The sequence below is a fragment of the Kitasatospora sp. NPDC049285 genome (assembly GCF_040678815.1).
In the GTDB taxonomy this organism is placed as follows: Bacteria; Actinomycetota; Actinomycetes; order Streptomycetales; family Streptomycetaceae; genus Kitasatospora.
Map to the genome: position 1 here is coordinate 1 of NZ_JBFAQR010000056.1, position 48,129 is coordinate 48,129.

The window sequence follows — 48,129 nt, forward strand, 5'->3', positions numbered from 1 at the left end:
GGCGCGGGCGCGGGCGCGGGCGCGGCCACCGTGCCGGCGGGGCCGGGCACCGCGGCGGTGTCCGCCTCGGTGGGGTGGACGGCCTCGGGCTCCGGCTCGGTGCGGTCGACCACCGGCACCGACTGGGTGGGCTCGCTCGGCGGGTCCGCCGGAGCGGGCAGCCGGATGCTGACGGTGGATCCGGCGGCGACCTCGCGCAGCATCCGCATCGCCTCGTCGGCGGCGGGCCGGTCGGCGGGGTCCTTGGCCATCAGCGCGCCCAGCACCGGTGCGAGCCCCCCGGCTCGCTGCGGTTCCGGGAGCGGGTCGGTGACCACCGCGGCCAGCGTGGTCAGCGGCGTGTCGCGGCGGAACGGCGAGGTGCCCTCGACCGCCGCGTACAGGGTCGCGCCGAGCGCCCACAGGTCCGAGGCGGGCCCGGGGCGCTGGCCCTGGGCGCGCTCGGGCGCCAGGTAGTCGGGCGAGCCGACCAGGTCGCCGGGGCGGGTGATCTCCATCGCGCCCTCGAACTTGGCGATGCCGAAGTCGAGCAGCACCACCCGCCCGGTGTTGTGCTCCAACAGCACGTTGGCCGGCTTCACGTCCCGGTGCAGCACCCCGAGCTGGTGGCCGCGGTGCAGCGCGGCGAGCACCTGCAGGCCGACCTCGGCGGCCTCACGGGGCGTCAGGGTGCCGTCCTGGGAGATGACGTCGGACAGCGCGCGGCCGTCGATCAGCTCCATGACGATCCACGGGCGGCCGTCCTGCTCCAGCACGTCGTGGATGGTGATCACGCCCGGGTGCTTGATCCGGGCCGCGGCCCGGGCCTCGCGCTTCATCCGGGACTGGAGGATCTCCAGGTCCTCCTCCGACAGGTGGCTGACCGTCAACTCCTTGACGGCGACCTCCCGGTCCAGCATCTCGTCCCTGGCCCGCCAGACGGTCCCCATCCCGCCGCGGCCCAGGCGCTCGCCGAGCGCGTACCGCCCGGCCAGCAGACGGTCCGTCGACTGGTCATGTGCACCCATCCGACCGTCCCCCCTTCCTACGTCCCCCCACCGTCGGCCGGACGGGGCTTGGCACACCGGTGTGCCATGTCGCACCGACGGTTCGAGGGCAAGCCTAGGCTGCCCGGAGCGGCGCGGGCATCGCACCCCGCCAGGAGACCGCACGGTGACCGGCCGCTCTCAGCCCGCGACGAGGACGATTCCGACCAGCGCCGCGAACAGCACCAAAAACACCGAACCGACCACCAGCGGACCCAGCAGCCGCGCCGGTATCCGCCCCGGCCGCCCGGCCGCCGACGGTGCCTGACGCTCCGTGTGCTGACGCCCGGTCCGGCGGGCGCCGCGCGGCCTCGCCACCAGCGGGCCCGCGACGGGCCTCGGCACCGGCAGCAGCGGGTCCGGCGGACCGCCCGGCAGCGGCTCCGGCGCGAACGCCAGCAGCTCCCGCAGCTCCCGCTGGACGGCGGCGGCCTCCGGCCGGAGCTCCGGGTCCGGCTGCAACAGCCGTTCCACCAGCGGCCGCAGCGGACCGCAGCCGTCCGCCGGGTGATGCCGGCCGTCCCGGACGGCGGCCAGCAGGGTCGGCAGGTCGTGCTCCGGGTACGGGCCGTGGCCGGTCAGCAGCCGGTACAGCAGCACACCCAGCGCCCAGGCGTCGGCGGGCGCCCCCGCGTCGATCGCCCACCGCTCGGCGCGCGGACCCAGCATCAGCGCCCGGGTCTCGTACACCCGGCGCGGCACCGAGCCGCCGAGCGCCGCGCACAGCTCCTCCTCGGCCGCGCCGAGCAGCAGCCCGCCGAGCATCGCCGCGCCGTCCTCGCACACCAGCACCGTCTCGGCGGTGACGTTCCCGTGCGTCAGCCCGGCCTCGTGCAGCGCCCGCAGCGCCCCGGCCAGGTCCGCCCCGATCTCCGCGACCCGGTACGGCGACACCGGCCCGTTCCCGGCCAGCCGGGACAGCGGCCCGCCCGACAGCCGCTCCTCCGCGATCCACAGCACCTCGCCGTCCGGCCCGGCGGCCAGGCCGCGCAGCAGCCGCGGGTGGGTCGGCGCGACCGCCGCGACCTGCGCGACCCGCGCCGTCAGCCGGGGCCCGTACGACGGCGCCGGGGCGCCCACCGGGTGGCCCGGCACCAGCAGTTCGGGCAGCTCCAGCCCGAACAGCCGCACCCGCGCCCCCGACGCGTCCACCGCGGGCAGCCCGATCTCACCCTCCGCACGGTCCGTCATCCGGTACCGCCCGGCCACCACCTGCCCCGGAACCGCTCGCATGCCTGTTCCTCACGCCGTCGTCCCGACAGACTACGGCCCGCCACCCGCCCGACGACCTGCCGGTACGCCAAAACGCAACCGCCGGGCCGAACCCGGCGAGTTCGGCCCGGCGGTCACCGCCCGGCGGCTACGGCGCGGGCTGGAAGCTGTCGAAGGAGATCCGGCGGGCCAACGACCCGTCAGGCGCCGACCACACCGACTCCGGCATGGTCCAGTAGATCGCGTACCCGTACTTGCCGTTACCGGTCACGAAGCCGCGGTTCAGCGAGTGCAGCAGGGTGCCGGTCTTGCCGTTGTAGGTCCACTCCCAGTCCGCGGCGTTGCTCCACCCGCGGTACGTCACCGACTCGACCCGGATCCGCTGGTAGCCGCTCATCGTCGCGGAGCGGTCCGCGTCCTGCCAGTCCTTCAGCGCGCTCGACCCGGCCGGCGACTGCCAGTCCACCACCAGCCGCAGCCCCCGCCCCTCGAAGCGCCGGCTGGTCGACCGGTAGTCGTGCCCCTGGTCGGTCATCCAGTCCGGCAGCGCGATGGTGAACCCCGACGGGTCGGTGAACGTGGTGAACCCGGCCGGCAGCTGACCCGGCGTCAGCGCCGCCGCGGGCTGCTCCGCGCCACCCGCCGACGCGGAGGCCTGCGGCGCCACGGAGGTCTGCGGCGGGGCCGGGGCCGGCGCGGACCCCGAAGCGGATGCCGGCGCCGCGGGCGGGCTGGACGCCGCGTCCGCCCGCGCCCCGCCCGCGTGGTCGCGCGGCCACAGCGCCAGCAGCGCCGCCACCAGCGCCAGCACCGTCAGCACCGCCGCGCCCGCCAGCACGGTGCGCCGCCGCCCGGCGAGGGCGCCGCGCAGCCGCGCCAGCACGGTCGTCTCCGCACCCACCGGCAGCATCTCGGTCGCCGCCTCGACCGGCGCCTGCGGCACCACGGCCGGCGCGGCCTCGGCGGCCGCCTCGCCCGCCACGATCCGCGTCAGCAGCGCCCGCGCCGCGTCCGCGTCCATCCGCTTCGCCGGGTCCTTCTCCAGCAGGCCCTCGATCACCGGCGCCAGCGGCCCGGCGTTCTTCGCCGGAGGCAGCTCCTCGGTCATCACCGCGGTGAGCGTGGCCAGCGCCGAGCCCCGGTCGTACGGCGGCACGCCCTCGACCATCGCGTACAGCGTCCCGCCGAGCGACCACAGGTCGGACGGCGGTCCGGGCCGCTGGCCGCGGGCCCGCTCGGGGGCTATGTACGACGGCGCGCCGACCAGCATCCCGGTCGAGGTGATCGAGGTGTCGCCCTCCACCGAGGCGATGCCGAAGTCGGTGAGCACGGTCCGCCCGTCCTCGCCGATCAGCACGTTCGACGGCTTCACGTCGCGGTGCAGCACGCCCTGGGCGTGCGCGGCGCCGAGCACCCCGAGCAGGTCGAGGCCGATCGCGGCGGCCCGCGCCGGGCCGAGCACCCCGTCCTCACGGACCACGTCGGCCAGCGAGCGCCCGTCGACCAGCTCCATCACGATCCACGGCCGCCCGTCCTCCTCGACCACGTCGAAGACGGTGACCGCGGCGGTGTGCCGGATCCGCGCGGTGGCCTTGGCCTCGCGCATCGTGCGGACGATCAGCCGGTGCTTCTCCGCCTCGTCGACGGCCCCGGTCATCCGCAGTTCCTTCACCGCGACGATCCGGCCCAGCATCTCGTCCTCGGCCCGCCAGACGGTGCCCATGCCACCGCGTCCGAGCACCCCGTCGAGCCGGTAGCGGTCCGCCAGCAGACGTCCCGTCGACTCCTGCGGCTGCGTCATCGGTGCGCTCTCCCCATCATGTTGCGGCCCCCGGCGCCCATCCCGACCGGGCCCTGACGACACGTCGGCCCACCCGGCGGTCCCCCCGAACGCCAAGCCCCCATCATCCCCTGTCCCCCCACCCCGAAGCCACCCGCCCCCACTCCCACCCACCCCACCACCCCCACCCACCCCACCGGCACCCGCCGTCCACCTGACCCGGCATCACCTCCGCCCCGCCGCACCGGCACTCGTCCGCCGGCCCGAGAACCCACGCCCGGCCCGGTCGTGCGACCGCAAACCTCCGCCTGCCCCGCGGAGCCTCCCGCCGCGCACCGGCCACCCGGCCCCGTTCTTCGGCCAACTGTGGCCCGCCCCAGGCGCCCGCGCCTGACGCCCCGACACGCGAAGGGCCCCGGCGCGGGATCGCGGCGGGGCCCTTCGTCGGGTGCGGGGGTCAGCGGGCGGGGTTGACCGTCACCTCGACGCGCTGGAACTCCTTGAGCTCGGTGTAGCCGGTGGTGGCCATCGCGCGGCGCAGGGCGCCGAAGAGGTTCATGGTGCCGTCGGGGGTGTGCGACGGGCCGGTGAGGATCTCCTCGGTGGTGCCGACGGTGCCCAGGTCGACCCGCTTGCCGCGCGGCAGCTCGTCGTGGACGGCCTCCATGCCCCAGTGGTAGCCGCGGCCGGGCGCGTCGGTGGCCCGGGCCAGCGCGGCGCCGATCATCACCGCGTCCGCACCGCAGGCGACCGCCTTCGGGATGTCGCCGCTGTAGCCGACGCCGCCGTCCGCGATCACGTGCACGTACCGGCCGCCGGACTCGTCCATGTAGTCCCGGCGGGCCGCCGCCACGTCCGCCACCGCGGTCGCCATCGGCACCTGGATGCCCAGCACGCCGCGGGTGGTGTGCGCCGCGCCGCCGCCGAAGCCGACCAGCACGCCCGCCGCGCCGGTGCGCATCAGGTGCAGCGCCGCGGTGTAGGTGGCGCAGCCGCCGACGATCACCGGCACGTCCAGCTCGTAGATGAACTGCTTCAGGTTGAGCGGCTCCGCGGCGCCGGAGACGTGCTCGGCGGAGACCGTGGTCCCGCGGATCACGAACACGTCGACCCCGGCGTCCACCACGACCTTGGAGAACTCGGCGGTCCGCTGCGGCGACAGCGCCGCCGCGGTCACCACGCCCGAGTCACGGACCTCCTTGATCCGCTCCTTGATCAGCTCCGCCTTGATCGGCTCCGCGTAGATCTCCTGCAGCCGCCGGGTCGCCGCCGCCTCGTCCTTGAGCGCGGCGATCTCCTCCAGCAGCGGCCGCGGGTCCTCGTAGCGGGTCCAGAGCCCCTCGAGGTTCAGCACGCCGAGGCCGCCGAGCCGCCCGATCTCGATGGCCTGCTGCGGCGACACCACGCTGTCCATCGGCGCGGCGAGGAACGGCAGTTCGAACCGGTAGGCGTCGATCTGCCAGGCGATCGAGACCTCCTTCGGGTCGCGCGTACGGCGGCTGGGGACGACGGCGATGTCGTCGAAGGAGTACGCCCGGCGCCCGCGCTTGCCTCGCCCGATCTCGATCTCAGTCACTTCGAGCCCTTCTGCTGCTTCATCTCCAACCGGGTCACCCCGGCCGCACAAGTATCCCGCACCGCCCCCGGCGCCCCGTCAGGGGCGCACGCACCGCGCGCGTCGCCCGTCCCCGGACAGCGGAATCCGCCCGGCCCGCAGTCCCCTGCGGCCCGGGCGGATTCCCGAAAGCCTTACCGGCCGTTGTAGTTCGGCGCCTCGACCGTCATCTGGATGTCGTGCGGGTGGCTCTCCTTGAGACCCGCCGAGGTGATCCGGACGAACCGGCCCTTGGTCTGCATCTCGTCGATGCTCGCCGCGCCCACGTAGCCCATGGTCTGCCGCAGACCGCCGACCAGCTGGAACAGCACCGCGGACAGCGGGCCGCGGTAGGGCACCTGGCCCTCGATGCCCTCGGCGATCAGCTTCTCGTCGGAGGAGACGTCGGCCTGGAAGTAGCGGTCCTTGGAGAAGGACTTCGCCTGGCCGCGGGACTGCATGGCGCCCAGCGAACCCATGCCGCGGTACGACTTGAACTGCTTGCCGTTGATGAACAGCAGCTCGCCCGGCGACTCCTCGCAGCCGGCCAGCAGCGAGCCCAGCATCACGGTGTCCGCGCCGGCGGCCAGCGCCTTGCCGATGTCGCCCGAGTACTGCAGGCCGCCGTCGCCGATGATCGGCACGCCCGCGTCCTGACAGGCCTGCGAGGCCTCCCAGATCGCCGTCACCTGCGGCACGCCGACGCCGGCGACCACGCGGGTGGTGCAGATCGAGCCGGGGCCGACACCGACCTTCACGCCGTCCACGCCCGCGTCGATCAGCGCCTGCGCGCCGTCCCGGGTGGCGACGTTGCCGCCGATGACGTCCACCGGCACCGCGGCCCTGATCTTGGAGATCCACGCCAGCGCGTTGTGCGAGTGCCCGTGCGAGGTGTCGACGACCAGGAAGTCCACGCCCGCGCCGACCAGCGCCTGGGCGCGGTCGAAGGCCTCGGCGGAGGCACCGACCGCGGCGCCCACCAGCAGCCGGCCCTCGGCGTCCTTCGCGGCGTTCGGGTACTTCTCCGCCTTGACGAAGTCCTTGACGGTGATCAGGCCCTTGATCCGGCCCTCGTCGTCGACCAGCGGCAGCTTCTCGATCTTGTGGCGGCGCAGCAGCGCCATCGCGTCCTCGCCGGAGATCCCGACCTTGCCGGTGATCAGCGGCATCGGGGTCATGATCTCGGCGACCTTGCGGCTGCGGTCGGTCTCGAACGCCATGTCGCGGTTGGTGACGATGCCCAGCAGCTTGCCCTCCGCGGAGGCCACCGGGACGCCGGAGATCCGGAACCGCGCGCACAGCGCGTCGGCGTCGGCCAGCGTGGCGTCCGGGCCGACCGTGATCGGGTCGGTCACCATGCCGGACTCGGAACGCTTCACCAGGTCGACCTGGTTGACCTGGTCCTCGATCGACAGGTTGCGGTGCAGGACGCCGACGCCGCCCTGCCGGGCCATCGCGATCGCCATCCGGGACTCGGTGACCTTGTCCATCGCCGCCGACAGCAGCGGGATGTTCACCCGTACGTTCCGGGAGATCCGGGAGGAGGTGTCGACCTGGTTGGGGAGCACCTCGGAGGCCCCGGGCAGCAGCAGGACGTCGTCGTACGTGAGTCCGAGCATCGCGAACTTCTCGGGGACGCCGGCGGCGTTGTAAGACATGGGGAACCTTCCGTGGCGGGCCGTCGTTCTGCGCACGGGCATCCGGCTCTCGGCCGCCAAGACGCCCGGCGTTCGGAGGAACCTCCAGGGGAACCCCGCGCACGCCAACGAAACTTTGGCGACCCGACCAGGCGCCGATACCCCATGGTACTGGTGACGCGGGGCAACTCGTCGCGCCCTCTTGACAACGCGCACGCCCCCGCGCTTCTTCCGCCCGCCGACCAGGAAACGCCCCGGCGACGACGACGGCCCCCGGACTAGCCGGACTCCTCCGCCAGCGCCCGCAACCGCGACAGCGCCCGGTGCTGGGCGACCCGCACCGCGCCCGGGGACATCCCCAGCACCTCGCCGGTCTCCTCCGCGGACAGCCCGTCCGCCACCCGCAGCAGCACCAGCTCGCGCTGCCGGGCCGGCAGGTTGGACAGCAGCTCCTTGATCCACGCCGCGTCGCTGGACAGCAGCGCCCGCTCCTCCGGACCGAGCGAGTCGTCCGGCGTCTCCGGCAGGTCGTCCGGCGGGATCACCGTCGAGCCGGGCCCGCGCATCGCGGCGCGCTGCAGATCGGCGATCTTGTGCGCGGCGATCCCGTACACGAAGGCCTCGAACGGGCGGCCGGTGTCCCGGTACCGCGGCAGCGCGCACAGCACCGCGACGCACACCTCCTGCGCCACGTCGTCCACGTGGTGCCGGGCCCCGCCCGGCAGCCGGACCAGCCGGCCGCGGCAGTACCGCAGCGCCAGCGGCAGCACGTAGGCGAGCAGCGCCTCGATCGCCCGGCCGTCCCCGCGTGCCGCGGCGGCGACCAGGTCCGCCACCTCCGGCGAGGCGCCGCTGCCGAGCACCGGCGGGCGCACTGCGCCGACCGGCGGATCGTCAGAGTCCCGGCGTCCGGCGTCCGGTGGGGGCGAGTCCCCGGCATCCGGGGTGTACGACGGATCGGCAGCCCCGCCCCCGGGGGCGGGCTGTGCCGGCTCGGTCCCGGCGGCTGCCTCGTCGTCACGCATCGGTCCATGGTGCCTGGTCGGACCGGAAAACGCGGCACCGCGTCCGGACTTGTGCATCGGAACGTTATGCGTCGCCGCGTGCACCGTGCCGCCTCCCCTGCCTGTCCGTTGGTCCCCGAGGTGCTCCACTACTCCATGGTGCAGCCTCGGGACCACAACGTCACACGTCCGAGCGAGCGCAGTTCGAAATCCCGGCCGCTCAGCGGACCAGGCCCCAGCGGAAGCCCAGGGCCACCGCGTGCGCGCGGTCCGAGGCGCCGAGCTTCTTGAACAGCCGCCTGGCGTGCGTCTTCACGGTGTCCTCGGAGAGGAACAGCTCCCGGCCGATCTCCGCGTTGGAGCGGCCGTGGCTCATGCCCTCCAGCACCTGGATCTCACGGGCCGTCAGCGTCGGCGCGGCGCCCATGTCCGGACTGCGCAGCCGGCGCGGGGCGAGCCGCCAGGTCGGGTCGGCCAGCGCCTGGGTGACGGTGGCCCGCAGTTCGGCGCGCGAGGCGTCCTTGTGCAGGTAGCCGCGGGCCCCGGCGGCGACCGCGAGGGCCACGCCGTCCAGGTCCTCGGCGACGGTGAGCATGATGATCCGCGCACCCGGGTCGGCCGAGAGCAGCCGGCGAACCGTCTCCACCCCGCCGAGGCCGGGCATCCGGACATCCATCAGAACGAGATCGGAACGGTCGGCCACCCAGCGGCGGAGGACCTCCTCACCGTTCGTCGCAGTGGTCACCCGGTCGACGCCGGGCACGGTCGCCACCGCACGGCGAAGCGCTTCCCGGGCGAGCGGGGAATCGTCGCAGACGAGTACGGATGTCATGACCGTCCTCCGCAGCAGATCCGCGTCACGTTGAGCCTCCTGGCTGGTACGAACCTCTCCGACACGGCCCCGGGTCGGACCCCGTTCCGATCGCCTGGCTCCGCGATCGTTCCCGATGTCCAGCGCCCTTTAACCGCCTCCGTACATCCAACGACCGTCACTCGAATGAGTTACGGCTTCAGGTCCATCTCCACCACTGTACGTGGCCGACCCATCACACAAGAGCCACCTCGCGGTGCACACGCCGCACTTTCGTGCAGCTCGCGCGCGGTGCCCGCGCCGTGCGCGCCCTTCCGTGACGGTCCACGCCCCGCCGGACACCCGATCGACGCAGCGTACGGCTTCAAACCTCTTGCCCCGTTTGTCCGTTTTTATAGCATCTGTCAGGTCATTGACTGTTGTGTCGGTGTGTGGGTGACTTGTCCTGGTAGTTGGCGTAAGTCATATTTCCAGGTGTCCGTACCGGCCCCGTGCAGCCTCGCCGCCGCAACCCGCAGCAGAGCCGCCAGGTCCCGAGCCTTTGAAGGGAATGAGCCATGGCAGATTTCTCCCGCCTCCCCGGCCCCAACGCAGACCTCTGGGACTGGCAGCTCTCCGCCGCCTGCCGCGGCGTGGACAGCTCGCTGTTCTTCCACCCGGAAGGCGAGCGGGGAGCCGCCCGGACCTCCCGGGAGGCGAGCGCGAAGGAGGTCTGCATGCGCTGCCCGGTGCGCGCCCAGTGCGCCGCCCACGCCCTGGCCGTCCGCGAGCCGTACGGCGTGTGGGGCGGGCTGACCGAGGACGAACGCGAGGAGCTGCTCGGGCGCTCCCGCAACCGGCTGGTCGAGGTCCCGCTCGCCATGCCGCAGACCATCCGCCGCTGATCCGCCCGACCCGACCGAGCCGCTCGACCCGACCGGCCCACCCGGTCCGACCGATTCACCGATGCCCGGCCGCCGGGCGTGTCCCCCGCCGCGGCCCCGGGTGTGCAGAAACGATCCTCCGCACGCGCAGCGCCGCCGTCCCGCAGGCGCCGCGTGCACGGGCGGGCGGCGGCCCTCAGCGGGCGGCGGCCGCCCCCGCGAGCTGGTCCAGCATCAGCGCCACCGCCGGAACCTGCGCCAGGTCCGGCAGGGTCAGCGCCACCACCTCGCGCCGCGCCGGCTCCCCCGACGCCACCCGCACCGGGACGGCCGCCACCCCCGGGTGCCGCACCGACTCCAGCGCCAGCCCGGGGAGCACCGCCACCCCGAGGCCCGCACCGACCAGGCCGACCACCGCCGGGTAGTCGTCGGTGGCGAAGTCGATGGCCGGTGCGAAGCCGGCGTCGCCGCAGAGTTCGACCAGGTGGCCGCGGCACTGCGGACAGCCCGCGATCCACTGCTCCCCGGCCAGCTCGGCCAGGTCCACCGGCCGCTCCTCGCCCCGCCCGGCCAGCGGGTGCCCGGCCGGCACCAGCCCGACCAGCGGGTCGTCCAGCAGCGGGCGCACCACCAGGTCCGACCAGTCGTTGGCCGCCGCGGCGGCGGCCGCCTCCAGGGTCGCCTCGGCCCGCGCCTCGCGCAGCGTCGCGTGCGGGGACGGCAGGCTCAGCCCGCCCTGCGAGTCCGGGTACCGGAATGCCAGCGCCACCTCGCACTCGCCGCCGCGCAGCATCGCCAGCGACTGCGGCGGCTCCGCCTCGACCAGCGAGACCCGCACCCCCGGGTGGGCCGTCCGCAGCCGGGCGACCGAGCGCGGCACCAGCGTCGAGCTGGCCGTCGGGAAGGACACCAGCCGGACCCGTCCGGCCCGCAGCCCGGCGATCGCCGCGACCTCCTCCTCGGCGGCGGACAGTCCCGCGAGGATCCCGGTGGCGTGCTTCAGCAGCACCCGCCCGGCCTCGCTCAGCTGCATCTCCCGCCCGGAGCGCACCACCAGCGGGGTGTCCACCGCCTTCTCCAGCGCCTTCATCTGCTGGCTCACCGCCGGCTGGGTGCACCCCAGTTCGCGCGCGGCGGCGGAGAAGGAACCGGTGTCGGCGACGGCGCGCAGGACGCGGAGATGACGGGCCTCGATCACGGGGTCCAGGGTAGCGAGCGCGGACGGGCGCGACCGCGGCGCGAGGAACCGCGGGACAGCACGAAGGGCGCGAGGTGGCTGCGCTCCCGGCCGCGCACTACGAGAGTGCCCGGCCGGTCGCGCGGTTCCTCGCGCCCCTGGTGGTTGCCTACCTGCCTATCGGCTGGTGTCAGTGGCTGTGGCCGTGCCCGCCGTGCGAGTGGCCGTGGCCGTTGTCGGCCTCCTCTTCCTTCTTCTCCACCACGAGGGTCTCGGTGGTGAGCAGCAGGGAGGCGATGGAGGCCGCGTTCTCCAGGGCGGAGCGGGTGACCTTGACCGGGTCGATGACGCCGGCCTTCAGCAGGTCGCCGTACTCGCCGGTGGCCGCGTTGTAGCCGAAGCCGGCGTCCAGCTCGGCGACCTTGTGGGTGATGACGTAACCCTCGAGGCCGGCGTTCTGGGCGATCCAGCGCAGCGGCTCGGCGAGCGCCTTGCGGACGACGGAGACACCGGTGGCCTCGTCGCCGGTCAGGCCGAGGCCGTCCTCCAGGACCTTGGCGGCGTGCACCAGGGAGGCGCCACCGCCGGCGACGATGCCCTCCTCGACCGCGGCGCGGGTCGCGGAGATGGCGTCCTCGAGACGGTGCTTGCGCTCCTTGAGCTCGACCTCGGTGGCCGCGCCGACCTTGATGACGCAGACGCCGCCGGCCAGCTTCGCGAGGCGCTCCTGGAGCTTCTCGCGGTCCCAGTCGGAGTCGGTGTTGGCGATCTCGGCCTTGATCTGGGCGACCCGGCCGGCCACGGCGGCGGAGTCGCCGGCGCCGTCGACGACGATGGTCTCGTCCTTGGTGACGGTGACGCGGCGGGCGGTGCCGAGCACCTCCAGGCCGACCTGGTCGAGCTTGAGGCCGACCTCCTCGGAGACGACCTCGCCGCCGGTGAGGGTGGCGATGTCGCCGAGGATGGCCTTGCGGCGGTCACCGAAGCCGGGGGCCTTGACCGCGACCGCGTTGAAGGTGCCGCGGATCTTGTTGACCACCAGGGTGGAGAGGGCCTCGCCGTCGACGTCCTCGGCGATGATCAGCAGCGGGCGCGAGCCGCCGACCTGCAGGACCTTCTCCAGCAGCGGCAGGAGCTCCTGGATGCTGGAGATCTTGCCCTGGGTGATGAGGATGTACGGGTCCTCCAGGACGGCTTCCTGGCGCTCCGCGTCGGTGACGAAGTACGGCGACAGGTAGCCCTTGTCGAACTGCATGCCCTCGGTGAACTCGAGCTCGACGCCGAAGGTGTTGGACTCCTCGACGGTGATCACACCGTCCTTGCCGACCTTGTCGATCGCCTCGGCGATCAGCTCGCCGACCTGGGCGTCCTGGGCGGAGAGGGAGGCGACGGCGGCGACGTCGTCCTTGCCCTCGATCTCGCGGGCGATCGAGAGCAGGTGCTCGGTGACGGCGGCGACGGCCTTGTCGATGCCCTTCTTCAGGGCGGCCGGGCCGGCGCCGGCGGCGACGTTGCGCAGGCCCTCGTTGACCAGGGCCTGGGCGAGCACGGTGGCGGTGGTGGTGCCGTCGCCCGCGACGTCGTTGGTCTTGGTGGCGACCTCCTTGACCAGCTGCGCGCCGAGGTTCTCGTACGGGTCGTCGAGCTCGACCTCGCGGGCGATGGTCACACCGTCGTTGGTGATGGTGGGGGCGCCGAACTTCTTGTCGATGACGACGTTGCGGCCCTTGGGGCCGATCGTCACCTTGACGGTGTCGGCCAGCTTGTTGACGCCGCGCTCCAGCGAGCGGCGGGCGTCCTCGTCGAACTGCAGGGTCTTCGCCATGATCCCGTTTCCTCAGGGGTAGGTCTGCGTACGTGGAGCAAAAGCCGCGCCCCGGGCCCCTGTCAGTGCTGACACGGATCCGGGGCGGGGCTGGGACGTCTTACTTCTCGATGATGGCGAGAACGTCGCGAGCCGAGAGGACCAGGTACTCCTCGCCCTGGTACTTGACCTCGGTGCCGCCGTACTTCGAGTACAGGACGATGTCACCGACGGCGACGTCGAGCGGCAGACGCTGGCCGTCCTCGAAGCGACCCGGGCCGACGGCCAGGACGACGCCCTCCTGGGGCTTCTCCTTGGCGGTGTCCGGGATCACCAGGCCGGAGGCGGTGGTGGTCTCGGCGTCGAGCGGCTGGACCACGATGCGGTCCTCGAGCGGCTTGATGGCAACCTTGCTGCTGGTGGTCACGTCCGAGCTCCCCTTCGGAGATTACGGGGTTGTCTATCAGGTAGGTGGCGATGGCGCGCGAACTGCCGTCGCGGGGGTCAGCCACGCTTCATCGCGTTAGCACTCACCCTGGGGGGAGTGCCAGGAACGACCATAGGACGCCGTTAGCACTCAGTCAACCAGAGTGCCAACGCGTCGCGCGCGAGTTTCGGAAGGGCGCGGGTTTCCGGGCCGTCTGAGCCCGGGTACTCAGGCGCCCGGGGCCGAGCGTCGCCAGACTCCCGACATGACTCGCCGCGCACCGATCGCCGTCGACCTGCTCACCCTGCTCGGCCTGCTCTGCCTGGAGGCCGCCGCGGGCGCGGCGCTGCTGCTGCGCGCCGCCTTCGCCGACGGGAGCCTCGACGGCTCCGCCGCACAGCCGTACGACCTGGTGCCGGTGCTGCTCGGCTGCGCGGTCGTGCCGGTGGTGGCGGCGGTGCTGACCTGGCGCGGCGGGCTGCGCGTGACGGCGGTGGCGCAGGCGCTGCTGCTGGCCGCGGTGCTGGCGCTGGCCGCCGCCGGGTCCGCGTACGACCACCGGCACGAGGAGCCGCGGCCGCTGCCGAGCGGGTACCAGCCCTGCTACAGCGGCTCGGACTGCTCGGCGACCGGCGGGTGACCGGGCGGCGAGAATGAGGGGGTGGAGATCGAATCGTTCCGGGCGCTGCTGACCGAGCAGGGGCAGGCGCTGCTGGCCGAACTGCGGGAGTTCTCGGCGGCCGAGGAGCTGGCCCTGGCGACCCGGCTGCGCCGGGACTACCCGGCCGAACTGGTGCGGGCGGCGTTCGAGCAGGCGCGGCTGCGGCAGCGGGCGGCGGCGAAGTTCGGCGCGGACGCCGCGTCGATGTACTTCACCCAGCACGGGGTGGAGCAGGCGACCCGGCGCAGCGTCGCCGAGTGGCGGGCGGGGCGGTTCGCCGCGCTGGGGGTGAAGCGGCTGGCGGACCTGTGCTGCGGGATCGGCGGCGACGCGATCGCGCTGGCCCGGGCGGGGATCGCGGTGCTGGCGGTGGACCGGGACGAGCTGACCTGCGCGGTGGCGAGCGCGAACGCGGCGGCGCTCGGCGTGGCGGAGCTGGTGGAGGTGCGCTGCGCGGACGTCGCGGACGTCGACGTCGCGGGCTACGACGCGGTGTTCACCGATCCGGCGCGGCGCACCGCGCGCGGCCGGGTGTTCGACCCCGAGGCGTACAGCCCGCCGCTGTCGTGGGCGGTCGAGGCGGCCCGCTGCGCGCCGTTCGGGGCGTTGAAGGTGGCGCCGGGGATCCCGCACGAGCTGGTGCCGGACGGCGCGGAGGCGGAGTGGGTCTCCGACCACGGCGAGGTGAAGGAGGCGGTGCTGTGGTTCGGCGCCGCGCCCGCCGCGCCGTACCGGGCGACGCTGCTGCCCGGCGGCCACTCGCACACCGGCGGGGTGCTGCCGGACCCGGAGGTCGGGCCGGTGGGCCGCTACCTGTACGAGCCGGACGGGGCGGTGATCCGGGCCCGGATGGTCGCGGAGGTGGCCGTCTGGACCGGCGGGCGGCTGATCGACCCGATGATCGCCTACGTCACCTCGGACGAGTTGCGGCCGACCCCGTACGCGCACGCCTACGAGCTGACCGACGTCCTGCCGTACCACGTGAAGAAGCTCAAGGCGCTGCTGCGGGAGCGCCGGGTCGGCACCGTGGTGATCAAGAAGCGCGGGATGGCGATCACGCCGGAGGAGCTGCGCCGGCAGCTGAAGCCGTCCGGGCCGAACGAGGTGACGGTGATCCTGTCCCGCACGCCGAACGGCCCGGTGATGATGCTGGGTCAGCCGGTGGGCTTGGCGATGTAGTCGTCGAGCCGGGCCACCGCGAAGCCCTGCTCCTGGATGCGGGCGAGCATCTCGCCGAACATCTGGGTCATGGTCTCGCCCTTCAGCTCGGAGGGGCCGCGGAAGTGGGCGAGGATGATGTCGCCGTTCTTGAGCTTCTTCTCGCCCTGGTACTGCATGTCGTGGATCTGCATCGACTCCTGCCAGAGCACGATGGCGCGCGGACCGCACTGCTGGACGGCGGTGTTCAGCGAGGGGGTGTGCGCGCCGTCGCCGAACGGCGGGCGGAACAGGAACGGGGCGGTGCCGTACTGCTGGGTGAGCGCGGCCTGGTCGTCGCAGACCTCGGTCTTCTGCTTGTCCGGGCTGAGCTTGCTCATCACGGGGTGGGTGACGGTGTGGTTCTGGATGCTGTTGCCGAGCGCCTGCAGCGGCTTGAAGTAGCCGTAGTCGCCCTTGACGATGTCCTTGGTCAGGAACATCGTGATCGGCACCTTCAGGTCGGTCAGCATCTGGACGAACTTGGGGTCCTTCTCGGCCCCGTCGTCGATGGTGATGAAGACGACCTTGTCGCCGGTGGGGACGGTGCTGAAGACCGGCACCGTGCCCGTCTTGGCCAGCTTGATCGGCTTGTCGGCGGGCGGGGCGGGCGCCTTGGCCATCGGCTTGAGGCCCCACTTCGCCCACGCGGCGTCACCGACCGCGTCCTGGGCGGCGCCTGACGGCGCGCCGGCGCTGGGTGCGTCCGAGGACGCGGCGGCGGACGGCGCGGGAGCGGACTGGTGCCCGGCCGGAGCGGAGCCGCCGCACCCGCTCGCCGCCAGCAGGACGGCGAGCGCCCCCGCCCCGTACCCGATCCGGGCCCTCTTCGTCACCGGTGTCCCCTCGCTCTTCCTCTACACGCGTGTCGATGTTCAGGACGACGGTACCGGTTCCGCGGTTGCCTACCCGGCATCGGTGCGGGTGAAGGTCCAGTGGTGCACCGGACGGGCGAGCAGCCCGGCGGGCGGCTCCGGGACCGGCTGCGGCTCGCCCTCCCACAGCGCGATCAGCAGCACCCGCTCGCCGGGGGCGGTGAACAGCTCGACCCGCTCCAGGCCGGCCGCACCGCGCACCGCCGGCAGCGCCACCGCCCGTGCCCAGGCGTGCAGTTCGGCCCCGCGGCCGTCGGCGGCGCGGGCCTCCCACATCGCCGCCAGGGTCACTTCAGCGCCTCGTGGGCGTGCGCGTGGAAGTCGCCGTGCCCGGTGTCCGCGCCCGGCACGTGCGTCTCGGTGACCGGCAGCGAGGAGTCCGCCGACAGGTCGAAGGCGGACGGGGTGCGGTTGCGCCACACCATCTCCGCGCCGAGCGCCGCCACCATCGCGCCGTTGTCGGTGCACAGGCCCGGCCGCGGCACCCGCAGCACGATGCCCGCCTTGTCGCAGCGCTGCTGCGCCATCTCGCGCAGCCGCGAGTTGGCGGCCACGCCGCCGCCGATCATCAGGTGGTCGACGTCGTTGTCCTTGCAGGCCCGGACGGCCTTGCGGGTCAGCACGTCGGTGACCGCCTCCTGGAACGACGCCGCCACGTCCGCCACCGGCACCGGCTCGCCGGCCCGCCGCTTGGCCTCCACCCAGCGCGCCACGGCGGTCTTCAGGCCGGAGAACGAGAAGTCGTACGCGGGGTCGCCCGCGTTGTTCAGCCCGCGCGGGAACGCGATCGCCTTCCCGTCGCCCTCGCGGGCCATCCGGTCCACCACCGGCCCGCCGGGGAAGCCCAGCCCGAGCACCCGGGCCACCTTGTCGAAGGCCTCGCCCGCCGCGTCGTCGATGGTCGAGCCCAGCGGGCGGACGTCGGAGGTGATGTCCCCGCTGAGCAGCAGCGAGGAGTGCCCGCCGGAGACCAGCAGCGCCATCGTCGGCTCGGGCAGCCGGCCGTGCTCCAGCTGGTCCACGCAGATGTGCGAGGCCAGGTGGTTCACCCCGTACAGCGGCTTGTCCAGCGCCCAGGCGTACGCCTTGGCGGCGCTCACGCCGACCAGCAGCGCCCCGGCCAGGCCCGGGCCCGCGGTCACCGCGATGCCGTCCAGGTCGCTCGCCTTCACCCCGGCGGTGTCCAGCGCCCGCCGGATGGTCGGGATCATCGCCTCCAGGTGCGCCCGGCTGGCGATCTCCGGGACGACGCCGCCGAACCGCGCGTGGTCGTTGACGCTCGAGGCGACCGCGTCGGCGAGCAGCGTGGTGCCGCGGACGATGCCGACGCCGGTCTCGTCGCAGGAGGTCTCGATGCCGAGGACGAGAGGTTCGTCAGCCATTCTGATGGTCCTTCAGATCGCTTGCCAGGTGGTCCAGACGCATCACCAGTGCGTCCACGTTGGCGGGCTGGTAGTAGCCCCGCCGGATCCCGACCGGCTCGAACCCGAACCGCTCGTACAGCCGCTGGGCGCGCAGGTTGTCCACCCGCACCTCCAGCAGCAGCTCCGCACAGCCGCGCCGGACCGACTCCGCGACCAGCTCGGCCAGCAGCACTCCCCCGAGTCCCGCGCCCTGGTGGCCGGTGTCCACCGCGATGGTCTGCACGTCGGCGTCCGCCCCGACCGCCATCAGCCCCGCGTACCCGACCACGGCGTCGCCGTCGTCGACCGCCACCACGTAGTGCCGGCTCCCGCCGGGGTACGCCTCGGCCAGCTCCGACCAGTACATCCCGCGCGACCAGGCGTCCTCGGGGAACAGCAGGTGCTCCAGCGCCATGACGGGCTCGATGTCCCACCACCGCATGGGACGCAGCGTGTACTTAGCCACGGACGCAGCCGTTCACGCCGGAAGCACCGCCTTGTACCCCGCGGGCACCTGCGCGTCCGGCCGCCGCAGGTACAGCGGGGTGTTCGGCAGCAGCTCGCGCCCAGCCGCCAGCTCGCGCACCGCGAAGTCCGCCAGCGCGCCCGCCGAGACGTGCTCGGGGCCGCTCGCCTGCGGGAGTGCGTACAGCAGGGCGCCGGCGCCGACCGTCCGCTCGCCGGGTTCGATCTCGGCGGGGCGGTCCACCGACGGGCCGGAGACCCGGGCGCCGGCCGCGTCGTAGGAGGCCCAGTAGACCTCCTTGCGGCGGGCGTCGGTGGCCACCGTGAACGGGCCGTCGACGCCCTCGCGGCGCGCCTGGTGGGCGATCGCGTCGAGCGTGCAGACGCCGTGCACCGGCAGGCCCAGCGCGTCGCCGAGCGCGGCGGCGGTCACCAGGCCGACCCGCAGGCCGGTGTACGGGCCGGGGCCGACGCCGACCGCCAGGGCGGTGAGCTGCCGCTTGTCCACGCCCGCGGTGCGCAGCACGGCGGCGATGGTGGGCAGCAGCAGTTCCCCGTGCCGCCGCGCGTCGACCTCGTAGGACTCGGCGAGCACCCGCTCGCCGTCGTGGACGGCGGCGGTGACGGCGGGGGTGGCGGTGTCGAAGGCGAGGAGGAGCACGGGTTCAAGGTTAGAGGGTCCGGCGCGGGTGCCCGCACCGGCCGTGAACACACGATCGGAAGAACCCGGAACGGCGTGGCGGACCTGGCACGATGGGGTGCCGGTACGGGTGGTGGCGACCGTGAGGAGCTGACGTGGCGAAGCTGGGTCCTGGTGTGGTGGTCGGCGGGCTGACCCTGGGGGCCATGGCGGTGATCGGGCTGCTGGCGTTCCAGGCGAACGGCGCCCCCTCCCGGGCGGTCGCCGCCACACCCGCCGCGAGCTCCCCGGCCGCGTCCGCCGCCCCGTCGCCCGGCCCCTCGGCGAGCGTTCCGCCGGTGCCCGCGGACTCCGGCGCCGGGCTGCGGGTGGTGTATTCCGTGAAGGACCGTCAGGTCTGGCTGGTCGACCCGAAGAAGCCCGCGCCGGTGGTGGCCGCGTTCAAGGCGACGCCCGGCACCGCGCAGCCCGCGCCCGGCTCGTACACCGTCTACAGCCGCACCGCCTCGGGCACCGGCACCGACAAGCGGGCGGTCGAGCACGTGGTGCGGTTCGCCCAGCAGGCCGGCACCACCTTCGGCTTCAGCGCGCTGGTGGACGAGGGCGCGCCCGCGCCGTCCGCCGACCCGACCGTCAAGACCGGCGGCCTGCGGGTCGCCAAGGCGGACGGCCAGACCCTGTGGGACTTCGCGCCGAACGGCACGCGGGTGGTCGTCGTCCCCTGACCGGGAGGCACCCGCGGGCCGGGGCCGGCTCAGGCGGCGTCGCGCTCCGGTGGGGTGGAGACCGCCTCGGCGGCCCGGCAGGACGCCAGTAGCGCCCGCATCGGGACGGCGTCGGGGCGCGGCTCGGGGCGCGGGGCCCGTTCCTCGGGCCGGGCCGGCGGCTGTTCGGGGCGCGGGGTGTTCCGGGGGGTGGTGCTCGCCATGGGGCGCCTCCCTAGTTAGGCATACCTAACCTGCTGCCGCCATCCCATCACGCCCGCGCCGCCCGCCGCAACAGGATGCCGACACCCTGTCGGGAACCGGGGTCAGCTGTCACCCAATCCGGTGAGATCCGCGTCGTCCCAGCGGACGCCCAGCCCGGTGAGGGTGACCCGGCGGCCGTCCGACTCCCCGACCAGGTCCACGTCGGCCCCGCCGAGGGTGCGTTCGATCCGGATCTCCAGCCGGTCCTCGGACAGCTCCTCGACCTTGCCCTCGCCCCACTCGACCACGATCACCGACTCGGACAGCGACACGTCCAGGTCGAGGTCCTCCATCTCCTCCAGACCGCCGCCGAGCCGATACGCGTCGACGTGCACCAGCGCGGGGCCGCCGGTCAGCGAGGGGTGCACCCGGGCGATCACGAAGGTCGGCGAGGTCACCGCGCCGCGCACCCCGAGGCCCTCGCCGAGGCCGCGGGTCAGCGTGGTCTTGCCCGCGCCCAGCTCGCCGGAGAGCAGCACCAGGTCACCGGGGCGCAGCAGCCCGGCGAGGTCCCGGCCGAGCGTGGTCATCCGCTCCGCGGTGGCGACGGTCAGAGTGGTCTGCGAACCCATGGCGTCCTTCTTCGATCGTTGCGGCCACCCCTACGGTGACACACCCCGGCCGGACGCCCGCTCAGCCCTGCTCCGGCTCCGGCTCCGCGGCCGGCTCCTGCGCCAACTCCCGCACCCGCTCGGGCAGCGGGCCGGTCCCGGCGTACTCGGCGGCCCGCTCCAGCAGCGCCGCCAGTTCGTGGTCGACCAGCTCGGGGCGCTCCAGCATCACCAGGTGCCCGGTCTCCGGGGCCAGCACCAGCCGGGAGTCCGGCAGCGCCGCGGCGATCGCCTCGCTGTACTCGGGCGGGGTCAGCAGGTCCCGGGTGCCGGCCAGCACCAGGGCGGGCAGCCCGTCGAGTGCGGCCAGCGCGCCCTGCTTGTCGTGCAGCGAGAACGCCGGGTAGAACTCGGCGACCACGTCGATCGGGGTGGCGTCCAGCAACTGCTCGGCGAACCGGGCCACCGCCGGGTCGACGTCCTTGCCGCCGAACGAGAACCGCCGGTAGAACACCGCGGCGACGTCCGAACCCCACCGCCGGGTCGCCTCCACCAGCTCGACCTGACGGCCCAGCAGGCGCACCACGCCGGGTGCGACCCGCTTCACCACCCGCGCCCCGGCGGCCGGCAGGCCCAGCGTCACCGAGTCCCAGCCGCCCGCGAGGGTGCCCACCAGCGCGACCCCGGCGACCCGGCCGTCCGACGCGAACAGCTCGGGGTGCTGCGCGGCCAGCGCCATCACGGTCATCCCGCCCATCGAGTGGCCGACCAGCACCACCGGACCCTCGGGGACCACCGCGTCCAGCACCGCCTTGAGGTCGCCGCCGAGCTGGTCGATCGAGGCGGGCTCGCCGTCCAGGTACGAGCGGGAGCGCTCGGAGCGGCCGTGGCTGCGCTGGTCCCAGAAGACCATCCGCAGCCGGCCGCGCAGGGCGGCGCGCTGGAAGTGCCAGCTGTCCTGGTTCAGGCAGTAGCCGTGGCAGAACACCACGGTCAGCGGGCTGGGCCCGTCGGCCTCGTCGACCTCGGTGTACAGCTGGGTGCCGTCCGCCGCCGTCACCCGCCGCGGGGTGCCGCGCAGCGAGCCGAACGGCGCGGCCGCGTCGAGCTCCTCGCGGGCCCGGCGGCGCATCGCCCGACCCACCGTCAGCCGCTCTATGGCCACACCGGCCGCCGCGCCCGCGGCGAGCACGCCCAGCGAGATGCCGATCAGCCCGGCCCGGGACACCCCGGAGGACGCGGACGACTCACCGGCCATCAGGCACCGACTCCGCCGACGTAGCGGCGCGGCACCCGGCCGCCGATCCGCGTGATGATCTCGTACGCGATGGTGCCGCAGGCCCGGGCCCAGTCCTCGGCGGTGGGCTCGCCCCGCTCGCCGGAACCGAACAGCAGGACCTCCTCGCCGACGTCGGGGGTGTCCCCGCCGAGGTCGACCACGAACTGGTCCATCGCGACCCGGCCGGCCACCCGGTACCAGGTCGAGCCGATCTGCACCGGCCCGGTGTTGCTGGCGTGCCGCGGCACGCCGTCCGCGTAGCCGAGCGGGACCAGGCCCAGGGTGGTCGGCCCGGCGGTGGTGTAGTGGTGGCCGTACGAGACGCCGTGGCCGCCGGGCACCCGCTTCACCAGGGCGAGCCGGGCGGACAGCGACATCACCGGCCGCAGCCCGAAGTCGGCGGGCCCGCCGAGGTCCGGCACCGGGGACAGGCCGTACATGGCCAGGCCCGGGCGGACCAGGTCGTAGTGCGACTGCGGCAGCAGCAGGGTCGCCGGGGAGTTGGCCAGGTGCCGCACCTCGGGGTCCACGCCGGAGCGCTCGGCGAAGGCCAGCGCCTGGGCGAAGGAGTCCAGTTGGGCCTGGATCGACGGGTGGCCGGGCTCGTCGGCGGCGGCGAAGTGCGACCACACGCCGACCACCCGCAGCAACCCGTCGGCCTGCGCCTTGACCGCGGCGTCGACCAGGTCGGGCCAGTCGTGCGGCTGGCAGCCGTTGCGGCCCAGGCCGGTGTCGGCCTTGAGGTGGACCCGGGCCGGGACACCGGTCTCCCGGACGGCGGCGAGCAGCTCGTCCAGCGCCCACCGGCCGCTGATCGAGATGTCGACGGACTCGCGCAGCGCCTGCGCCCACGGGCCGCCCGGCGTCCACAGCCAGCACAGCACGCGGGCCTGCTCCGGCCCGATCCCCGCGGCCCGCAGCGCCAGCGCCTCCTCGGGCGTGGCGGTGCCGAGCCAGCCGGCGCCGGCCGCGACCGCCTCGCGGGCACACCGAACCGCGCCGTGGCCGTAGGCATCCGCCTTGACCACGGCCATCAGTTCGGGGCCGCCGGTCCGGGCCCGCAGCGCGGCGAGGTTGTCACGCAGGGCTTCCAGGTCGACGGTCGCCTCGGCGCGGACCCCCTGGGTCAGCGCGGGCGTCCCGGTGGTGTTCGCAGTCGTCATCGCGTATCAGTCTCCCAGACACCCGCCGCTCCCCCCATCAGGGGCACGGCCGACCGGGGACCATCGACACCCGTCCGCCCGAACCGCCCACCCGGACCTCACCTCCCGCACCCGCCCGCATCACCACAGCGAAACCCACCCACCACGCTGCGCGACCACCGGCGCCACGGCTGACAGCACTCACCACGCGGCACCCGCCCTTCCGGTTCCACGACGCCCGCGCGGCGCTCAGCGGCTCACCCGCCACCCCCGGGCACGTCCGTCCCTCTACGCCCCCGCCCTCCGACTCTCCTCGCTCCCACCCCTCTGTCCCTCTACGCCCCCGCTCCCCGGCCACTTCGCCCCCACCCCTCTGTCCCTCTTCGCCCCCCCGTCCCCGGCCTCCTCGCCCCCAGCCCCATCCCTCTTCGCCCCCATCCCTCTTCGCCCCCCACCCCTCTGTCCCTCTTCGTCCCCCTCCCCCTCCTACGCGGTGAGCGACTGCCAGACGGGGTGCAGCGCGTCCGCGATGTCCAGCGCGGTGATCGGCGCGCCGGGGCCCGCGGCGTGACGGCCCGCCAGGCCGTGCAGGTAGGCGGCGGCGCCGGCGGCGTCGAGCGGGGCGAGGCCGGCGGCGAGGAGGGAGCCCGCCAGGCCGGAGAGGACGTCGCCGCTGCCGGCGGTGCCGAGCCAGCCGGTGCCGGTGGGGTTGACCCGGACCTGGCCCTCGGGCGCGGCGACCACCGTCGTGGAGCCCTTGAGCAGCACCGTGGCGCCGTACCGCGCGGCGAGCAGCCTCGCGGCCCACAGCCGCCGCGCGGCGACGGTCTCGGCGTCGGTGTGCTCGGCGGCGCCCGCCAGCAGCCGGGCGGCCTCGCCCGCGTGCGGGGTGAGCAGCGTCGGGGCCGGGCGGTCGCGGAGCAACTCGGGGCCGATCCGGGCGAGTTCGGTGAGGCCGTCGGCGTCGACCAGCACCGGCACCTCGGCGGCGAGCGCCTCCCGCAGCGCCCGTTCGGCGCCGTCGCCGCCGCCGGGGCCGACCACCCAGGCCTGTGCCCGGCCGGCGTCGGCCGGTCCGCCGTCGGTCACCAGGGTCTCCGGGAAGCGCCGCACCACCTCGGCGGCGGCGCTGCCCGCGTACCGGACGGCCCCGGCGCCGCCGCGCAGCGCGCCGGCCACGGCGAGGGCCGCGGCGCCGGGGTAGCGCGCGGAGCCCGCGGCGACGCCGACCACGCCGCGCCGGTACTTGTCGCTCTCGGCGCCGGGCGCGGGCAGCAGCGCGGCCAGGTCGGCGTGCTGCAGCACCTGGACGGGCGCGGGCGGCAGGTCCAGTCCGATGTCGACCAGGTGCACCACGCCCGCGTACGTGGCGCCGGGGTCGATCAGCAGGCCGGGCTTGTGGGTGCCGAAGCAGACCGTGACGTCGGCGCGCAGCGCGGCGCCGGGGACCTCGCCGGTGTCGGGGTCGACGCCGCTGGGCACGTCGACGGCGACCACCGGGCCGCGGCGCCGCATGGTGGCGAACGGCGCGGCCGCGGGGCGCAGTCCGCCGCGGCCGCCGATGCCGACGATGCCGTCCAGGACGAGGTCGGCGCGGGTGAAGGCCTCCGGGTCCTCGACGACCCGGCCCCCGGCGGCGAGCAGGGCGGCCAGGCCGGCGGCGTGCGCCTTGGCGGGGTCGAGCAGCAGTGCCTCGGCGCGGGCGCCGCGGCGGGCGAGCCGGGCGGCGGCGTACAGCGCGTCGCCGCCGTTGTCGCCGGAGCCGGCCAGCACCAGGATCCGGCTGCCGTAGACGCGGGGCAGCAGGCTCGCGCAGGTGGCGGCGAGTCCGGCGGCGGCACGCTGCATCAGGGTGCCGTCGGGGAGGGCGGCCATCAGCGCGGCCTCGGCGGCGCGGACCTGGTCGACCCGGTGGGCGTGGCGCATGCGTCGGTCTCCTACGGCTCGGCGGCACGGGACCCGCGGCTCGACCCGCCGGGGCCGCCGCCGGACGGAGCCATCCTCTCGCGCGCCCGCCCCCGCCGCAGGCGCTCCGGCACCGCGCGCCCGTCCCCGGCCACAGTCCTCTCGGCCCGACCCGGACGACCCGGCCCGACCCGGACGACCGGGGTCAGCCCTCGGCGATCACCACGGCCGAGGCGACACCGGCGTCGTGACTGAGCGACACGTGCCACGACGTCACCCCGAGGACGGCGGCCCGGGCTTCGACCGTGCCGGTGACGTGCAGCACGGGCCGGCCGGAGTCCTCGACCCTGACCTCGGCGTCCTCCCAGCGCAGTCCGGGCGGCGCGCCGAGCGCCTTCGCCAGGGCCTCCTTGGCGGCGAACCGGGCGGCCAGCGAGGCGGTGCCCCGGCGCTGGCCGGACGGGAGCGTCAACTCGTTGGGGGTGAACAGCCGTTCGGCGAGCCCGGGGGTGCGTTCCAGGGACTCCCCGAACCGCCCGATGTCCGCCACGTCGATGCCGACCCCGATGATCACGCGCTGCTCCCGTCCTGGTCCACGGCCCGGACGATACGCCAACGGGCCCCGACCGGAGGGTTGCGGTCGGGGCCCGTCGGCGGAATCGGCTACTCGACGGTGACGGACTTCGCCAGGTTGCGCGGCTGGTCCACCTCGTGGCCCTTGGCGGTGGCGAGTTCGCAGGCGAAGACCTGCAGCGGCACGGTGGAGACCAGCGGCTGCAGCAGGGTCGGGGTGACCGGGATGCGGATCAGGTGGTCGGCGTAGGGGACGACCGCCTCGTCGCCCTCCTCGGCGATCACGATGGTCTTCGCGCCGCGGGCCCGGATCTCCTGGATGTTGGAGACGATCTTGTCGTGCAGGATCGAGCGGCCGCGCGGCGAGGGCACCACGACGACCACCGGCAGGCCTTCCTCGATCAGCGCGATCGGGCCGTGCTTGAGCTCGCCGGCGGCGAAGCCCTCGGCGTGCATGTAGGCGAGCTCCTTGAGCTTGAGCGCGCCTTCCAGGGCGACCGGGAAGCCGACGTGCCGTCCGAGGAACAGCACCGAGCGGGCGTCGGCCAGCGAACGGGCCAGCTCCCGGACCGGCTCCATGGTGCCGAGCACCTGCTCGACCTGGCGGGGGGCGTCGCCGAGCTCGCGGATCACCGAGGAGATCTCGTCGCCCCACTTGGTGCCGCGGACCTGGCCCAGGTACAGCGCGACCAGGTAGCAGGCGACCAGCTGGGTCAGGAACGCCTTGGTCGAGGCGACCGCGACCTCCGGACCGGCGTGGGTGTACAGCACCGCGTCGGACTCGCGCGGGATGGTCGAGCCGTTGGTGTTGCAGATCGCCAGCACCTTGGCGCCCTGCTCGCGGGCGTGCCGGAGCGCCATCAGGGTGTCCATGGTCTCGCCGGACTGCGAGATGGCGATGACCAGGGTGCGGTCGTCCATGATCGGGTCGCGGTAGCGGAACTCGCTGGCCACCTCGACCTCGCAGGGGATGCGGGTCCAGTGCTCGATCGCGTACTTGGCGATCATGCCGGCGTGGAAGGCGGTGCCGCAGGCGACGATCACCACCTTGTCGATCTCACGCAGCACCTGGTCGGGGATGCGCAGCTCGTCGAGGGTGAGCCGGCCGTCGGTGCCGATCCGGCCGAGGAGGGTGTCGGCGACGGCCTTCGGCTGCTCGGCGATCTCCTTGAGCATGAAGTAGTCGTAGCCGCCCTTCTCGGCGGCGGAGGCGTCCCAGTCGACGTGGTACTCGCGGACCTCGGCGGGCGTGCCGTCGAAGTTGGTCACCGTCACGCCGGAGGTGCGCAGCTCGACGACCTGGTCCTGGCCGAGCTCGATCGCCTCGCGGGTGTGCGCGATGAACGCGGCGACGTCGGAGGCGAGGAAGTTCTCGCCCTCGCCGACGCCGACCACCAGCGGGGAGTTTCGGCGGGCGCCGACCACCACGTCGGGGGCGTCGGCGTGCACCGCGACCAGGGTGAAGGCGCCGTCCAGCTGCCGGCACACGATGCGCATCGCCTCGGCCAGGTCGCCGTCGTAGGCCTCGGCGAGCAGGTGGGCGACCACCTCGGTGTCGGTCTCCGAGCGCAGCGTGTGGCCGCGGTCGGCGAGCTCGGCGCGCAGCCGGGCGAAGTTCTCGATGATGCCGTTGTGGACCACGGCGACCTTGCCGTGGTCGTCCAGGTGGGGGTGGGCATTGGCGTCGGTAGGCCCGCCGTGGGTGGCCCAGCGGGTGTGTCCGATGCCCGTGGTGCCGGCCGGCAGAGGGGTTTCGGCCAGCGACTTCTCCAGGTTGACGAGCTTTCCGGCCCGCTTGTCGGTGGCGAGGAACCACTGCCCGTCGGCTCCCCGCGTCTGCACCGCGACGCCGGCCGAGTCGTAGCCCCGGTACTCCAGCCGTCGCAGTCCTGCGATCACTACGTCGAGGGCCGCCTGCGGGCCCACATATCCAACAATTCCGCACATGTGCGCCAGCATATGCGGGCCCCTGAGCGGCCCGTACGGCCTGGTGAGCGCACCGGGTGACCGACACCACAACGCCCGGTGGCCCGGGCACCGCTCACAATGGACGTTGTGCTGACCGAACTCTGTACGACGGGCGCGCCCGCCGCGCCCACCCCCTCGCCGTACGTGGATCTGGACCGCGCCGAGTGGAGCGCGCTGCGCGAGCGCACCCCGATGCCGCTCACCGCCGAGGAGGTCGAGCGCCTGCGCGGCCTCGGCACCGCGCTGGACCTCGACGAGGTGCGCGACGTCTACCTGCCGCTGTCCCGGCTGCTGAACCTGTACATCCACGCCACGCACGAACTGCGCGGCGCGGTCGGCACCTTCCTCGACGTCGCCGACACCGAGCGGGTGCGCACCCCGTTCGTCATCGGGGTGGCCGGCTCGGTCGCGGTCGGCAAGTCCACCACCGCCCGCCTGCTGCAGGCGCTGCTGGCCCGCTGGCCCGAGCACCCCCGGGTCGAACTGGTCACCACCGACGGCTTCCTGCTGCCCAACGCGGAGCTCCGCCGGCGCGGCCTGATGGCCCGCAAGGGCTTCCCGGAGTCGTACGACCGGCGCGCGCTGATGCGGTTCGTGGCCGACGTCAAGGCGGGCAAGGAGCGCGTCACCGCCCCGGTGTACTCGCATCTGGTCTACGACATCGTGCCGGAGGAACGGCTGGTCGTGGAGCGCCCGGACATCCTGATCGTCGAGGGCCTGAACGTCCTCCAGCCCGCGCTGCCGGGCACCGACGGCCGGACCCGCCTCGCGGTCGCCGACTACTTCGACTTCTCGATCTACGTCGACGCCCGCACCGACGACATCGAGCGCTGGTACCTGGACCGGTTCCGCAAGCTGCGCGAGACCGCCTTCCAGGACCCCAACTCCTACTTCCGCCGCTTCACCGAGGTCCCGGAGGAGGAGGCGATGGACTACGGCCGCCAGGTCTGGCGCACCATCAACAAGCCCAACCTGTTGGAGAACGTCCTACCGACCCGCGGCCGGGCCACCCTGATCCTGCAGAAGGGCGTGGACCACAAGGTCCGCAGGGCGCTGCTGCGCAAGCTCTAGCGGGCCGTCAGGAGGGCGGCTGGGCCACCGGCCAGGGACGCAGCTTCAGGGTGCCCAGCCCGGTCGAGAAGGCCTTCCGGGTGGCCGGGTCGGCGGCGAACCGGTAGTCGTACTTGCCGCCCTCCTCGACGCTGTGCTCGAACCAGACGAAACCGGGCACCTTGGGGTGCTCGGATATCCACTGGAACATGTCGGTGATCCAGGCCGCCTTGCCGGGGTCGGGCATCGCGCCGGTCTCCGACACGAAGACCGGCTTGTCGGCGATCTCACGCAGCGCCACGTACGTCGGGTCGAGCACCTCGGACGCGGTCTTCTCGCCGAAGCCGTAGGCGTCCATACCGAGCCAGTCGACGTAGGCGTCGCCGGGGTAGAGCTTGTGCAGGTCGCCCTTGACGCCGCGGAGCACGTTGGGGCTCCACAGCCAGATCACGTTGTCGGCCCGCTCCGCGGCGAAGACGTCGTGCACGTGGCGCCACGCGGCCGCGTAGTCGCCCGGCTGGTTGCCGTTGACGCCGCTGCCCCACGGGTACCAGTCGCCGTTCATCTCGTGCGCGAAGCGGAGCACGATCGGGAGGCGCTGGTCGCGCACCGCGCGGGCGAAGCGGGTGATGTACGCGTCGAAGTCACCGGCCGCGATCCGGCCGGTGGAGTACCACGGCTGGTCGGCGTCGTACGGGGCGTCGCCGGGCTCCCAGGTGAGCATCGGGACGGCGCCCTGGCGGTAGATCTCGCGGACCGTGTCCGGGTCGAACTCCTTGCGCCAGTCCAGGAAGTACTGGAGCATCGTCGGCTTCGTCCCGGCCGCCGCGGCGACCGCGTCGGTCTCCGCGCTCGCCGGGGTCTGGTAGGTGCTCACGCCGAAGTACACGCCCGAGGCGCGCAGCAGCTCCGACTTGGTCACCTGGCCGGCCGCGGCGGACGACGTCGCCGAGGCCTGTGCGCTCGGCCCCCGGTCCGCCTGTAGGACCGCCCCGGCCGGAGCCGGAGCGGAAGGCGACGAGCAGCCTGCCGCTGCCGCGAGCAGCAGCACGCACGCGGCCGCGGCGGTCCTCCGGCTTCGCCGGGTCATTCGGGACGTCCCTTCGACGTGCTTCAGTTCCCCTTGGCGAGCAACTGGTCGAAGTACCCCGCGAGTTCCTTGCCCGAGCTCTGCGCCAGCGGATCCTGGTCGCCGGCGCCGCCACTGATCGGACCGGCCACGGTGAGCAGGAGGTACCGGCCCTCCACCTTGTTGGTCAGCGAACAGGCCACGTTACGGCAGAACTCGCCGACGTTGTCCTTCCCGAACAGCGGCTGGATCTGTCCCTTGAATCCGCCGCCCGCCTTGGCCGCGTCCGCCTCGCTCTTGAACACCGCGACGCCGACGGTGACCGCCTCGTTGCCGGAGAAGTAGGTGGCCCGCATCAGCTGCGAGCAGTCCGCGCCGGTCAGGACGTCGCCGAGGCCGTTGCCGGTGGCCTTCCAGCACGGGATGTCGGTGACCGTGGTCTTGCGGACGTAGTTGTGGCCCTCGATGGTAAGCGACGGGTCGGCGAAGAGGGCGTTGGCGGTGATCGCCGGAGGCAGCGACTTGGCCGGCGACGCGCTCCCCGAAGGCTTCGCCGACGAGGAGCCGGAGGCGGTGGCGGAGTGGGAGGCGATCGGGTTCGGGTCGGGGCTGTCCCCCTGGTTCAGCACCGCGACGGCGATCGCGCCGGCACCCAGCACCACGACGCCGATACCGACACCGAGACCCGCCATCAGGCGCTTGCGCTTGGTCTGCGCCTCACGCTGGTCGGCCAGCTGCTGCCAGTCCGGCTCGGTGGGATGGGCGGGCGGCATGCCCTGGAAGGGGTACTGTGGCTGCGGCTGCCACTGCTGCTGCTGCGGGAACTGCGGTGCGCCCTGCACCGGCTGACCCGGCGTCTGCTGGTCAGGCATCTGCGGCGGCATGCCGTAGGGCGGTTGCGGCTGTCCGCCGGGCGCGCTCGGATTCTGCGGTACACCCATCCCATCGCTCATGTGCGTGAATGCTAGGGCATTTGCGCCCATCCGGTGCAGCCACCTCCACGCCGAACCGAAATGTCCGCATTCCGCCGCCGGTCGGCCCCCTGACCGTGATTCAACCGTCACAGATCCCGTCCGCTGGCCGCCCTGCCCGTCGGATAAACTCGCCCGGCGAAAGGTTCGCGCAAGACGCAACCGGCCGCGCCACGTGACGCAGACCGGCCAACGCGACTTCGACGTCGGCCCTGGGGGCCCCATTTGTCCAGCAGTACCGAGTCGGCGCGCCGCGGCCAGCGACGCAGCGCCGTCCCCGCAGCGCGCCGTCGGCGCGAGCCCGTCGCGACCCCGCAGTTGGGCCTACTGCCGCAGCCGCCGAGCGATGCCGAGAAGTACTCGTACGGCAAGCGCCACCTCTGGGTGCTCACACTGAGCTCGCTGATCAGCTTCGGGTGCCTGACGGCCAGCCAGGTCAGCCTGGTGTCCAGCACCCCCTGGCTGTGGATCTACGCGCCGTTCCTGGCCTTCACGGTGATCTACTACCTGATCTCCCTGCGGGTGACGGGCTTCAACGGCGACTTCGACCTTAAGGGCCACCGCCAGCTCGTACGGAACTGGCGGCCCGAGGATTACCCCACCGTCGACGTCTTCCTGCCGGTGTGCGGCGAGCCGATCGAGATCCTGCACAACACCTGGACCCACGTGCGGGCGATGGCCGACCAGTACCCGGGGATGTGCATGCCGTACGTCCTGGACGACTCGGCCAGCCCCGAACTGGCCGCCATGGCCGCCGACTTCGGGTTCCGGTACGGCACCCGGCCGAACCGCGGCTGGTTCAAGAAGGCCGGCAACCTGCACTTCGGCTTCGCGGGCTCGGACGGCGAGTTCATCCTCATCCTGGACGCCGACTTCACCCCCCGCGCCGACCTGCTGTCGGAGCTGCTGCCGTACCTGGACGCCGACCCCAAGCTCGGCATCGTCCAGTCCCCGCAGTTCTTCCGCGTGCTCGACTCGCAGAGCTGGATCGAGCGCGGCGCCGGCGCCGTCCAGGAGCTGTTCTACCGCTCCGTGCAGGTCTCCCGGCAGTCCCGTGACGGCGCGATCTGCGTCGGCAGCTGTGCCGTCTACCGCCGGGCCGCGCTGGAGGAGAACGGCGGTACCACCCTCATCGAGCATTCCGAGGACGTGCACACCGGCTTCGACCTGCGCCGCCTCGGCTGGGGTCTGAAGTACGTGCCGCTGGCGCTGGCCACCGGCGTCTGCCCGGACACCGCCGGTGCCTTCTACAACCAGCAGTACCGCTGGTGCTCCGGCTCGATGAGCCTGCTCGGCAGCAAGAAGTTCTGGGACACCAAGCTCCGGTGGGGCAGCCGGCTGTGCTACATGTCCGGCTTCTTCTACTACATCCACACCGCGATCTTCGTCTTCCTGATGCCGGCCATCCCGCTCGCGCTGCTGGTCTTCCACCCGGAGATGTTCCTGGTGAACCGCCTCTGGCTGGTACTGCCCAGCCTGGTGTACACCACCATGGTCTTCCCCCTCTGGCACCGGGTCCCCTACCGGCTCGAGGCCTGGTCCTGCCGGATGATGTACGGCTGGGCGCACTTCTTCGCGATCTGGGACATCGTGCGCCGCAAGCGGATGGCCTGGCAGCCCACCGGGTCGTCCGGCGCCAAGAAGAACAAGACCCGACGGCTGTGGATCGGCCTGTGGGTGTGGGGCGGCGGCACCGCGCTGGCCTGGGTGGGACTGTCGGTGTGGCGGATCCTCACCGGCTACCCGCCGGACTACGCCCTGGTGCTGGCGTCCGGGCTGTTCTACGCCCTGGTGGTCGGCCGCACCCTCCTCCAGCCCCGAAGCGAGATCACCGCGTGAAACCGACCCTCCGAGCCAAGGCGGCCTGCCTCCTGCTGGCCGGTGTCCTCGCCGTGCTGGCCGGCTGCAGCCGGCCCGGCGGATCCGGCGGCGGCGACGCCTTCGGGAAGGGCGACACCCTGGTCGCCCCGTCCGACACGGCCCAGGCGCCGGTCGACATCACCCCGCTGCTCCAGCCTGCCAAGAAGTACCTCGGTGTCGCCCTGGACGGCGCCCCGGCCTCCATGGACCCGGTCAAGGGCTTCACCACGATGGTCGGCAAGCAGCCCAACATCATCGAGAACTACGCCAGTTGGGGCGACCAGTTCGACTCCACCGGCATCCGGCTGAGCTGGCAGAACGGCGCGCTGCCGTACATCGCCTGGGAGCCGTACAAGACCCCGCTCGCCGACATCGCCAAGGGCGCTTCGGACGCGTACATCAAGACCTTCGCCTCCGCCGTGCAGAAGACCAACGTCCCGGTGGCGATCAGCTTCGGCCACGAGATGAACGGCCACTGGTACGACTGGGGCACCAAGACCAACAGCGCCGAGGACTTCGTCGGCGCCTGGCACCGGATCCACGACATCTTCCAGGACCGCGGGGCCTCCAACGTGATCTGGGTGTGGAGCCCGAACATCGTCAACCCGGTGCCCAAGGTCGCCCTTCAGCCGTACTACCCCGGTGACGGCTACGTCGACTGGGTCGGCATGGTCGGCTACTGGACCGAGTGCTGTGACAAGAACTTCGACCAGCTCTACGGCCCCACCATGACGCAGATCCGGCAGTTCAGCGCCAAGCCGTTCATCATCAGCGAGACCGCGGCCGAACCCGGGAAGAAGGCCGCGAGCTTCGTCGAGGAACTGTTCGGCGGCGTCGAGAAGCATCCCGACGTACTCGGCTTCATCTGGTTCAACATCAGCAAGCGGGCCGACTGGCGGCTGGAGAAGACGGCCTCCACGCTCTCCGCCTTCAAGCAGCAGGCCGCCGACCCGCAATACGGCTTCGATCCGAGAAACCCCTGATGACCCAGCAACGCGACACCTACATCCCGCAGCAGCCGGACCCGGTCGACAACGGACCGGAGGATCGCTACCGGCAGGAGCGCGACTTCGGCTGGTTCGAGGACCGTCCGGCCGAGCCCGAGGCGCCGCACGAGCCCGGCTACACCCTGCCCGACGTCCCCGACGTCGGGTGGGACCCGCTGCCGAGCAGCCGCCGCACCTGGGTCAGCCGGCTCGTGCTGCTGCTCATCCTGGTCGCCCAGGCGCTGTTGACGCTCCGGCTGAGCAACAGCGCCTTCGAGGACGAGGCCCTGTACCTGTACGCGGGACACCTCCAACTGCACCACCTGCAGGGCGGTGCGGCGCTCCCGAACTCGTTCGCCGCGTACTTCTCCGGCTCACCGCTGCTCTACCCGCCGCTGGCCGCCGCCGCCGACGCCCACCTCGGCCTGGCCGGCGCCCGCGGGCTCTCGCTGGCGTTCATGCTCGGCACCACGGCGCTGCTGTACATGATGACCCGTCGGCTCTTCAACGAGCGGGTCGGGCTGGTCGCGGCCGGCTGCTTCGGCGTCATGCAGTCCACCCTGTTCATGGGCGCGCTCGCCACCTACGACGCGATGGCGCTGTTCCTGATCGCGGTCGGCGCATGGCTGGCGGTGCGCACCGCCCGCCGCGGCTGGTGGCTCTCCACCCTGACCATCCCCCCGGTGCTGGTGCTGGCCGTCGCGGTCAAGTACGCGGCCCTGATGTACGCCCCGATCGTGGTCGCCCTGGCCTGTCTGGCAGCCGTCCCGTACCACGCCTGGCGATCGCTGCTGCGGCTGTTCCTGATCCCCGCGGTCGCGGTCGGCGCGACCGTCACCGTGTTGAAGCTCACCGGCAGCGACGTCCTCCAGGGCCTGCAGTCCACCACCACCGGCCGCGCGGTCGGCCACGGCGTACCGCTGGAGATGGCCCGCGAGTGTGCCGAGTGGGGCGGCCTGCTGTTCGCCCTGGCCCTGCTGGGCACCGTGCTGTACGCCAAGAAGGGCCGGATGAGCGAGGCCCCGACGCTGATGGCGGTGCGGGTGCCGCGCCGCCTCTGGCGCACCCTGATGGGCCTGCTGCTGACCGGCACGGCCCTGCTGGCCCCCGCCTACCAGATCTACATCCACGAGAACGTCTCGCTGCACAAGCACATCGGCTACGGCCTGTTCTTCGCCGCCCCGATGGCCGCACTGGGCATCACCCGCGTGGTCGGCTCGCACTTCCGCCACCCGCAGCTGGGCATCCTCGCCTGGGTCACCATGCTGGTGCTCGGCATGGTGCAGTCGAGCAACCTGTACCACGCGTGGCCGAACTCGGACCAGCTGATCACCACCCTGGACAAGCAGCTCGTCCCCGACGGCCACTACCTGGTGGAGGCCAACTCGGTGCCGCGGTACTACCTGCGGCAGAAGGTCGACTTCAACCAGTGGACCTCCACCTACACCATCACCTACCAGACCAAGGACAAGAAGGTCCTGACCGGTGAGCCGGGCTTCAAGGCCGCCCTCACCGACGGCTACTTCGACGTCGTGGTCTTCGACCGCACCGTCACCGGTGCCCTCGACGACCGCCTGGTCAAGCAGCTGCGCAGCGAGGGCAAGTACCGCCTGCTGGTGAGCATCCCCTACCAGAACACCTACGGTAAGGGCTTCTACCAGGTCTGGATCCCGGTCAAGAAGAGCGGCGACACCGCCGCCGCCGCCAAGAACTGAGGCCCGGCACACCGTCAGGGACGGTGTGCCGGGCCCTCGGTCAGGCCTGACGGCCGGTCAGCCCAGGTGGGTGCGGACGGCGTCGGCGAGTCGCTGGCAGACGCCCTGCGCCTGCTCGTGGTCGGCCGCCTCGACCATCACCCGGACCAGCGGCTCGGTGCCCGACTTGCGCAGCAACACCCGCCCGGTGGAACCGAGTTCGGCCTCCGCCTCGCTGACGGCGAGCTGCAGTTCGAGGCAGGACTCGACCCGGTCCTTGTCCACGCCCTTGACGTTGATCAGCACCTGCGGCAGCCGCGTCATCACCGCGGCCAGGTCGGCCAGCGGCTGCTTGGTGGCGGCCAGCCGGGCGCCCAGCATCAGACCGGTCAGCGTGCCGTCGCCGGTGGTGGCGTGGTCGAGCAGGATGACGTGGCCGGACTGCTCGCCGCCGAGCGCGAAGCCGTGCTGCTTCATCTCCTCCAGCACGTACCGGTCGCCGACCGCGGTCTGCACCAGCTCGATGCCCTCGCGCTCCATCGCCAGCTTGAAGCCGAGGTTGGACATCACGGTGGCGACCGCGGTGTTGCGGCGCAGCGTCCCGGCCTCCTTCATCGCGACCGCGAGGATGGCGATGATCTGGTCGCCGTCCACCTCGTTGCCGTCGGCGTCCGCGGCCAGGCAGCGGTCGGCGTCGCCGTCCAGGGCGATGCCGAGGTCCGCGCGGTGCTCCTTCATCGCGGCGCGCAGCTTGTCCAGGTGGGTGGAGCCGACACCGTCGTTGATGTTCAGGCCGTTGGGCTCCGCGCCGAGGGTGTACACCACCTCCGCGCCGGCCCGGGCGAACGCCTCCGGGGCGACCCGGGCGGCCGCACCGTGCGCGCCGTCGATGACGACCTTCACACCGTCAAGTCGGTTCGGCAGCACGGCGACCAGGTGCGCCACGTACCGGTCGAAGCCCTCGGTGTACTGGCGGACCCGGCCGACCGCCGCGCCGGTCGGGCGCTTCCAGGTCTCGTCGCCGACGCCGTAGCGGAGGTAGTGGTCCTCGATGGCGTCCTCGATCGCGTCGTCCAGCTTGTGGCCGCCGCGGGCGAGGAACTTGATGCCGTTGTCGGGCATCGCGTTGTGGCTGGCGGACAGCATCACGCCGAAGTCCGCGCCGAGCGCCCCGGTCAGGTACGCCACAGCCGGGGTCGGCAGCACGCCGACCCGCAGCACGTCCACGCCGGCGCTGGCCAGGCCGGCGATCACCGCGGCCTCCAGGAACTCACCGGACGCCCGGGGGTCACGGCCGACCACGGCGACCGGGCGGTGTCCCTCGAACGCGCCCGCGTCACCCAGCACATGGGCCGCCGCCACCGACAGGCCGAGCGCCAGCTCCGCGGTCAGGCCCTCGTTGGCCACCCCGCGTACCCCGTCCGTACCGAAGAGTCGTGCCATGTTCCGTTCGTCCCGTCCTGTCGCGCCTGTCGGCTGGAGTGGTACCGCCCCACGGACCCCGCACCGGTCCGGGAGCACAACGCCCCGGAGCACGAAGGTGCTCCGGGGCGTGGGTGAATCGCAAGGGTGCGATTAGCGCTTGCTGTACTGCGGCGCCTTGCGGGCCTTCTTCAGACCGGCCTTCTTGCGCTCGACGGCGCGGGAGTCGCGGGTCAGGAAGCCGGCCTTCTTGAGCGGGCCGCGGTTGTTGTCCACGTCCGCCTCGTTCAGCGCACGGGCCACGCCGAGGCGCAGCGCGTAGGCCTGGCCGGAGACGCCGCCACCCGAGATGCGGGCGACGACGTCGTAACGGCCGTCCAGCTCGAGGAGCTTGAAGGGCTCGTTCACGGTCTGCTGGTGCACCTTGTTGGGGAAGTAGTTCTCCAGGGTGCGACCGTTGATCTTCCACTGGCCGGTGCCGGGGACGATGCGCACGCGGGCGATCGCCTCCTTGCGGCGGCCGAGGCCGGCGCCGGGGACGGCCTCGCCGAAGCGGCCGGCCAGCGACTCGGTGGTGTACTCGGTCTCGGTGGTGTACTCGTCGACGTTCTCGTCGAACTCGACCTCGAGGGTGCTCTCGATGGCAGTCTCGGCCACGGTGTTCCTCAGCTTTTCTACGTCAGTTGGGGCTTGGTGGCCGGAATTACTGCGCGACCTGGGTGATCTCGAACGGCACCGGCTGCTGCGCAGCGTGCGGGTGCTGGTCGCCCGAGTAGACCTTCAGCTTCGAGAGCATCTGACGGCCCAGGCTGTTCTTCGGGACCATGCCCTTGATCGCCTTCTCGACGGCCTTCTCGGGGTTCTTCGCGAGCAGGTCGTCGTAGCGGACCGAGCGGAGACCGCCCGGGAAGCCGCTGTGGCGGTAGGCCAGCTTCTGGGTCTTCTTGTTGCCCGAGAGGTGCACCTTGTCGGCGTTGATGATGATGACGAAGTCACCAGTGTCAACGTGCGGCGCGTAGATCGCCTTGTGCTTGCCCCGCAGGAGGTTAGCGGCCTGGGAGGCCAGGCGGCCGAGCACGACGTCGGTCGCGTCGATGACGTGCCACTGACGCTGGACGTCGCCGGGCTTGGGGCTGTACGTACGCACGGTCGTAGCCTTCGCTTTTCAGTGAGTGGGTCCTGACAGGAGCACCAAGGCCCGGGGCCTCCAGCCGATCCGCCCGGACGCAATTCGGGCAGCCGCTGGAGTTCGGCCTGTCGTCTCCGGCGTACCGACCTCTCACGTGAGATAGAGCGAGCCAATACGCACAACAAGGGCCAACAATACCCGCCCGGCCCCCGCTGCTCCAAACCGGCTCAGCGGTCGCGCACCACGCGTGACTCGTCCCACACCGGCTCCGGCGACTCGTACACCCGGCCGTCCGAACCGAACACCAGGAAGCGGTCGAAGCTACGGGCGAACCAGCGGTCGTGGGTGACGCACAGCACCGTGCCGTCGAACGCCTCCAGGCCCTGCTGCAGCGCCTCCGCGCTCTCCAGGTCCAGGTTGTCGGTCGGCTCGTCCAGCAGCAGCGCCGTCGAACCCGACAGCTCCAGCTTGAGGATCATCAGCCGGGCCTGCTGCCCGCCGGACAGCGACTCGAACTTCTGCTCCTCCTGACGGTCCAGCTCGTAGCGGCGCAGCGCGGCCATCGCGGCGCCCCGGGAGAGCGCGTGCTCCTCCTCGACGATCGAGCGGATCGTGCGGCCCAGCAGCTCGGGGTGGGCGTGGGTCTGCCGGAAGTGGCCGGGCACCACCCGGGCGCCCAGCTTCCAGCTGCCGCCGTGCCGGACCGTCTCGTCGCCCGCCAGCATCCGCAGGAAGTGCGACTTGCCGGAGCCGTTGGAGCCCAGCACCGCGACCCGCTCGCCGTAGTAGACCTCCAGGTCGAAGGGCTTCATCAGGCCGGTCAGCTCCAGGCCCTCCATGGTGAAGGCCCGCACGCCGGTGCGGCCGCCCTTCAGCCGCATGGAGATCGACTGCTCGCGCGGCGGCTCCTCCGGGCGGCCGGCCTCCTCGAACTTCTTCAGCCGGGTCTGGGCGGCGGCGTACCGGGTGGCCAGCGCGTGGCTGACCGACGCGGCCTGGCGCAGGTTGACCACCAGCTTCTTCAGCTTGGCGTGCTCCTCGTCCCAGCGGCGCCCGAGCTCCTCGAAGCGGGCGAAGCGGTCCTGGCGGGCCTGGTGGAAGGACTCGAAGCCGCCGCCGTGCACCCACACGCTGGAGCCGGCCGCGCCGGACTCCACCGCGATGATCTTCTCGGCGGTGCGGGAGAGCAGCTCGCGGTCGTGCGAGATGTACAGCACGGTCTTCGAGGTGGCCTGGATCGCCTCCTCCAGCCAGCGCTTGCCCGGCACGTCCAGGTAGTTGTCCGGCTCGTCGAGCAGCAGCACCTCGTCCGGACCGCGCAGCAGCGCCTCCAGCACCAGCCGCTTCTGCTCGCCGCCGGAGAGGGTGTTCAGCCCGCGCCACTGCGCCTTGTCGAACGGGATGCCGAGCGCGGCCACGGTGCACACGTCCCAGTCGGCCTCGTACTCGTAGCCGCCGGCGTCGGCCCAGTCGGAGAGCGCCTGCGCGTACGCCATCTGCGACTTCTCGTCGTCCTGGGCGATCATCGCCAGCTCGGCGGCGTCCACCCGGCGGGCCGCGTCGGCGATCCGCTTCGGGGCGACCGAGACCAGCAGGTCCCGCACCGAGGCGTCGGCGGGCAGCGCGCCCGGGGTGTCGGCGGTGTCCTCGCGGCCGGTGGTGCCGACGAACTGGCGCATCACGCCGAGCCCGCCGCTGACCTTCACCGAACCGCCGTGCGGCTGCACGTCGCCGGCGATCATCCGCAGCAGCGTGGTCTTACCGGCGCCGTTGGCGCCCACCAGCGCGACCGCCGCGCCCTCCCCCACGCGGAAGGACGCGTCATCGAACAGCACCCGCCCGTCCGGCAGGTAGTACTCCAGGTGCGAGATCTCGACGTGTCCCATGCCTCCGGATTGTGCCAAGCCCACGCCCTGCGACAAAACGGATTAGCCGGCCGCCCCGTCCGACCCCTGCTCGGCCGCCCCCGGCTCCACCGCCCCCGGCAGGGTCCGCATCCGCCGCGCCAGCCGGTTGCGCTCCGCGAGCTGCTCGTCGGCCGGGTAGCCGACCTCCTCCAGCGTCAGCCCGTACGGCCGGACCACGTTGACCGCGGAGTTGCGCACCCGCCCCGCCAGCACCTCGCTGGGGAACTCCGGCGGCCGGTGCCCGTCGCCGACCAGCAGCATCGCGCCGACCAGCGAGCGCACCATGTTGTGGCAGAACGCGTCCGCCCGCACCGTGGCCACCGCCAGCGAGCCCTCCTGCGCCGCGTACGGGTCGATCGGCACCCGCTCCCAGTGCAGCTCCAGCAGGGTGCGGATGGTGGTCGCGCCCTCGCGCTTCTTGCAGTACGCCGCGAAGTCGTGCTCCCCGAGCAGCAGCCCGGCGGCGTGGTTCATCCTGTCCAGGTCCAGCGGCCGGTCGTGCCACAGCACGTGGCCGCGCAGCATCGGGTCCACCCCGCCCGGGTGGTCGGCCACCCGGTACGCGTAGCGCCGCCAGATCGCCGCGAACCGGGCGTCGAAGCCGTGCGGCGCCTCGGAGATCCGGTAGATCCGCACGTCGGCCGGCAGCCGCCCCGCCATCCGCCGCAGCAGCTTGGCCCCGTGCTGCGCCCACAGCTCCTCGGGCAGGTCGACGTGGGCCACCTGCCCGCGGGCGTGCACCCCGGCGTCGGTGCGTCCGGCCACGGTCAGCGGGAAGTGCTCCTCGCTGCGGGTGACGATGCGCAGCGCGGTCTCGATCTCCTCCTGCACGGTGCGCCGTCCGCGCTGGCGGGCCCAGCCGGAGAACTCGGCGCCGTGGTAGGCGAGGTCGAGCCGGATCCGCCGGTACCCGTCGGCCGGGCCGTCCTTCACCGGCGGCAGCTCGGCACAGTCGTTGCGCACTTCATCTCCCATGGAAACGGAACGGGCCCGCTCCCCCAACGAGTTGGGAGAAGCGGGCCCGGACGAACACCTGGCGGTGTCAGGCCTGCTCGGCCTCGGTGGCCTCGTCGGCCTTCGCCTCGGCGGTCTCGGCGGCCTGCTCGGCCTCCTTGACGGCGCGCTTGGCGGCGGCCTCGGCCTCGGCGACGGTCGCCTTGGTGGCGATCTCGCCCTCGACCAGCTCGATCACGGCCATCGGGGCGTTGTCGCCACGACGGGGGCCGATCTTGGTGATGCGGGTGTAACCGCCGGGGCGGTTCTCGAACCGCGGCGCGATCTCGGTGAAGAGGGTGTGCAGGACCGACACGTCGGTGATGGTCTTGCGCACCAGGCGACGGTTGTGGATGTCGCCCTTCTTCGCCTTGGTGATCAGCTTCTCCGCCAGCGGGCGCAGGCGGCGAGCCTTGGCCTCGGTGGTGGTGATGCGGCCGTACTGGAACAGCTCGCGGGCCAGGCCGGCCAGCAGCAGCGGCTCGTGGTGCGGGCCGCCGCCGAGGCGGGCGCCCTTGGTGGGACGGGGCATGGATTCGCTCCTTGAATCTCCGACTGCGGCCGTACCAGGTACCGCAACGGGCGTACGGACACTGCGTCCGCACGACTTTCACAGCACCGGAGGCGGTTCGCGGGGAACCGCCTCCGGGCCGAGCTCACATCAGTACTGCTCGGTCTCCGCGTAGCCCTGGTCGTCCAGGTCGTCGGCGCCGAAGGCGTCGGCGGCAGCGGTCGGGTCGAACCCGGGCGGGCTGTCCTTGAGGGCCAGGCCCATGCCGGCCAGCTTCGCCTTGACCTCGTCGATCGACTTCGCACCGAAGTTGCGGATGTCGAGCAGGTCGGCCTCCGAGCGGGCGACGAGCTCACCCACGGTGTGGATGCCCTCGCGCTTGAGGCAGTTGTAGGAGCGGACGGTGAGTTCCAGCTCCTCGATCGGCAGCGCCAGGTCCGCGGCCAGGGCGGCGTCCGTCGGGGACGGACCCATGTCGATGCCCTCGGCGTCGACGTTCAGCTCGCGGGCCAGGCCGAACAGCTCGACCAGGGTCTTGCCGGCCGACGCCATCGCGTCGCGCGGACGCATGGCGGGCTTGGTCTCGACGTCGACGATCAGCTTGTCGAAGTCGGTGCGCTGCTCGACACGGGTGGCCTCGACCTTGTAGGTGACCTTCAGCACGGGGCTGTAGATCGAGTCGACCGGGATGCGGCCGATCTCCTGGCCGGAAGCCTTGTTCTGCACGGCGGAGACGTAGCCGCGACCGCGCTCGACGGTCAGCTCCATCTCCAGCTTGCCCTTGCCGTTCAGCGTGGCGAGGACCAGCTCGGGGTTGTGCACCTCGACACCGGCCGGCGGCGCGATGTCGGCGGCGGTGACCACACCCGGGCCCTGCTTGCGCAGGTACATCACGACCGGCTCGTCGTGCTCCGAGGAGACGACCAGCTGCTTGATGTTCAGGATGAGGTCGGTGACGTCCTCCTTGACGCCCGGCACGGTGGTGAACTCGTGCAGGACACCGTCGATCCGGATGCTGGTGACAGCGGCACCCGGGATCGAGGAGAGGAGCGTGCGGCGGAGCGAGTTGCCGAGGGTGTAGCCGAAGCCCGGCTCGAGCGGCTCGATCACGAACCGCGAGCGGAACTCGTCGACGACCTCTTCGGTCAGCGAAGGACGCTGAGCGATCAGCATGTTCTGGATCCTCCAGTTGTCTTCGACACCCACTATTTGATGCCGATAGAACTCAAGCGTACGGGCTCCCGTGCGAAACGGGAGCCCGTACCAGGTTTAAAACACCGGCCGCCTGGTAATCCCAGGCGTCGCGTCAGACGCGGCGGCGCTTCGGCGGACGGCAGCCGTTGTGCGGGGTGGGGGTGACGTCCTGGATCGAGCCCACCTCCAGGCCGGTGGCCTGGAGCGAGCGGATCGCGGTCTCACGGCCGGAGCCCGGACCCTTGACGAAGACGTCGACCTTGCGCATGCCGTGCTCCTGCGCGCGACGGGCAGCGGCCTCGGCGGCCATCTGCGCGGCGAACGGGGTGGACTTGCGCGAGCCCTTGAAACCGACGTGGCCGGCGGAGGCCCAGGAGATCACGTTGCCCGCGGGGTCCGTGATCGAGACGATCGTGTTGTTGAACGTGCTCTTGATGTGGGCGTGCCCGTGAGCGACGTTCTTCTTCTCCTTGCGGCGGATCTTCTTCGCGCCGGCAGCCTGACGACCCTTGGGGGGCATAAGTCTGTTCTCCTACTGAGGTGGTCGGTCCGCTAACCCGCGGGCCGGAGGGATGTCCGGTGACGGGACGGACTACTTCTTGCCCGGCTTCTTCTTGCCGGCGATCGCGCGACGCGGGCCCTTGCGGGTACGCGCGTTGGTGTGGGTGCGCTGACCGCGGACCGGCAGGCCACGACGGTGACGCAGACCCTCGTAGCAGCCGATCTCGACCTTGCGGCGGATGTCGGCGGCGACCTGGCGGCGGAGGTCACCCTCGACCTCGAAGTTCGCGTCCACGAACTTCTGCAGCTTGACGAGGTCGTCCTCGGTGATGTCGCGGACGCGGATGTCCGGGCTCACGCCGGTCTCGACGAGCGCCTGCTGGGCGCGGGTCTTGCCGATGCCGTAGACGTAGGTGAGGGCGATCTCGATCCGCTTCTCACGGGGGAGATCAACGCCGGAAAGGCGTGCCATTCAAGGCTCCTGTGGTTCTTCAGAGGTCTGACGTGCCGCCTACTCGCTGTCTCTCGACAGGGAGCCCCGGCCTCTGACCGGGGGTGGCAGTCCGTCCATCGGACGGATCGGGCGGCCCGCGTATGACGTTGGTGCGCGTCGCGCGAAGGTACTACGAGAAATGCTGGGGGGTGACTCAGCCCTGGCGCTGCTTGTGGCGCAGGTTGTCGCAGATCACCATGACCCGGCCGTGACGGCGGATCACCTTGCACTTGTCGCAGATCTTCTTGACGCTCGGCTTGACCTTCATGATTCAGGTTCTCCGGGGTCTAGATCTGACGGTTGTTACTTGTACCGGTAGACGATCCGGCCGCGGGTCAGGTCGTAGGGGCTGAGCTCCACCACGACCCGGTCATCCGGAAGGATGCGGATGTAGTGCATGCGCATCTTGCCGCTGATGTGCGCGAGGACCTTGTGACCGTTCTGCAGCTCGACCTTGAACATCGCGTTCGGAAGAGACTCGATCACGGTGCCCTCGATCTCAATGGCGCCTTGCTTCTTAGCCATGAACTGCGAGATCCACCCTTCGGGTCCGGCTACCGTATGCGGAACGCTCGTGCGAACCAGGCTTCACCTCTACCCTACGGGGCGAGGGCGTGCCGAAACACGCTACGAGAGAGCCGACGCACCATCGTAAACCAAGCACCGCGCCGAGGCGAAATTCAGCGCTGCGCCTTCACGGTGAGCGGCAGCACCGGCTCCACCGCCGCGGTGCAGGCCGCGCAGCGGCGGGCCGCCTCCGGGATGTCGGTCAGGCACTCCGGGCAGGGGCGCTTGGGCACCGACGGCTTCTTCGGCAGGTACCGCGCGGTGGCCTTGGTGATCGGCAGCACCACGCAGAAGTAGAGCACCGCGGCGGTCAGGAAGAACGCGATCAGCACGTTCAGGAACTGGCCGTACGGGAAGGTGACGCCGCCCGCGGTGAACTTGTACGCGCCGAAGTCGCCGGCCGCGCCGACCACCACGCCGACCAGCGGGGTGAGGAAGGCCGACACGAAGCCGGTCACCACCGCGGTGAAGGCGGCACCGATCACCACACCGACGGCCATGTCGATCACGTTGCCGCGCATCATGAAGTCGCGGAAGCCCTTGAGCACTGGTCTCTCCCCTGGGGTAGCTGCGGGTGTCCGCTGAAGAAAATAGGACAAGGGGCCCGGAGGTCCAAAACCTCCGGGCCCCGGTGAGAGAAGAGACTCAGCCCAGCGGGTCCGGCGCGGCGGTCACGCCCAGCTTGGCGAGCTCGGCCTTGCCGCCGTCGAAGGCGGTGAGCACCAGCGGGCCCTGCTCGGTGACGGCCACCGAGTGCTCCCAGTGCGAGGCCCAGGTGCCGTCGACCGTGACCACGGTCCAGTCGTCCTCCAGCACCTCGGTGTGCGGGGTGCCGAGCGAGACCATCGGCTCGATCGCCAGTACCGTGCCCGGCACCAGCTTCGGGCCCTTGCCGCGGCCGGCCACGTAGTTCAGCACGTGCGGCTCCATGTGCATGGCGGTGCCGATGCCGTGGCCGCCGTAGCCCTCGGTGATGCCCCACGTGCCCTTCGGCGGCAGCGGCTGGCGGCGGATGAAGCCCTCGATCGCGCGGGAGACGTCGACCAGCCGGTTGGCCTTCTTCATCTGGGCGATGCCGGCCCACATCGAGCCCTCGGTGACCCGGGAGAGCATCACGTTCTCCGGGGCGGTCTCGCCGACCGCGACGGTGATCGCCGCGTCGCCGTGCCAGCCGTCCAGGATCGCGCCGCAGTCGATCGAGATCAGGTCCCCGGCCTGCAGCACCCGGTCGCCCGGGATGCCGTGCACGACCTCCTCGTTGACCGAGGCGCAGATCACCCCCGGGAACCACAGGCCGCCGTGGTGGGCGCGGAAGTTGGAGGTGGCGCCGTGCTTGGCGATGACCCGGTCGGCGATCTCGTTCAGCTCGCCGGTGGTCACCCCCGGGGCCACCGCCTCGCGGCAGGCCTTCAGGGCCTCGGCGACGACCAGCCCGGCCGCCCGCATCTTCGCGATCTGCTCGGGGGTCTTGATCTCCACCATCTGGTCAACGCCTTCCACGATCCGGGTAACGACAGCCCTACCACCGTACGACGCCGAGACGGCCGGGCCGCCCCCTCGCGGGGCGGCCCGGCCGTCTCGGACGCGGCTCAGGCGTTCTTCTTCTGCTCCAGGGCGGCGACCGCGCGCTCGGTCACCTCGTCCACCTTGCCGAGGGCGGAGATGGTCACCAGGAGGCCCTGCTCCTGGTAGTAGCCGATGATCGGCTCCGTCTTGGAGTGGTACTCCTCCAGGCGGACCCGGACGGCTTCCTCGGTGTCGTCGGAGCGCTGGTACAGCTCTCCGCCGCACTCGTCGCAGACGCCCTCGACCTTCGGCGGGTTGTACACCACGTGGAACACGTGGGCGCCGTTGTTGCGGCACAGCCGGCGACCGGCGATCCGCTTGACGACCTCGTCCTCGGGGACCTCCAGGTCCAGCACGCCGTCCAGCGTGATGCCCTGCTCGGCGAGGAACCCGTCCAGCGCCTCGGCCTGGCCAAGGTTGCGCGGGAAGCCGTCCAGCAGGAAGCCGGCGGCGGCGTCCTCCTGGAGCATCCGGTCCTTGGCCATCCCGATGGTCACCTCGTCGGGCACCAGGCGGCCGGCGTCCATGTACGCCTTCGCCTCGAGGCCCAGCGGGGTGCCCTGGCTGATGTTGGCGCGGAACAGGTCACCGGTCGAGATGTGGGGAATGGACAGGGTCTTGGCCAGAACGTGCGCCTGAGTACCCTTCCCGGCCCCGGGGGGTCCGACGAGGACGATTCGCATCAGCGGAGGAACCCTTCGTAATTGCGCTGCTGGAGTTGGCTCTCGATCTGCTTCACAGTTTCGAGTCCGACGCCGACGACGATGAGCACGGAGGTGCCGCCGAACGGGAAGTTGGTCTGCTGTCCGAAGGCGACCAGGGCGATCATCGGGATCAACGCGATCAGGCCCAGGTAGAGCGACCCCGGCCACGTGATGCGGGTGAGCACGTAGTTCAGGTACTCGGCCGTCGGTCGGCCGGCCCGGATGCCCGGGATGAAGCCACCATACTTCTTCATATTGTCGGCAACTTCTTCGGGGTTGAAGGAGATGGCCACGTAGAAGAAGGCGAAGAACACGATCAGCACGAAGTACGTGACCATGTAGATCGGGTGGTCGCCCTTGACGAAGTGGTTCTTGACCCAGATCGCCCAGCCGGCCTGAGAGTTCGTCAGCTGCACCACGAGCGCCGGGATGTACAGCAGCGACGAGGCGAAGATGACCGGGATCACACCGGCCTGGTTGACCTTCAGCGGGATGTAGGTCGAGGTTCCGCCGAACGCCCGGCGGCCGATCATCCGCTTCGCGTACTGCACCGGGATCCGGCGCTGCGCCTGCTCGACGAAGATGACCAGGCAGACCACGATGATGCCGACCAGGATCACCGAGGCGAACTCGCCCCAGCCGTCCAGCAGCTTGCCGGACTGCTTGATCGCCCACATCGAGCCCGGGAAACCGGCGGCGATCGAGGTGAAGATCAGGATGGACATGCCGTTGCCGATGCCGCGGTCGGTGATCAGCTCACCCAGCCACATGATCACGGTGGTGCCCGCGGTCATGATCACGACCATCGTGGCGATCCGGAAGATCGACTGGTCGGGCACGATGTCCCGGGCGTAGACACAGCCCGAGAACAGGGCGCCGCTGGACGCGGTCGCGATGATGCCGGTGCCCTGGAGCACCGCCAGCGCGATGGTCAGGTACCGGGTGTACTGGGTGATCTTCGCGTTACCGGCCTGCCCCTCCTTCTTCAGCGCCTCGAGTCGCGGAATGACGACGGTGAGCAGCTGCAGGATGATGCTGGCCGTGATGTACGGCATGATGCCGAGCGCGAAGATGGTCAACTGCAGCAGCGCGCCGCCGCTGAACAGGTTGACCAGGCCGAACAGGCCTTGCTTGCTCTCCTTCACGCATTCGTGCACGTACGTGAAGTTGACCCCTGGTACGGGGATGTGCGCGCCCAGCCGGAACAGCACCATGATGCCCAGCGTGAACAGCAGCTTCTTGCGCAGGTCGGGCGTCTGGAACGCCCGCGCGAACGCACTGAGCACGGTGCCTCCTGCGCCTCCCGCGCGTCGTCGGCGGAAGGGTCGGTCCTGATGTGGGGAAAGGGAACTTCAGGGACTCTAACAGTGCCCGGGTACTTGGCAGAAGCGCGTACCGCCGCTCCCCCACTCACGGGGTACGGCTTGCCCGGGTTTGACACACAAATCCAGCACACGCGTTCCCGCCGGAAACGCGGCCGGGCCCCGGCCCGCCTTTCACAAAGGCGGGCCGGGGCCCGGTTTCTGTCCGTGCGTCAGATCGACGACGTCACAGCAGCTCGGTGACCGAGCCGCCGGCGGCGGTGATCTTCTCGGCGGCGGAGCCGGAGACGGCGTCGACCGTCACCTGCAGCGCCACCGCGATGTCGCCCTGGCCGAGGACCTTGACGAGCTCGTTCTTGCGAACGGCGCCCTTCGCGATCAGGTCGGCCACGGTGACCTCGCCACCGTTCGGGTAGAGCTCGGCCAGGCGGTCCAGGTTCACGACCTGGAACTGCTTGTGGGCCGGGTTCTTGAAGCCCTTCAGCTTCGGCAGGCGCATGTGGAGGGGCATCTGGCCACCCTCGAAGCGCTGCGGAACCTGGTAGCGGGCCTTGGTGCCCTTGGTACCACGACCGGCGGTCTTACCCTTGGAGCCCTCACCACGACCGACGCGGATCTTGTCGGTCTTGGCGCCCGGGGCGGGACGCAGGTTGTGGATCTTGATCGGGTTGTCAGACATGATCAGTCCACCTCCTCGACCGTGACGAGGTGACGAACGGTGTGGACCATGCCGCGGATCTCCGGGCGGTCCTCCTTCACCACGGTGTCGTTCAGCCGCTTGAGGCCGAGCGAACGCAGGGTGTCACGGTGGTTCTGCTTGCTACCGATGTACGACTTGGTCTGGGTGACCTTCAGGCGAGCCATCAGGCGCTCACCCCAGCCGCACGGGCCCGGAGCAGCGCGGCCGGGGCCACGTCCTCCAGGGGCAGGCCACGACGGGCGGCGATCTCCTCGGGGCGCACGAGGCCCTTCAGAGCGGCCACGGTGGCGTGCACGATGTTGATCGCGTTGTCCGAGCCGAGCGACTTCGACAGGATGTCGTGGACGCCGGCGCACTCCAGGACGGCACGCACCGGGCCACCGGCGATAACACCGGTACCGGGGGACGCCGGCTTCAGCAGCACGACGCCGGCGGCCTTCTCGCCCTGGATCGGGTGCGGGATGGTGCCCTGGATACGGGGGACCTTGAAGAAGTTCTTCTTGGCCTCCTCAACACCCTTGGCGATGGC

Annotated in this window: 48 protein-coding genes and 2 pseudogenes; 8 read left to right on the top strand and 42 right to left on the bottom strand. The window is 72.1% G+C overall.

Annotated features, from left to right (window positions below):
* The 7 genes from AB0K51_RS27510 to AB0K51_RS27540 all read right to left on the bottom strand — a co-directional run.
* The coding region (locus AB0K51_RS27510; RefSeq protein WP_363459847.1) for a serine/threonine-protein kinase at positions 1-1,007 on the bottom strand (1,007 nt) is incomplete at its 3' end.
* A gap of 159 nt (positions 1,008-1,166) precedes the next feature.
* Complete coding sequence (locus tag AB0K51_RS27515; protein ID WP_363459848.1) at positions 1,167-2,258, bottom strand: protein kinase; 1,092 nt, start codon at positions 2,256-2,258, stop codon at positions 1,167-1,169.
* Positions 2,259-2,385: 127 nt separating this feature from the next.
* On the bottom strand, positions 2,386-4,038 hold the full coding sequence (locus AB0K51_RS27520) for a serine/threonine-protein kinase (protein WP_363459849.1): 1,653 nt from the start codon (positions 4,036-4,038) through the stop codon (positions 2,386-2,388).
* A 436-nt stretch (positions 4,039-4,474) separates the two neighbouring features.
* Positions 4,475-5,593, bottom strand: a complete 1,119-nt coding sequence (locus tag AB0K51_RS27525; RefSeq protein WP_363459850.1) for a GuaB3 family IMP dehydrogenase-related protein — start codon at positions 5,591-5,593, stop codon at positions 4,475-4,477.
* Positions 5,594-5,766: 173 nt separating this feature from the next.
* A complete protein-coding gene (gene guaB, locus AB0K51_RS27530) occupies positions 5,767-7,269 on the bottom strand; it encodes an IMP dehydrogenase (RefSeq protein ID WP_363459851.1) in 1,503 nt (500 codons plus the stop codon).
* 257 nt (positions 7,270-7,526) lie between these two features.
* Positions 7,527-8,273, bottom strand: a complete 747-nt coding sequence (gene shbA / locus AB0K51_RS27535; RefSeq protein WP_363459852.1) for an RNA polymerase sigma factor ShbA — start codon at positions 8,271-8,273, stop codon at positions 7,527-7,529.
* A gap of 199 nt (positions 8,274-8,472) precedes the next feature.
* Positions 8,473-9,084 (bottom strand): response regulator transcription factor, encoded by a 612-nt coding sequence (locus AB0K51_RS27540; protein WP_014136228.1) that lies wholly within the window; start codon positions 9,082-9,084, stop codon positions 8,473-8,475.
* A gap of 536 nt (positions 9,085-9,620) precedes the next feature.
* Here AB0K51_RS27540 and AB0K51_RS27545 point away from each other — a divergent pair.
* Positions 9,621-9,947 (top strand): WhiB family transcriptional regulator, encoded by a 327-nt coding sequence (locus tag AB0K51_RS27545; RefSeq protein ID WP_363459853.1) that lies wholly within the window; start codon positions 9,621-9,623, stop codon positions 9,945-9,947.
* A gap of 175 nt (positions 9,948-10,122) precedes the next feature.
* Here the strand turns inward: AB0K51_RS27545 and AB0K51_RS27550 are convergent, their stop codons facing one another.
* The 3 genes from AB0K51_RS27550 to groES all read right to left on the bottom strand — a co-directional run bounded on the left by AB0K51_RS27550 (position 10,123) and on the right by groES (position 13,334).
* Positions 10,123-11,124 carry a LysR family transcriptional regulator gene (locus AB0K51_RS27550; RefSeq protein ID WP_363459854.1) on the bottom strand — a complete coding sequence of 334 codons (1,002 nt, stop codon included), beginning with the start codon at positions 11,122-11,124 and terminating at the stop codon, positions 10,123-10,125.
* 169 nt (positions 11,125-11,293) lie between these two features.
* Positions 11,294-12,928, bottom strand: a complete 1,635-nt coding sequence (groL, locus tag AB0K51_RS27555; RefSeq protein ID WP_363459855.1) for a chaperonin GroEL — start codon at positions 12,926-12,928, stop codon at positions 11,294-11,296.
* A gap of 100 nt (positions 12,929-13,028) precedes the next feature.
* On the bottom strand, positions 13,029-13,334 hold the full coding sequence (groES, locus tag AB0K51_RS27560) for a co-chaperone GroES (protein WP_014136232.1): 306 nt from the start codon (positions 13,332-13,334) through the stop codon (positions 13,029-13,031).
* Positions 13,335-13,599: 265 nt separating this feature from the next.
* On the opposite strand from groES, the gene AB0K51_RS27565 reads away from it, so the two are divergent.
* Together AB0K51_RS27565 and AB0K51_RS27570 are read left to right on the top strand one after the other, a co-directional pair.
* Positions 13,600-13,974 carry a DUF6234 family protein gene (locus AB0K51_RS27565; RefSeq protein WP_363459856.1) on the top strand — a complete coding sequence of 125 codons (375 nt, stop codon included), beginning with the start codon at positions 13,600-13,602 and terminating at the stop codon, positions 13,972-13,974.
* A gap of 21 nt (positions 13,975-13,995) precedes the next feature.
* Positions 13,996-15,174 (top strand): class I SAM-dependent methyltransferase, encoded by a 1,179-nt coding sequence (locus tag AB0K51_RS27570; protein WP_363459857.1) that lies wholly within the window; start codon positions 13,996-13,998, stop codon positions 15,172-15,174.
* Here AB0K51_RS27570 and AB0K51_RS27575 read toward each other — a convergent pair.
* From AB0K51_RS27575 to tsaB, 5 genes are all read right to left on the bottom strand, one after another.
* Positions 15,150-16,028, bottom strand: a complete 879-nt coding sequence (locus AB0K51_RS27575) for a polysaccharide deacetylase family protein (protein ID WP_363459858.1) — start codon at positions 16,026-16,028, stop codon at positions 15,150-15,152. The two genes, AB0K51_RS27570 and AB0K51_RS27575, sit on opposite strands and share 25 nt — an antisense overlap.
* Before the next feature lie 69 nt (positions 16,029-16,097).
* Positions 16,098-16,358, bottom strand: a complete 261-nt coding sequence (locus AB0K51_RS27580) for a hypothetical protein (protein ID WP_363459859.1) — start codon at positions 16,356-16,358, stop codon at positions 16,098-16,100.
* Entirely contained in the window at positions 16,355-17,449 is a 1,095-nt protein-coding gene (tsaD, locus tag AB0K51_RS27585) for a tRNA (adenosine(37)-N6)-threonylcarbamoyltransferase complex transferase subunit TsaD (RefSeq protein WP_363459860.1), read from the bottom strand. The genes AB0K51_RS27580 and tsaD overlap by 4 nt, the downstream gene beginning before the upstream one ends.
* Complete coding sequence (gene rimI, locus AB0K51_RS27590; RefSeq protein WP_363459861.1) at positions 17,442-17,912, bottom strand: ribosomal protein S18-alanine N-acetyltransferase; 471 nt, start codon at positions 17,910-17,912, stop codon at positions 17,442-17,444. Before rimI ends, tsaD begins: the two co-directional genes overlap by 8 nt.
* Positions 17,913-17,948: 36 nt before the next feature.
* Positions 17,949-18,596, bottom strand: coding sequence for a tRNA (adenosine(37)-N6)-threonylcarbamoyltransferase complex dimerization subunit type 1 TsaB (gene tsaB / locus AB0K51_RS27595; protein WP_363459862.1), 648 nt, complete (start codon positions 18,594-18,596; stop codon positions 17,949-17,951).
* A gap of 134 nt (positions 18,597-18,730) precedes the next feature.
* Here tsaB and AB0K51_RS27600 point away from each other — a divergent pair, with 134 nt between their 5' ends.
* Positions 18,731-19,300: a hypothetical protein gene (locus tag AB0K51_RS27600; RefSeq protein ID WP_363459863.1), complete on the top strand. Its 570-nt coding sequence runs from the start codon at positions 18,731-18,733 to the stop codon at positions 19,298-19,300.
* Here the strand turns inward: AB0K51_RS27600 and AB0K51_RS27605 are convergent.
* From AB0K51_RS27605 to glmS, 7 genes and pseudogenes are all read right to left on the bottom strand, one after another.
* Positions 19,209-19,503 (bottom strand): annotated as a pseudogene (locus AB0K51_RS27605) (hypothetical protein). The gene AB0K51_RS27600 and the pseudogene AB0K51_RS27605 overlap by 92 nt on opposite strands.
* 102 nt (positions 19,504-19,605) lie before the next feature.
* Positions 19,606-20,115 (bottom strand): tRNA (adenosine(37)-N6)-threonylcarbamoyltransferase complex ATPase subunit type 1 TsaE, encoded by a 510-nt coding sequence (tsaE, locus tag AB0K51_RS27610; RefSeq protein WP_363459864.1) that lies wholly within the window; start codon positions 20,113-20,115, stop codon positions 19,606-19,608.
* Positions 20,116-20,176: 61 nt separating this feature from the next.
* Positions 20,177-21,352, bottom strand: a complete 1,176-nt coding sequence (locus tag AB0K51_RS27615; protein ID WP_363459865.1) for an alpha/beta hydrolase — start codon at positions 21,350-21,352, stop codon at positions 20,177-20,179.
* Positions 21,352-22,536 (bottom strand): alanine racemase, encoded by a 1,185-nt coding sequence (alr, locus tag AB0K51_RS27620; protein ID WP_363459866.1) that lies wholly within the window; start codon positions 22,534-22,536, stop codon positions 21,352-21,354. Before alr ends, AB0K51_RS27615 begins: the two co-directional genes overlap by 1 nt.
* Positions 22,537-23,001: 465 nt before the next feature.
* A complete protein-coding gene (locus AB0K51_RS27625) occupies positions 23,002-24,441 on the bottom strand; it encodes an NAD(P)H-hydrate dehydratase (protein WP_363459867.1) in 1,440 nt (479 codons plus the stop codon).
* Positions 24,442-24,625: 184 nt separating this feature from the next.
* The gene (locus AB0K51_RS27630; protein WP_363459868.1) at positions 24,626-24,994 is read right to left on the bottom strand and encodes a holo-ACP synthase; all 369 of its coding nucleotides are present in this window, start codon (positions 24,992-24,994) and stop codon (positions 24,626-24,628) included.
* A gap of 89 nt (positions 24,995-25,083) precedes the next feature.
* On the bottom strand, positions 25,084-26,940 hold the full coding sequence (glmS, locus tag AB0K51_RS27635) for a glutamine--fructose-6-phosphate transaminase (isomerizing) (RefSeq protein WP_363459869.1): 1,857 nt from the start codon (positions 26,938-26,940) through the stop codon (positions 25,084-25,086).
* A gap of 99 nt (positions 26,941-27,039) precedes the next feature.
* Here glmS and coaA point away from each other — a divergent pair, with 99 nt between their 5' ends.
* A complete protein-coding gene (coaA, locus tag AB0K51_RS27640; protein ID WP_363459870.1) occupies positions 27,040-28,032 on the top strand; it encodes a type I pantothenate kinase in 993 nt (330 codons plus the stop codon).
* Positions 28,033-28,039: 7 nt separating this feature from the next.
* Here coaA and AB0K51_RS27645 read toward each other — a convergent pair whose 3' ends face one another.
* Positions 28,040-28,933, bottom strand: coding sequence for a glycosyl hydrolase (locus AB0K51_RS27645; protein WP_363459871.1), 894 nt, complete (start codon positions 28,931-28,933; stop codon positions 28,040-28,042).
* A gap of 191 nt (positions 28,934-29,124) precedes the next feature.
* Positions 29,125-29,952, bottom strand: coding sequence for a hypothetical protein (locus tag AB0K51_RS27650; RefSeq protein ID WP_363459872.1), 828 nt, complete (start codon positions 29,950-29,952; stop codon positions 29,125-29,127).
* Between the two features lie 417 nt (positions 29,953-30,369).
* Between AB0K51_RS27650 and AB0K51_RS27655 the strand changes: the two genes are divergently transcribed.
* The 3 genes from AB0K51_RS27655 to AB0K51_RS27665 are packed head-to-tail and all read left to right on the top strand — an operon-like array spanning position 30,370 to position 34,612.
* Positions 30,370-31,890 (top strand): glycosyltransferase family 2 protein, encoded by a 1,521-nt coding sequence (locus AB0K51_RS27655; RefSeq protein WP_363459886.1) that lies wholly within the window; start codon positions 30,370-30,372, stop codon positions 31,888-31,890.
* A complete protein-coding gene (locus AB0K51_RS27660) occupies positions 31,887-32,894 on the top strand; it encodes a glycosyl hydrolase (protein WP_363459873.1) in 1,008 nt (335 codons plus the stop codon). Before AB0K51_RS27655 ends, AB0K51_RS27660 begins: the two co-directional genes overlap by 4 nt.
* The gene (locus AB0K51_RS27665) at positions 32,894-34,612 is read left to right on the top strand and encodes a glycosyltransferase family 39 protein (protein WP_363459874.1); all 1,719 of its coding nucleotides are present in this window, start codon (positions 32,894-32,896) and stop codon (positions 34,610-34,612) included. The genes AB0K51_RS27660 and AB0K51_RS27665 overlap by 1 nt, the downstream gene beginning before the upstream one ends.
* A 57-nt stretch (positions 34,613-34,669) precedes the next feature.
* On the opposite strand, the gene glmM is transcribed toward AB0K51_RS27665, so the two are convergent.
* From glmM to AB0K51_RS27755, 18 genes and pseudogenes are all read right to left on the bottom strand, one after another.
* Positions 34,670-36,034 (bottom strand): phosphoglucosamine mutase, encoded by a 1,365-nt coding sequence (gene glmM, locus AB0K51_RS27670; protein WP_363459875.1) that lies wholly within the window; start codon positions 36,032-36,034, stop codon positions 34,670-34,672.
* Between the two features lie 132 nt (positions 36,035-36,166).
* Positions 36,167-36,670 carry a 30S ribosomal protein S9 gene (gene rpsI, locus AB0K51_RS27675; protein ID WP_363459876.1) on the bottom strand — a complete coding sequence of 168 codons (504 nt, stop codon included), beginning with the start codon at positions 36,668-36,670 and terminating at the stop codon, positions 36,167-36,169.
* A 46-nt stretch (positions 36,671-36,716) separates the two neighbouring features.
* Positions 36,717-37,160: a 50S ribosomal protein L13 gene (rplM, locus tag AB0K51_RS27680; RefSeq protein ID WP_363459877.1), complete on the bottom strand. Its 444-nt coding sequence runs from the start codon at positions 37,158-37,160 to the stop codon at positions 36,717-36,719.
* A gap of 209 nt (positions 37,161-37,369) precedes the next feature.
* Complete coding sequence (locus AB0K51_RS27685) at positions 37,370-39,028, bottom strand: ATP-binding cassette domain-containing protein (RefSeq protein WP_363459878.1); 1,659 nt, start codon at positions 39,026-39,028, stop codon at positions 37,370-37,372.
* Between the two features lie 42 nt (positions 39,029-39,070).
* Positions 39,071-40,012, bottom strand: a complete 942-nt coding sequence (gene truA / locus AB0K51_RS27690; protein WP_363459879.1) for a tRNA pseudouridine(38-40) synthase TruA — start codon at positions 40,010-40,012, stop codon at positions 39,071-39,073.
* A 79-nt stretch (positions 40,013-40,091) separates the two neighbouring features.
* A complete protein-coding gene (gene rplQ, locus AB0K51_RS27695) occupies positions 40,092-40,574 on the bottom strand; it encodes a 50S ribosomal protein L17 (RefSeq protein ID WP_363459880.1) in 483 nt (160 codons plus the stop codon).
* Between the two features lie 129 nt (positions 40,575-40,703).
* The gene (locus AB0K51_RS27700) at positions 40,704-41,726 is read right to left on the bottom strand and encodes a DNA-directed RNA polymerase subunit alpha (RefSeq protein WP_030457404.1); all 1,023 of its coding nucleotides are present in this window, start codon (positions 41,724-41,726) and stop codon (positions 40,704-40,706) included.
* A gap of 133 nt (positions 41,727-41,859) precedes the next feature.
* Positions 41,860-42,267 (bottom strand): 30S ribosomal protein S11, encoded by a 408-nt coding sequence (rpsK, locus tag AB0K51_RS27705; RefSeq protein ID WP_030232513.1) that lies wholly within the window; start codon positions 42,265-42,267, stop codon positions 41,860-41,862.
* Positions 42,268-42,339: 72 nt separating this feature from the next.
* A complete protein-coding gene (gene rpsM, locus AB0K51_RS27710) occupies positions 42,340-42,720 on the bottom strand; it encodes a 30S ribosomal protein S13 (RefSeq protein ID WP_363459881.1) in 381 nt (126 codons plus the stop codon).
* Positions 42,721-42,895: 175 nt separating this feature from the next.
* Positions 42,896-43,009, bottom strand: a complete 114-nt coding sequence (rpmJ, locus tag AB0K51_RS27715) for a 50S ribosomal protein L36 (protein WP_003956441.1) — start codon at positions 43,007-43,009, stop codon at positions 42,896-42,898.
* A gap of 35 nt (positions 43,010-43,044) precedes the next feature.
* Positions 43,045-43,266 (bottom strand): translation initiation factor IF-1, encoded by a 222-nt coding sequence (infA, locus tag AB0K51_RS27720; RefSeq protein ID WP_003956442.1) that lies wholly within the window; start codon positions 43,264-43,266, stop codon positions 43,045-43,047.
* 155 nt (positions 43,267-43,421) lie between these two features.
* Positions 43,422-43,856 (bottom strand): large conductance mechanosensitive channel protein MscL, encoded by a 435-nt coding sequence (mscL, locus tag AB0K51_RS27725; protein WP_363459882.1) that lies wholly within the window; start codon positions 43,854-43,856, stop codon positions 43,422-43,424.
* Positions 43,857-43,953: 97 nt separating this feature from the next.
* On the bottom strand, positions 43,954-44,790 hold the full coding sequence (map, locus tag AB0K51_RS27730) for a type I methionyl aminopeptidase (protein WP_363459883.1): 837 nt from the start codon (positions 44,788-44,790) through the stop codon (positions 43,954-43,956).
* 107 nt (positions 44,791-44,897) lie between these two features.
* Positions 44,898-45,557, bottom strand: a complete 660-nt coding sequence (locus tag AB0K51_RS27735; protein ID WP_363459884.1) for an adenylate kinase — start codon at positions 45,555-45,557, stop codon at positions 44,898-44,900.
* A complete protein-coding gene (gene secY, locus AB0K51_RS27740) occupies positions 45,557-46,864 on the bottom strand; it encodes a preprotein translocase subunit SecY (RefSeq protein ID WP_363459885.1) in 1,308 nt (435 codons plus the stop codon). Before secY ends, AB0K51_RS27735 begins: the two co-directional genes overlap by 1 nt.
* A gap of 262 nt (positions 46,865-47,126) precedes the next feature.
* A complete protein-coding gene (gene rplO / locus AB0K51_RS27745; protein WP_363459887.1) occupies positions 47,127-47,582 on the bottom strand; it encodes a 50S ribosomal protein L15 in 456 nt (151 codons plus the stop codon).
* The gene (gene rpmD, locus AB0K51_RS27750; protein ID WP_014136270.1) at positions 47,582-47,764 is read right to left on the bottom strand and encodes a 50S ribosomal protein L30; all 183 of its coding nucleotides are present in this window, start codon (positions 47,762-47,764) and stop codon (positions 47,582-47,584) included. Before rpmD ends, rplO begins: the two co-directional genes overlap by 1 nt.
* Positions 47,764-48,129 (bottom strand): annotated as a pseudogene (locus tag AB0K51_RS27755) (30S ribosomal protein S5); the annotation flags it as partial. The pseudogene AB0K51_RS27755 and the gene rpmD, both read right to left, overlap by 1 nt.

Coding starts and splice junctions, on each gene's coding strand:
- AB0K51_RS27515 (WP_363459848.1), bottom strand. CDS start 2,258: ATGCGAGCGGTTCCGGGGCAGGTGGTGGCCGGGCGGTACCGGATGACG.
- AB0K51_RS27520 (WP_363459849.1), bottom strand. CDS start 4,038: ATGACGCAGCCGCAGGAGTCGACGGGACGTCTGCTGGCGGACCGCTAC.
- guaB (WP_363459851.1), bottom strand. CDS start 7,269: ATGTCTTACAACGCCGCCGGCGTCCCCGAGAAGTTCGCGATGCTCGGA.
- shbA (WP_363459852.1), bottom strand. CDS start 8,273: ATGCGTGACGACGAGGCAGCCGCCGGGACCGAGCCGGCACAGCCCGCC.
- AB0K51_RS27540 (WP_014136228.1), bottom strand. CDS start 9,084: ATGACATCCGTACTCGTCTGCGACGATTCCCCGCTCGCCCGGGAAGCG.
- AB0K51_RS27545 (WP_363459853.1), top strand. CDS start 9,621: ATGGCAGATTTCTCCCGCCTCCCCGGCCCCAACGCAGACCTCTGGGAC.
- groL (WP_363459855.1), bottom strand. CDS start 12,928: ATGGCGAAGACCCTGCAGTTCGACGAGGACGCCCGCCGCTCGCTGGAG.
- AB0K51_RS27565 (WP_363459856.1), top strand. CDS start 13,600: ATGACTCGCCGCGCACCGATCGCCGTCGACCTGCTCACCCTGCTCGGC.
- tsaD (WP_363459860.1), bottom strand. CDS start 17,449: ATGGCTGACGAACCTCTCGTCCTCGGCATCGAGACCTCCTGCGACGAG.
- rimI (WP_363459861.1), bottom strand. CDS start 17,912: ATGCGGTGGTGGGACATCGAGCCCGTCATGGCGCTGGAGCACCTGCTG.
- tsaE (WP_363459864.1), bottom strand. CDS start 20,115: ATGGGTTCGCAGACCACTCTGACCGTCGCCACCGCGGAGCGGATGACC.
- AB0K51_RS27615 (WP_363459865.1), bottom strand. CDS start 21,352: ATGGCCGGTGAGTCGTCCGCGTCCTCCGGGGTGTCCCGGGCCGGGCTG.
- alr (WP_363459866.1), bottom strand. CDS start 22,536: ATGACGACTGCGAACACCACCGGGACGCCCGCGCTGACCCAGGGGGTC.
- AB0K51_RS27625 (WP_363459867.1), bottom strand. CDS start 24,441: ATGCGCCACGCCCACCGGGTCGACCAGGTCCGCGCCGCCGAGGCCGCG.
- glmS (WP_363459869.1), bottom strand. CDS start 26,940: ATGTGCGGAATTGTTGGATATGTGGGCCCGCAGGCGGCCCTCGACGTA.
- coaA (WP_363459870.1), top strand. CDS start 27,040: ATGGACGTTGTGCTGACCGAACTCTGTACGACGGGCGCGCCCGCCGCG.
- AB0K51_RS27650 (WP_363459872.1), bottom strand. CDS start 29,952: ATGCCTGACCAGCAGACGCCGGGTCAGCCGGTGCAGGGCGCACCGCAG.
- AB0K51_RS27665 (WP_363459874.1), top strand. CDS start 32,894: ATGACCCAGCAACGCGACACCTACATCCCGCAGCAGCCGGACCCGGTC.
- glmM (WP_363459875.1), bottom strand. CDS start 36,034: ATGGCACGACTCTTCGGTACGGACGGGGTACGCGGGGTGGCCAACGAG.
- AB0K51_RS27685 (WP_363459878.1), bottom strand. CDS start 39,028: ATGGGACACGTCGAGATCTCGCACCTGGAGTACTACCTGCCGGACGGG.
- rplQ (WP_363459880.1), bottom strand. CDS start 40,574: ATGCCCCGTCCCACCAAGGGCGCCCGCCTCGGCGGCGGCCCGCACCAC.
- AB0K51_RS27700 (WP_030457404.1), bottom strand. CDS start 41,726: ATGCTGATCGCTCAGCGTCCTTCGCTGACCGAAGAGGTCGTCGACGAG.
- rpsK (WP_030232513.1), bottom strand. CDS start 42,267: ATGCCCCCCAAGGGTCGTCAGGCTGCCGGCGCGAAGAAGATCCGCCGC.
- rpsM (WP_363459881.1), bottom strand. CDS start 42,720: ATGGCACGCCTTTCCGGCGTTGATCTCCCCCGTGAGAAGCGGATCGAG.
- rpmJ (WP_003956441.1), bottom strand. CDS start 43,009: ATGAAGGTCAAGCCGAGCGTCAAGAAGATCTGCGACAAGTGCAAGGTG.
- infA (WP_003956442.1), bottom strand. CDS start 43,266: ATGGCTAAGAAGCAAGGCGCCATTGAGATCGAGGGCACCGTGATCGAG.
- map (WP_363459883.1), bottom strand. CDS start 44,790: ATGGTGGAGATCAAGACCCCCGAGCAGATCGCGAAGATGCGGGCGGCC.
- AB0K51_RS27735 (WP_363459884.1), bottom strand. CDS start 45,557: ATGCGAATCGTCCTCGTCGGACCCCCCGGGGCCGGGAAGGGTACTCAG.
- rpmD (WP_014136270.1), bottom strand. CDS start 47,764: ATGGCTCGCCTGAAGGTCACCCAGACCAAGTCGTACATCGGTAGCAAG.